The organism is Anaerovibrio sp. (assembly GCF_051866355.1).
GTDB lineage: Bacteria > Bacillota > Negativicutes > Selenomonadales > Selenomonadaceae > Anaerovibrio.
Window position 1 is genome coordinate 7,479 of record NZ_JBJDWZ010000124.1, and the last position, 47,772, is coordinate 55,250.

General features: G+C 54.0%; 46 protein-coding genes. 1 reads left to right on the forward strand and 45 read right to left on the reverse strand.

What is annotated here, in order from left to right; all coding sequences use genetic code 11:
• Both ACI3UA_RS06615 and ACI3UA_RS06620 read right to left on the reverse strand, forming a co-directional pair.
• The coding region (locus ACI3UA_RS06615) for a DUF4869 domain-containing protein (RefSeq protein WP_439724071.1) at window positions 1–124 on the reverse strand (124 nt) is incomplete at its 3' end.
• A 166-nt stretch (window positions 125–290) separates the two neighbouring features.
• A complete protein-coding gene (locus ACI3UA_RS06620; protein WP_439724028.1) occupies window positions 291–464 on the reverse strand; it encodes a hypothetical protein in 174 nt (57 codons plus the stop codon).
• 170 nt (window positions 465–634) lie between these two features.
• On the opposite strand from ACI3UA_RS06620, the gene ACI3UA_RS06625 reads away from it, so the two are divergent.
• Complete coding sequence (locus tag ACI3UA_RS06625) at window positions 635–1,030, forward strand: pyridoxamine 5'-phosphate oxidase family protein (RefSeq protein ID WP_439724029.1); 396 nt, start codon at window positions 635–637, stop codon at window positions 1,028–1,030.
• 108 nt (window positions 1,031–1,138) lie between these two features.
• Here the strand turns inward: ACI3UA_RS06625 and ACI3UA_RS06630 are convergent, their stop codons facing one another.
• The 43 genes from ACI3UA_RS06630 to ACI3UA_RS06840 all read right to left on the reverse strand — a co-directional run.
• The gene (locus tag ACI3UA_RS06630; RefSeq protein ID WP_439724030.1) at window positions 1,139–1,513 is read right to left on the reverse strand and encodes a winged helix-turn-helix transcriptional regulator; all 375 of its coding nucleotides are present in this window, start codon (window positions 1,511–1,513) and stop codon (window positions 1,139–1,141) included.
• A 292-nt stretch (window positions 1,514–1,805) separates the two neighbouring features.
• Window positions 1,806–2,234, reverse strand: a complete 429-nt coding sequence (gene atpC / locus ACI3UA_RS06635) for an ATP synthase F1 subunit epsilon (RefSeq protein WP_439724031.1) — start codon at window positions 2,232–2,234, stop codon at window positions 1,806–1,808.
• 3 nt (window positions 2,235–2,237) lie between these two features.
• Entirely contained in the window at window positions 2,238–3,650 is a 1,413-nt protein-coding gene (gene atpD, locus ACI3UA_RS06640) for a F0F1 ATP synthase subunit beta (protein WP_300221635.1), read from the reverse strand.
• Window positions 3,651–3,662: 12 nt separating this feature from the next.
• On the reverse strand, window positions 3,663–4,511 hold the full coding sequence (atpG, locus tag ACI3UA_RS06645; protein ID WP_439724032.1) for an ATP synthase F1 subunit gamma: 849 nt from the start codon (window positions 4,509–4,511) through the stop codon (window positions 3,663–3,665).
• A gap of 19 nt (window positions 4,512–4,530) precedes the next feature.
• Window positions 4,531–6,066 (reverse strand): F0F1 ATP synthase subunit alpha, encoded by a 1,536-nt coding sequence (gene atpA, locus ACI3UA_RS06650; protein WP_439724033.1) that lies wholly within the window; start codon window positions 6,064–6,066, stop codon window positions 4,531–4,533.
• A 23-nt stretch (window positions 6,067–6,089) separates the two neighbouring features.
• Window positions 6,090–6,632: an ATP synthase F1 subunit delta gene (gene atpH / locus ACI3UA_RS06655; protein ID WP_439724034.1), complete on the reverse strand. Its 543-nt coding sequence runs from the start codon at window positions 6,630–6,632 to the stop codon at window positions 6,090–6,092.
• Window positions 6,626–7,129, reverse strand: coding sequence for a F0F1 ATP synthase subunit B (gene atpF, locus ACI3UA_RS06660; protein ID WP_439724035.1), 504 nt, complete (start codon window positions 7,127–7,129; stop codon window positions 6,626–6,628). The genes atpH and atpF overlap by 7 nt, the downstream gene beginning before the upstream one ends.
• Window positions 7,130–7,170: 41 nt before the next feature.
• Entirely contained in the window at window positions 7,171–7,422 is a 252-nt protein-coding gene (atpE, locus tag ACI3UA_RS06665) for a F0F1 ATP synthase subunit C (protein WP_154406142.1), read from the reverse strand.
• A 53-nt stretch (window positions 7,423–7,475) separates the two neighbouring features.
• Window positions 7,476–8,147, reverse strand: coding sequence for a F0F1 ATP synthase subunit A (atpB, locus tag ACI3UA_RS06670; RefSeq protein WP_439724036.1), 672 nt, complete (start codon window positions 8,145–8,147; stop codon window positions 7,476–7,478).
• A gap of 78 nt (window positions 8,148–8,225) precedes the next feature.
• Entirely contained in the window at window positions 8,226–8,606 is a 381-nt protein-coding gene (locus ACI3UA_RS06675; protein ID WP_439724037.1) for a hypothetical protein, read from the reverse strand.
• Between the two features lie 490 nt (window positions 8,607–9,096).
• The gene (locus ACI3UA_RS06680) at window positions 9,097–11,070 is read right to left on the reverse strand and encodes a methyl-accepting chemotaxis protein (RefSeq protein WP_439724038.1); all 1,974 of its coding nucleotides are present in this window, start codon (window positions 11,068–11,070) and stop codon (window positions 9,097–9,099) included.
• 231 nt (window positions 11,071–11,301) lie between these two features.
• Window positions 11,302–12,462 carry a non-hydrolyzing UDP-N-acetylglucosamine 2-epimerase gene (gene wecB / locus ACI3UA_RS06685; RefSeq protein WP_439724039.1) on the reverse strand — a complete coding sequence of 387 codons (1,161 nt, stop codon included), beginning with the start codon at window positions 12,460–12,462 and terminating at the stop codon, window positions 11,302–11,304.
• A gap of 23 nt (window positions 12,463–12,485) precedes the next feature.
• The gene (locus ACI3UA_RS06690; protein ID WP_439724040.1) at window positions 12,486–13,523 is read right to left on the reverse strand and encodes a glycosyltransferase family 4 protein; all 1,038 of its coding nucleotides are present in this window, start codon (window positions 13,521–13,523) and stop codon (window positions 12,486–12,488) included.
• A 63-nt stretch (window positions 13,524–13,586) separates the two neighbouring features.
• Entirely contained in the window at window positions 13,587–14,045 is a 459-nt protein-coding gene (locus tag ACI3UA_RS06695) for a deoxycytidylate deaminase (protein WP_439724041.1), read from the reverse strand.
• Window positions 14,046–14,074: 29 nt separating this feature from the next.
• Window positions 14,075–14,473, reverse strand: a complete 399-nt coding sequence (locus ACI3UA_RS06700; protein WP_439724042.1) for a pre-16S rRNA-processing nuclease YqgF — start codon at window positions 14,471–14,473, stop codon at window positions 14,075–14,077.
• Complete coding sequence (locus tag ACI3UA_RS06705) at window positions 14,470–15,693, reverse strand: DUF3084 domain-containing protein (protein WP_439724043.1); 1,224 nt, start codon at window positions 15,691–15,693, stop codon at window positions 14,470–14,472. The genes ACI3UA_RS06700 and ACI3UA_RS06705 overlap by 4 nt, the downstream gene beginning before the upstream one ends.
• Window positions 15,694–15,748: 55 nt before the next feature.
• Window positions 15,749–16,840: an LptF/LptG family permease gene (locus ACI3UA_RS06710; RefSeq protein WP_439724044.1), complete on the reverse strand. Its 1,092-nt coding sequence runs from the start codon at window positions 16,838–16,840 to the stop codon at window positions 15,749–15,751.
• A gap of 11 nt (window positions 16,841–16,851) precedes the next feature.
• Window positions 16,852–17,571 carry an LPS export ABC transporter ATP-binding protein gene (gene lptB / locus ACI3UA_RS06715; RefSeq protein WP_439724045.1) on the reverse strand — a complete coding sequence of 240 codons (720 nt, stop codon included), beginning with the start codon at window positions 17,569–17,571 and terminating at the stop codon, window positions 16,852–16,854.
• 23 nt (window positions 17,572–17,594) lie between these two features.
• Window positions 17,595–18,287, reverse strand: a complete 693-nt coding sequence (locus ACI3UA_RS06720) for an LptA/OstA family protein (protein WP_439724046.1) — start codon at window positions 18,285–18,287, stop codon at window positions 17,595–17,597.
• Window positions 18,284–18,835 carry an LPS export ABC transporter periplasmic protein LptC gene (gene lptC, locus ACI3UA_RS06725; RefSeq protein WP_439724047.1) on the reverse strand — a complete coding sequence of 184 codons (552 nt, stop codon included), beginning with the start codon at window positions 18,833–18,835 and terminating at the stop codon, window positions 18,284–18,286. Before lptC ends, ACI3UA_RS06720 begins: the two co-directional genes overlap by 4 nt.
• Window positions 18,822–19,742 (reverse strand): lysophospholipid acyltransferase family protein, encoded by a 921-nt coding sequence (locus tag ACI3UA_RS06730; protein WP_439724048.1) that lies wholly within the window; start codon window positions 19,740–19,742, stop codon window positions 18,822–18,824. Before ACI3UA_RS06730 ends, lptC begins: the two co-directional genes overlap by 14 nt.
• Before the next feature lie 100 nt (window positions 19,743–19,842).
• Entirely contained in the window at window positions 19,843–20,403 is a 561-nt protein-coding gene (locus ACI3UA_RS06735) for a KdsC family phosphatase (protein ID WP_439724049.1), read from the reverse strand.
• Window positions 20,404–20,417: 14 nt separating this feature from the next.
• A complete protein-coding gene (locus tag ACI3UA_RS06740) occupies window positions 20,418–21,386 on the reverse strand; it encodes a KpsF/GutQ family sugar-phosphate isomerase (RefSeq protein ID WP_439724050.1) in 969 nt (322 codons plus the stop codon).
• A gap of 24 nt (window positions 21,387–21,410) precedes the next feature.
• Window positions 21,411–22,238: a 3-deoxy-8-phosphooctulonate synthase gene (kdsA, locus tag ACI3UA_RS06745; protein WP_439724051.1), complete on the reverse strand. Its 828-nt coding sequence runs from the start codon at window positions 22,236–22,238 to the stop codon at window positions 21,411–21,413.
• A 25-nt stretch (window positions 22,239–22,263) separates the two neighbouring features.
• Window positions 22,264–22,995, reverse strand: coding sequence for a 3-deoxy-manno-octulosonate cytidylyltransferase (kdsB, locus tag ACI3UA_RS06750; RefSeq protein WP_439724052.1), 732 nt, complete (start codon window positions 22,993–22,995; stop codon window positions 22,264–22,266).
• Window positions 22,996–23,035: 40 nt separating this feature from the next.
• Window positions 23,036–25,537 (reverse strand): tetraacyldisaccharide 4'-kinase, encoded by a 2,502-nt coding sequence (gene lpxK, locus ACI3UA_RS06755; protein WP_439724053.1) that lies wholly within the window; start codon window positions 25,535–25,537, stop codon window positions 23,036–23,038.
• 11 nt (window positions 25,538–25,548) lie between these two features.
• Window positions 25,549–27,282, reverse strand: coding sequence for a lipid A export permease/ATP-binding protein MsbA (gene msbA, locus ACI3UA_RS06760; RefSeq protein WP_439724054.1), 1,734 nt, complete (start codon window positions 27,280–27,282; stop codon window positions 25,549–25,551).
• On the reverse strand, window positions 27,282–28,433 hold the full coding sequence (gene lpxB, locus ACI3UA_RS06765; RefSeq protein WP_439724055.1) for a lipid-A-disaccharide synthase: 1,152 nt from the start codon (window positions 28,431–28,433) through the stop codon (window positions 27,282–27,284). Before lpxB ends, msbA begins: the two co-directional genes overlap by 1 nt.
• Before the next feature lie 68 nt (window positions 28,434–28,501).
• A complete protein-coding gene (locus ACI3UA_RS06770; RefSeq protein WP_439724056.1) occupies window positions 28,502–29,311 on the reverse strand; it encodes an LpxI family protein in 810 nt (269 codons plus the stop codon).
• Between the two features lie 165 nt (window positions 29,312–29,476).
• Window positions 29,477–30,322: an acyl-ACP--UDP-N-acetylglucosamine O-acyltransferase gene (gene lpxA, locus ACI3UA_RS06775; protein ID WP_439724057.1), complete on the reverse strand. Its 846-nt coding sequence runs from the start codon at window positions 30,320–30,322 to the stop codon at window positions 29,477–29,479.
• Between the two features lie 165 nt (window positions 30,323–30,487).
• Entirely contained in the window at window positions 30,488–30,925 is a 438-nt protein-coding gene (fabZ, locus tag ACI3UA_RS06780; RefSeq protein WP_154406187.1) for a 3-hydroxyacyl-ACP dehydratase FabZ, read from the reverse strand.
• 31 nt (window positions 30,926–30,956) lie between these two features.
• Window positions 30,957–31,805 (reverse strand): UDP-3-O-acyl-N-acetylglucosamine deacetylase, encoded by an 849-nt coding sequence (lpxC, locus tag ACI3UA_RS06785; protein WP_439724058.1) that lies wholly within the window; start codon window positions 31,803–31,805, stop codon window positions 30,957–30,959.
• A 65-nt stretch (window positions 31,806–31,870) separates the two neighbouring features.
• Complete coding sequence (locus tag ACI3UA_RS06790; protein WP_439724059.1) at window positions 31,871–32,785, reverse strand: lysophospholipid acyltransferase family protein; 915 nt, start codon at window positions 32,783–32,785, stop codon at window positions 31,871–31,873.
• Between the two features lie 339 nt (window positions 32,786–33,124).
• Window positions 33,125–34,153 (reverse strand): UDP-3-O-(3-hydroxymyristoyl)glucosamine N-acyltransferase, encoded by a 1,029-nt coding sequence (gene lpxD, locus ACI3UA_RS06795; RefSeq protein WP_439724060.1) that lies wholly within the window; start codon window positions 34,151–34,153, stop codon window positions 33,125–33,127.
• Between the two features lie 27 nt (window positions 34,154–34,180).
• Window positions 34,181–34,624: an OmpH family outer membrane protein gene (locus ACI3UA_RS06800; protein WP_439724061.1), complete on the reverse strand. Its 444-nt coding sequence runs from the start codon at window positions 34,622–34,624 to the stop codon at window positions 34,181–34,183.
• Window positions 34,625–34,646: 22 nt separating this feature from the next.
• Window positions 34,647–35,717 carry a hypothetical protein gene (locus ACI3UA_RS06805; RefSeq protein ID WP_439724062.1) on the reverse strand — a complete coding sequence of 357 codons (1,071 nt, stop codon included), beginning with the start codon at window positions 35,715–35,717 and terminating at the stop codon, window positions 34,647–34,649.
• A 105-nt stretch (window positions 35,718–35,822) separates the two neighbouring features.
• Entirely contained in the window at window positions 35,823–36,287 is a 465-nt protein-coding gene (locus ACI3UA_RS06810; RefSeq protein WP_439724063.1) for an OmpH family outer membrane protein, read from the reverse strand.
• Window positions 36,288–36,392: 105 nt separating this feature from the next.
• A complete protein-coding gene (locus ACI3UA_RS06815; RefSeq protein ID WP_439724064.1) occupies window positions 36,393–37,721 on the reverse strand; it encodes an acylphosphatase in 1,329 nt (442 codons plus the stop codon).
• Window positions 37,721–39,658, reverse strand: a complete 1,938-nt coding sequence (locus ACI3UA_RS06820; protein ID WP_439724065.1) for a BamA/OMP85 family outer membrane protein — start codon at window positions 39,656–39,658, stop codon at window positions 37,721–37,723. Before ACI3UA_RS06820 ends, ACI3UA_RS06815 begins: the two co-directional genes overlap by 1 nt.
• A 64-nt stretch (window positions 39,659–39,722) precedes the next feature.
• Complete coding sequence (locus ACI3UA_RS06825; RefSeq protein ID WP_439724066.1) at window positions 39,723–40,277, reverse strand: hypothetical protein; 555 nt, start codon at window positions 40,275–40,277, stop codon at window positions 39,723–39,725.
• A gap of 136 nt (window positions 40,278–40,413) precedes the next feature.
• Complete coding sequence (locus tag ACI3UA_RS06830; protein ID WP_439724067.1) at window positions 40,414–41,046, reverse strand: sigma-70 family RNA polymerase sigma factor; 633 nt, start codon at window positions 41,044–41,046, stop codon at window positions 40,414–40,416.
• Between the two features lie 22 nt (window positions 41,047–41,068).
• Window positions 41,069–45,496 carry a translocation/assembly module TamB domain-containing protein gene (locus ACI3UA_RS06835; RefSeq protein ID WP_439724068.1) on the reverse strand — a complete coding sequence of 1,476 codons (4,428 nt, stop codon included), beginning with the start codon at window positions 45,494–45,496 and terminating at the stop codon, window positions 41,069–41,071.
• A gap of 257 nt (window positions 45,497–45,753) precedes the next feature.
• On the reverse strand, window positions 45,754–47,772 hold a 2,019-nt coding region (locus tag ACI3UA_RS06840), incomplete at its 5' end, for an LTA synthase family protein (protein ID WP_439724069.1).

A 47,772-nucleotide genomic window follows, 5' to 3' on the forward strand; every position in this document is an offset into this window, starting at 1 on the left:
CCGCAATCATGGCTTTTGCCAATTCATCAGTAATCCACTCATCCTCATATTGATTGTTAAAATACATATCAGGATTGTATATTTCATTCTCAAGTCCGCCCATGTACACCTTGAGCATATTCATCACCTCATATTGCCTGGAAGCTCATACCACTTTTTTAACCTTGCTCTCATCTGTATTATATTTTACTATCTGTTTTAATATCTGCAAAGTTTTTTCTAGAAACTCTTGCAAACACCTCTGCTAGATGCTAAATAATACTGCTTCGCTAAAAAAACAAAACTGCAATTCAATTCGCCAGCATAAGAACGCATTGAATTGCAGTAAATATATATTGACTACCATCATAACTAACACGAAAATCCTGTGCAAAAGCTTCCGCAGGATATATACCCGGCACCAGCCCTGCGCTCAGTTCCATTCCCACCAACAGCTTCAATCTTTTACTATGCTTTCCAGTCATAACAAAATCCCCCCCCTTGTATCATAGCCAATTGCCTAATGTGATATTTCACATACTAAGAAATTTATTAGTAACTTATAAATTTCTTAATATATTGTTAAATACAAGTAAATTCACTATAATAAACACAGCTTAGCTGAGCAGGAAACATTGAAATTGGAGGAATTTTCATGATGAACGAAGCTGTTGTAAAAGTGTTAAAATCAAGCATGTGGGACCTGGCAACCTGCTCAAAGGGAGAACCTAATGTTGTGCCTGTTGCTTTTAAGGACATCACCGATGATGGAAAACTGGTTGTCGGCGATGTATTTTTGGAAACCACCCTGAACAATCTCAAAGCAGGCGGTGGAAGGATTGCCATCTCCGCCTACGATGCACAAAGCCTTGAAGGCTATCAGATCAAGGGGACTGCAGAATATGTTACACAAGGTGATATAGTCGATAACTTCAAGGCACTGGTTGAAAAAGTTTTCAAAGGTGCCGCCACTGCCAAGGGAGCACTTATCATCACCCCTGACAAAATTATTGTAACAACGCCTGGCGCGGAAAACAAAAAAATTATCTAAGCACTCATAAAACAGGTGCAGGGCTTCTCTCCAGCCCTGCACCTGTTTTTCTATCCGTAATTTTATAAATCAGCCACAAAATCAGCAAATGCACGGCAGTCGCCAAATTTACCGATAGTCACACCTCTGGCAATGCACCATCATATTATCACTATCATCCCTGTAAAAAATCCCCGACCATTTACAGATGCTTTGCAAAATAGGAACAACGGATGCCCCTTTTTCGGACAAAGAATATTCAACATGCGGCGGAATTTCATCATATGATTTTCTGACCACGATATCATTGCCAATCAAATCCTTCAGTGCCGATGCCAAAACAGCATCAGTTATATTGCCCATTTCCTTGCGGAGCTCACCGTAGCGCAGAATCCTCTTCTCCGCTAAAACACAGATAATCCTTGATTTCCATTTGCCACCGAAAATTTCCAGCCCATACTCCAACGGACACCGTATATCCGTATCCAATTTTCTCTTGTACATCAGGCAAAATCTCCCTCATCCATACAGCTTTCATCTGCATTGCATGAAATTTATGCTTGCAGTATCAGCTTCCTGAAAATATCTACTGTTTATAGCTTTATTTCTGTTGATTATATTTTACTATCTGTTTCGATATCTGCAAAGTGTTTTATAGCCCCTGAAACAAAAAAATTCGCAGTACAGAAGCCCATAGCTTCCATACTGCGATAATTGCCAAACTATATAAATACCCAAAACAAGCAAATCTATATATTTGCCATATTTACTATATGCTTGCGATATACCTGTCCCCTTATGCAATCGGATTGCCGGAGGCGGTCAGACGCGCCATAGCGCGGTGCAGGGCAGCCTCGGCACGCTTGCCGTCCACAGGGCACTCGGCAGAGGAAGTGCAGTTCTTGAACTCCTCCAGACGCTTCTTAGCGCGGTCATAGGCCTTCTGCGCCCTCAGCACATCAATCTCCACAGGCAGCTCGGCGGCAGAAGCCAGCACGGTAATCTTCTCCGGCTGTACCTCCATAAAGCCACCGGCTACGGCAATCAGGGACTCGGTACTGCCGATCTTGACGCGCATGGCATGAGGCACAAGGCCTGTCACCAGCGGCGCATGATGGGGCAGGATGCCCAGCTCGCCGGCCGTGGAACGGACAATCAGCATATTTATATCGGCCGTGTAAACAACCTTGTCAGGAGATACAATCTCTAGCTTGATAGTAGCCATTGATTAGCCCTCCTTCTTCAGCTGCTCCGCCTTTGCAATAACCTCCTCGATGCCGCCCACCATGTAGAAGGCAGCCTCCGGCAGGTCATCATACTTGCCCTCGAGAATTTCCTTGAAGCCGCGGATGGTATCGCGCAGCTCTACGTACTTACCAGGCGTGCCGGTAAATACCTCTGCTACGGCAAACGGCTGGGACAGGAAACGCTGAATCTTTCTGGCACGGGCAACGGTCAGCTTATCCTCGTCGGACAGCTCCTCCATACCCAGAATAGCGATGATGTCCTGCAGCTCCTTGTACTTCTGCAGTACAGCCTGCACGCCGCGGGCTACCTCATAGTGCTCCTGGCCGATAACATTCGGATCCAGAATACGGGAGGTGGAGTCCAGCGGGTCCACAGCAGGATAAATACCCAGCTCGGCAATCTGACGGGAAAGTACCGTAGTTGCATCCAGATGGGTAAAGGTTCCGGCAGGTGCAGGGTCCGTCAGGTCATCCGCCGGCACATATACTGCCTGTACGGAGGTGATGGAACCCTTCTTGGTGGAGGTAATGCGCTCCTGCAGAGCACCGATATCGGTGGTCAGGGTAGGCTGGTAGCCTACTGCGGAAGGCATACGTCCCAAAAGTGCGGATACCTCGGAACCGGCCTGAATGAAACGGAAAATGTTATCGATGAACAGCAGCACGTCCTGGCCCTGCACATCGCGGAAATACTCAGCCATGGTCAGGCCGGTCAGTGCCACGCGCATACGGGCTCCAGGCGGCTCGTTCATCTGGCCGTATACCAGCGCGGTCTTGTCGATAACGCCGGACTCGGTCATCTCGGACCACAGGTCATTACCCTCACGGGTACGCTCGCCTACACCGGCAAATACGGAATAACCGCCGTGCTGGGTGGCGATGTTATGGATAAGCTCCATGATAAGTACGGTCTTGCCTACACCGGCACCGCCGAACAGACCGATTTTACCACCGCGGGAATACGGCGCAATCAGGTCAACGACCTTGATGCCGGTTTCCAGAATCTGGGTGGAAGTTTCCTGCTCATCAAACTTCGGAGCAGGACGATGAATCGGCCAGAACTCCTTGTTGCCAACAGGCGCAGGATTGTGGTCAACAGTCTGACCAAGAATGTTAAATACTCGACCAAGGCAGGCATCGCCGACCGGCACCTTGATTGGCGCGCCGGTGTCGACAGCCTCCATACCGCGTGTAAGACCATCGGTAGAGCTCATGGCGATGCAGCGGGTAACGGAGTCACCCAGATGCTGCATAACCTCTACTACCAAGTCAATATTCACATCGCCGGCTTTACCCTGGATTGTAACTGCATTGAGGATTTCCGGCAGCTGGCCTGCTGGAAATTCAATATCTACGACAGGTCCGATTACCTGTACGACTTTACCCTTTGCCAATGGTAAACCCCCTTATTTCAGCGCCTCAGCACCACCCACGATTTCAGTAATTTCGCGGGTAATGTTGGCCTGACGAACTTTGTTATAATGCAAATCAAGTTTTGCGATAAGCTCCTGTGCGTTGTCAGTCGCGTTGCTCATAGCGTTCATGCGGGAACTGAGCTCGCTGGCTGCTGACTGCAAAAGAGCGGCATAGACTGTAGTAACCAGATACTGCGGCAGCATGAAGCCCAGCACCTCGGCGGCACTTGGCTCATAAATGTACTCTGCATGGGAGCCGCCCTCGCCTGCCAGATCACTGAAAGGCAGGAGCTTGACGGTTTCCGGCACGCAGCTGATAGCCGACACGAAACGGGTATATACCATGTAGATTTCCCTGACCTCGCCCTCAGTAAAGCGGTCAATCAGGTCCTGGGCAATCTCCCTGGCATTCTCGTAGGAAGGACGCTCGCTGATGCCTGCATAGGACTTCACCACATCATAATCGCGGTTGCGGAAGAAGGTATCTGTCTTGCGGCCCACGGCAACAATCTCCGTAGCGGCCTTGTCCTCCACCTGTGCCACCGCCTCCTTGAAGGCGTTGCTGGCATAGGCGCCGGCCAGTCCCTTGTCGGAAGCCAGCACCAGAATGAGGCGCTTGCCTTCAGTACGCTTCTCCAGCAGCGGATGGGAAAAATCCCCTGCATTGGCGGCAATATCCGATACTACCTGTGCCATTTTATCTGCATAAGGCTTGTTGGCAACAGCCGCCTCCTTTGCGCGACGCAAACGGGAGGTTGCTACCATGTTCATAGCATTTGTGATTTGCTGAATACTCTTTACGCTCTTGATACGACGGCGTATATCCTGTAAACTAGCCAAATAAAATCACCTCGCTGCCTTATGCCATTTTATATGTTACGGTTTCCTTAAATTCCTCAATAGACTTGGAAATAGCGGCCTCCAAAGCATCATCCAGCTTCTTCTGCTCCGCAATCTTCGCACCAATCTCCGGATGCTCGTTGTGCATGAACCTGATATAGTCACCCTGGAAGGCAACAACCTTCTCCACAGGGATATCGGTGAGGTAGCCACGAACTGCCGTGAAGATTACCAGCACCTGGTCCTCAACGGACATCGGGGAATACTGCGCCTGCTTCAGGGTCTCAACCATGCGGACGCCGCGGTCCAGCTGGGCCTTGGTAGCTGCATCCAGGTCGGAGGCAAACTGGGAGAAGGCTGCCAGCTCGCGGTACTGTGCCAGATCAAGGCGCATGGTACCTGCAACCTGCTTCATGGCCTTTATCTGGGCAGAGCCGCCTACACGGGATACGGACAAGCCTACGCTGATAGCCGGACGGATACCGGAGTAGAAGGCATCGGTTTCCAGCATGATCTGACCGTCAGTAATGGAGATTACGTTGGTCGGAATGTAGGCAGAAAGGTCGCCTGCCAGAGTCTCGATGATTGGCAGTGCGGTAATGGAGCCTGCACCCAGGTCATCAGACAGCTTGGCGGCGCGCTCCAAAAGGCGGGAATGCAAATAGAATACATCGCCCGGATACGCCTCACGTCCCGGCGGTCTGCGGAGCAGCAGGGACATGGCACGATAGGCAGCCGCATGCTTGGTCAGGTCATCGTATACGCAGAGGCAGTGGCCGCCCTGGCCCTGCTCGTTCTTCTTGTACATGAAATACTCGGCCATGGCAACACCGGCATAAGGAGCCAGGTACTGCAGAGGCGCGGACTCGGCGGCGGTTGCCGCTACCACGATGGAATACTCCATGGCGCCTGCATCCTCAAGGGTCTTTACGACACGGGCTACAGTAGAGGCCTTCTGGCCGATAGCCACATAAATGCAGATACAGTTCTGACCCTTCTGGTTCAGGATGGTATCTACCGCAATAGCGGTCTTGCCGGTACCGCGGTCGCCGATAATCAGCTCGCGCTGGCCGCGGCCGATTGGTACCAGGGCATCAAGGGCCTTGATACCGGTCTGCAAAGGCTCGTGTACAGACTTTCTGTCTGCAATACCAGGAGCGTTAAACTCTACAGGACGGGTTTCGGTAGTGCTGATAGGGCCCTTGCCATCAATAGGACGGCCCAGGGCATCCACAACGCGGCCGATCATGGCCTCGCCTACTGGAACCTGCATGATGGTACCGGTTCTCTTTACCTCGGCGCCTTCCTTAATCTCGGTATCACCGCCGAGAATAACGGCACCGACGTTATCCTGCTCCAGATTCAGAACCAGACCATATATATTATTACCGAAATCCAGCAGCTCACCTGCCATGGCCTTGTTCAGGCCGTGGATATGGGCGATGCCGTCACCGATTTCGATAACAGTGCCAACCTCATCAACATTCAGATCAACAGCATAATTCTTAATCTGATCCTTGATGATGGCAGTTATTTCTTCCGGATTCATTTTCATACTTCGCTGTCACCCCAATTTTATCAATTACTTGCCATCAATTCAGCCTTGAGAGCCTGCAGGCGTCCGGTAACACTGCCGTCAATGCGGGTATCACCGATTTTTACCACAATGCCGCCGATAATGGACTTGTCATTGTGGGTGCGGAGGGAAACCTTTTTGCCGGTTATGTCCTCCAGCCTGCTGCTCAGGCGAGCCTGCAGCTCTGCCTTCAGGTCATAAGCAGTGGTAACATCGGCAATGATGATACCCTGTGCCTTGTTGGACAGCTCCTGATAGCAGTCGTTAATGGCCTCTAGCAGCCCCATGCGGCGCTTGTCAACCAGCAGCAGCAGGAAGTTCATCATCAAAGGTGAAACCTCTGTCTTTAAGAGCTTTAACAGTACATCTTTCTTGTCCTGTGGCTGTATCTGCGGGTTTGTCAGGAAGTCCTTCAGTTCAGCCTGGGAAAAAACGGCCTGGCTTACCTCGCTAAGCTCCTTGCCGTATTTCTCAAGCTGCTTTTCGTCTTGGGCAATCTCAAAAATTGCCATCCCGTATTTACGGGCAAGCTGTATATTTAGCATGGCAAATCACCAATCTTGTCCTTATCAAGCTGTTCGATAAACTCGCTGACAAGAGCTTCGTTCTCAGCAGCATCCATATTCTTGGAAACAATCTTCTGAGCTGCAGCCATTGACAGGGCAACCATCTGCCCCTTCAATACCTCTACAGCCTGGGAACGCTCACGCTGAAGCTGCTCCTGGGCAGCTTCCTTCATCTGCTTGATTTCAGCCTGGGTTGCCTGGATCTTCTCAGCATGCTCGTCCTGGGCGCGCTTTTCGGCCTTGTCCATAATTTCCTGGGCCTTGGTGCGTGCGGTGGCAAGCTGCGCCTTGTACTCCTTCAGGGTAGCTTCGGCGGCTGCTGCATCCTCATCAGCTTTCTTGATGCTGCCGGCAATGCGCTGTGAACGCTCCTCCAGCATCTTTACAATAGGCTTGTAGGCAACCAGACGGAGAACGACAACCAGAATCAAGAAGTTCAGCATCTGAGCAACCAGTGTTGCATTAATATCTATCAATTCTATTGCCTCCTCTAAAAATCACACCACAAATAGCTTTATTATTTGATGAGTGGATTTGCAAAGAGCATAATCAGGGCAATAACGGTTGCGATAATTGCCATGGACTCTACCAGACCGATAGAAATCAGGGTGTTGGTAAACAGTACATTCTTTGCTTCAGGCTGACGGGTCAGGCCCTCGATGAACTTGCTTGCTACAAGGCTATCGCCAAGACCGGCGCCGATTGCTGCCAAACCCATAGTAATACCTGCACCCAGCAGAGCGGCTGCTACCATAATTGCGTTTTCCATTAGAAAAATCCTCCTCTAAGTAAATCAATAAATAATAACTGAAACGGGAAATACTATTCTTCACTTTCCTTGACTGCATTGGCTAAGTAAGCCAGGGACAGGCTGGTGAAGATAAATGCCTGAACTCCGCCGATAAAGATACTGAAGGCCAGCCATACCACGGACGGTATCGGCATCCAGATTGGCACCAGCTTCAGCAGGATGATGATGAGAATCTCACCTGCCATGATGTTGCCAAATAGACGGAAGGACAGGGTAATAGGCTTTGCTACCTCCTCAATGGCGTTAATGACCACGAACGGAGCTACCGGCTGGAAGAAATGCTTGATGTAGTGCATTCCCTTCATGTAGATGCCCAGCACATGGACAATAAGAACCATCAGAAGCGCAAGTCCCAGGGTGGTGTTCAGATCATTTGTCGGGGATGCCATCTGCGGCACCAGACCCAGCCAGTTGGAAATCACCAGGAACAGGAACAGGGTAACGATCAAAGGCGTCAGAAAATCGCCTCTGGTTCCCAGATTGTTGTGTACCTGCTCGCGGAGCCAGACGATGAGCATCTCAACTACATTCTGGGCGCCTGTCGGCACCAGCTTGAGACTTCTGGAAGCCAGAAAGGCAATCAGAATGACGATTGCCATGGTTATCCAGGTCATCACCAGGGTTTCCCAATTGAAGGTCAGACCGGCAAACTGCACTGTTTCACGAACACCGATTTCGTGCATATACCTCTACCTCCTTTGCGGTGCAGACCGTTTCTCCTTGCAGAAACGCCTGTCACACCCCTCGAAATTTCATGACATTCATTGGCGAAAGAGTTTCCTGTTTGCCAGCATCAGAAGCACCATGCCCAGCACGTAGACGATGCCGAAGCCTGCCACCGTAGCTAAAAATTGCTCAAATGACACCTGAATGGCCGCCCAGAACACAGCTCCCATGAGCATGAGCCGCAAAATGGCCCCCACCACGATCTGCTGCTTCGCCCGGGATACGGTCATATCCGCACTGCGCCACAATCTGCCAAACATCACGCCATACCAGGCCATTCCCGTGGCATAGCCTGCCACAAGTCCGCCCAAAAGCTCCAGCCTGCCCATGCCCCACAGGGTGCTTGCGCACAGCAGGGTGCAGACAGCCAGCGCCTTCATCAGCCGCCTGGTACCTGTCAATAAAATTTCCCTCATATTCCTCCTCCGACGAAACATCGTCATCGTTTGAATATTATTGAAATCAACAGACAATTACCTTTGTCCATTAACCATGCCATTATACCATAAATTCCGCTAACAATACACTGCTAAATCATAAATTTTAAAAATAATTTAGAGGAATTTTACTTTGCCGCTACGGGGTATGCTGCAGGGGAAATTTTAAGGAAGAAGATGAATCATTCGTGCCATCTGTTCAGGCATAGAAAAAGGACAGGCCGCGGCTGTACCCGTGAAAACGCGCTCCCGCTCATCATTATGCTTCACGCTACTATCATTCATCTATCGCCTGCGGCTCTGAAGAATGAAGTAACGAGGCACAACAAAGGTTTTCTTTGAGTACGTGCCGCACCTGTCCCCTCATGGTCTGAACAGATACAACAAACAGCTATCCCGATATTCTTAATATTTCACATGGTGCTGCATATTGCTTGCCATCAGCAAATCAATTGCATGCCCCGGACACTCAGACGCGGAATTTGCCGATGGCCTCCTGCATTTCCATGGCAAGGTCTGCCAGTGACTGGGAAGCCGCCGCAATCTCCTGGTTGGAGGAGGACTGCTGCTCCGTTTCGCTGGAAATAACCCTGGTGTTTTCCGCAGTCTTACGGCTGATGCTGTCAATCTCATCCACCGCCTGCACAATTTCCGTAGCACCGCCGGATACCGTATCCACGGACGACTGAATCTCCGCCATCTGCTTCTGAATGTCGTTCACCATGTCCAGAATTCCCTGGAACTGCGCCCCTACCTGACGAATCGCCCTGGTGCCGTCCACCACATCACCGGTACCCTTTTCCATGGCCTTCACCGTCTGACTGGTATCAGCCTGAATGCTCCCGATGCGGTTCCTGATTTCCTCGGCAAAGCTCTGGGATTCTGCCGCCAGCTTGCGCACCTCCTCGGCGACAACGGCAAAGCCCCTGCCTGCCTCACCGGCCCGCGCCGCCTCAATGGCCGCATTCAGTGCCAGCAGGTTCGTCTGGTCGGAAATGGAAGAAATAGCCTCGACAATCTGGCCGATAGCCTGGGAGTTTTCCCCCAGCTTTTTGACCATGGCCGCTGAAGCCATAACGCTCTTCTCGATTTCTCCCATGCGGAGAATGGCCTCGTCCATCAGCCGTGAGCCTTCCTGCGCCGCAACGGCCGTATCACTGGAAGCCTGGCTGACGGTCTTTGCCTTGACCGCCATGCTGCTGACATCACTGAACACGGAATCCACATTTTTCTTTGCCCTGTCAATGTCCTCCAGCTGGATGTCCATGCTTTTGCTGACCTCGCTGGCGGTATCCGCCACCTGAACGGCACTTTCAGCAGACTGCCCGGCATTGGCCGTCAATTCCTCGGAGGAAGCCGCCACCTGCTCCGAGGTGCTTGCCATCTTGGTAATCAGCCGGCGCAAATTGTCGCTCATGGCATTAAAGGATTGCGCGAGATGCCCAATTTCATCCTCGGAGGCAATGACCAGATTCTCCACCTGCAAATTGCCCTTGGAAAGCTGCTCTGCATGATCCTTCAGCTCCAGCACGGCACTGGTAATCCTTGACGACATCTTGAGGCACATGGCAACGGTCAGCAGAATGCCCGCCAAAGTCAGCAGGGCATAAATTATCTTCATCGTATTCACTGCATCAAATACAAAAGCCTCGTCAACGCTGACACAAGTAATCCAGCCGCTGGAAGGCATAGTGGCATAAGCGATTACCTTGTCAGTGCCACCTACTTTGGCAAAGAAAACGCCCTGCCTGTTTTCCAGCATTTCTATAAAATGCTGGCCGATGCCATCTTCTTCGCTGATATTGTGCATAACCAGCTCCTGCCGGTCTGCTGCCAGTACATTGCCACCCGGCTCGATGACATAGCTCTCACCCTTGCCGCGGTATTTTATGCTGGTTGCCTGCTGCTGCAGGGTATCCAGCGTCACATCCACACAGACTGCCCCGATGAAGCTGCCGCCCGGCTTGACCGGGGCGGCCGTCGTAACCACCATCTTCTTGGAGCTTCCGTCCTGATACGCCTCCGTTACCAGCATATCACCGGAATCGAACTGCTTGGTATCCTTGTACCAGTCACGGGTACGGGGGTCCAGCTCCGCCGTAATATCACCATCATGATAGCACAAAAACCTGCCATCCTCACTGCCAAAGGAAACATCCAGTATCTCCTTGTCATTGGCCGCCGTTCCCAGCACCTCCCGCAGCTGCTGCGCCGGATTGCCCTGCAGGGCCTCCAGCATGCTGGCAGTATGCACGGCCGCCGCTCCCTTGCTCCGGAGCCAGCCATCCATATCATTGGTACCGGCAATAACTACCGCCTCAAATTCCTTCTCTACACTGCTTTCCAGATTGGTATACGCCGTATAAAAGCCAATGACGGAAATAACCGCCATAAAAAGCCCGGCCATACCGGACAGCAGAAAAAACTTCTTGCGTAAATCCATATACATCACCCCTGAAAACCGAAAACAACGACATTAAATATTTCCCCCTTATTCTTTTATCACCTCGCAAAATAGCAGAAAATATCAAACGTATACAACACCTATTTCAATTATCTCACTATCCATCAGGCAAGTCAATTTTTGTCCTGCAAATTTTCAAGAATACAATGTGCAAACAAAAAATAACTGTGCAACAAGCATGAATACCTGCTGCACAGCTATCAATCATCTTTATTTTGCTACAAACGCTTCCGGCTTCTCATCAGCCAGTCCGTAATGGTAGAGAATCGCCTGAATAATGCGCTGGGAAGCCCTGCCGTCCCCATAAGGATTGCAGGCCTCGGACATGCGGCTGTACTCAGACTTGTCCGTCAGCAGCAGCTTCGCCTCATCATAGACCACCTTTTCCTCGGTGCCGATGAGCTTCACCGTGCCTGCCGCCACAGCCTCCGGACGCTCGGTGGTGTCGCGCAGTACCAGTACAGGCTTGCCAAGGGCAGGCGCCTCCTCCTGCACGCCGCCGGAGTCGGTCAAAATCAGGTATGACCTGTGCATGAGGTTGGCAAAAGGCTCATAGTCCAGCGGGTCAATCAGGTGCACCTTGGACAGGCCGCCCAGCTCCTCCTGTACAACCTCCCGCACCTTCGGGTTCTTGTGCACAGGAAAAACGATTTCCACATCGTCAAGCTCATCCACCAGGCGGCGCATAGCCCTGTACACATGGCGCATAGGCTCACCCAGATTTTCGCGGCGGTGGGTGGTCAAAAGCACAATCCGCTTGTTCTTGAAATCAATCCCCTGCAGTACCTCATTCTCAAACTGGAAATCATCATTCACCGTCCTGTGCAGGGCGTCAATCACCGTGTTGCCGGTAACAAAAATCCTGTCACTGTCCACGGACTCTGACAGAAGGTTCTGCTCGGATGTATCTGTAGGCGCAAAATGCAGGTCAGCGATAGAGCCTGTCAGCTTGCGGTTCATTTCCTCCGGGAACGGGGAATACTTGTTGTAGGTGCGCAGGCCGGCTTCCACATGCCCTACGGAAACCTGATGATAGTAGGAGGCCAGCGCCCCGGCAAAGGTGGTGGTGGTATCGCCATGCACCAGCACGATGTCCGGCTTTTCCTCCTGCAGTACCTTGTCCAGCCCCATCATGGCCCTGGAGGTAATGTCAAACAGGGTCTGACCGGCCGCCATAATATCCAAATCGTGATCAGGCTTAATCTGGAACAGATTCAGTACCTGATCCAGCATGTCCCTGTGCTGGGCAGTAACCGTTACCACCGGCACGATCTTATCAGGATGCTTTGCCAGCTCCAGAACTACCGGCGCCATCTTGATTGCCTCCGGACGGGTGCCGAAAACAGTCATGACTTTAATCTTCTTAGCCATCATAAACCCCTCTCTACGCTGAATTATTTCGTTTTCAACCTGAAAATACCGAGCTTCTTCGCTCCCATAAATACCACCAGCAGGACACAGGCCACTATCACGATGGACATGCTGCCGGAAACCTCGTTCAATACAACGGCGCTCAGTCCCAGAAGGGCGCTGATAACGTACATCAGAAGCACTGCCTGACGCTGGGAAAAGCCCAGGTCCAGAAGCCTGTGGTGCAGATGCCCCTTGTCCGGCTTGAAAATAGGCACGCCGCCGCGGTAACGGCGGATAATGGCAAAGGCCGTATCCATAATCGGCACGCCCAGAGCCAGAATCGGCACAATCAGGGCGATGGTCGCCGCACACTTCACAGCGCCAATCACGGAAATCCCCGCCAGAATGAAGCCCAGGAACATGCTGCCCGTATCGCCCATAAAGATTCTGGCCGGGTTGAAATTGTAACGCAAAAAGCCCACAGCAGAACCGGCCAGGGCCGCCGTGAACAGCGCCACAATCATCACCTGCTGCTGCAGTGCCACCAGAAAAATCGTGATGGAGGCAATGGCCGCAACGCCCGCCGCCAATCCATCCAGACCGTCAATAAGGTTGACGGTGTTGGTAAGTCCCACGATCCAGAACACCGTGGCAGGAGCCGCCAGGTATTCAAGATACAGAAAATCCCCAAACGGGTCAGTGATAAAGTCGATGCGTACATCAAAATAAACAACCACGCAGGCTGCGGCAATCTGCCCCAGCAGCTTCACCTTGGCCGGAAGATTCTTGTAATCATCAATCAGGCCGAGCAATACAATCAATGTGCCGCCAATGAGCAATCCCTTCACACCGCTGGCTACCTCGGCAGGCAGCTCGCCAAAGTTCAGCATGGCCAGCACTGCCACCATAAATCCCGTATAAATAGCCAGGCCGCCGATTCGCGGCATCGGGCCCTTGTGTACCTTTCTGGCATCAGGCGCATCCATGGCGCCGGTTTTGCCGGCCAGTACAATCACTCCCGGCGTAACGGCCAGGGCCGCAATCAGTGCAATCAAAAATGCCCAAATATAATTTGGCATATTTTTTCACCCACTTTCTCAAACACCAATTTTACCCCAGCTATCCGCAACTGTCAACATAATTCACCGAATCTCCTCCGGAGTTGTTTCTACCACGGAACCGTCCGTTTCCAGATAGATTACCTTTTTCAGCATGGCATTTCTCAGCATGCGGCGGCACAACAGGCACGGCTTGCCGGAAGCCAGGGTGCCGTCTGCATTGTAGCCCACAATGTATGCGGTAGCCCCCTGCATCTTGTCAGGGTCGGCATTGATGATGGCGTTCTGCTCCGCATGAACGGCCACGCACAGCTCATAATTCTGCCCCTTCGGCACATGCAGGCGCTCCCGCTCGCATACGCCCGTATCAATGCAGTTGGCCTCACCCCGCGGCGCGCCATTGTAGCCCGTGCTGATGATGATTTTGTCCTTGACAATAATTGCCCCATAACGACGGCGCAGGCAGGTTGAACGCCTGCCTACTGCCTTTGCTATATCCAGAAAGTATTCATTCCATTCAGGTCTTTTCTGCGGTTCACCCATAAAGCCCTCTCCTTATACAATACATATAGTCACTGCAATACATATCTTCTCGCCAGTATCAGTGCGGCCAGGTCATCCACAGGCTCCGGCGGCACCAGCATGCCCCGCGGCACAAGGCGCCGCCAGCCGGACGGCGGATGGATGCGCCAGTATTCCTCCCGCGCCGCGTCAGTGGTGCGGTATTCGTCCGCCACGACAAGCTCCACGTCGGGCAGGGCCGCCCTGACCCGCAGGGCCGCCTTTTTGCTGGTGGTGCCGTTGCCCATGACCAGCACCCGGAAACCGTAGCCGGAATACAGCTCCTTTAGATGCCGCTCCAGCTCCGCCGCAGGCACCACCTGATGCAGGAGGCAGCTGCCCCCTGCATCCACCACGGCCAGCCCGCATTTGTCCCTGCCGGGGTCAAGCCCCGCTACCGGCCCTTTCACGGCAGAAGCCCCGTGCCGGCGAATTTCAGCTTGATGCGCAGCGGGCCGACGATATCCGTAACGCCATCAGCAAACGCGGAAATAATGGCACTGCCACTGCTCTTCTGCAGCTGCCCCATCAGGTTGTAAATCTGCTCAGCATCCACAACGCCCACGGAGCCGTTCACCGCATCGGATATCATGCCGTCCGAGGTGGCCTTGTGGTTCACGTCGGACAGGAAGCTGGTCAGCACTGACTCCAGCTCCGCCCCGCTTCTCGGGTTGAACGTAACCTTCTTCTCCACAATCAGCTCCCCGTCCCTGTAGACAGTCTTGTTGCTGAACAGCTGGAGATTGGTGGCAACCGCCTCTCCCTGAATCAGATTGCCGGCGGCCACGATGCGCACCACAAACTCACCTTCGTGTTCGGCGATATACTTTGCGGCCTCCTCGAACTCCGGCTGATAAATCCAGATGTCCTTCTCGTTTTCCTTGACGTCACTGCCCAGCTTGCGGCTGACGCTGTAGCGGGCCATATCCAGAAGCCGTCCCATATCCTTGTGGATTTCATCGATGCTGCGCTTGCCCTGAATCATGCCACCGGCCAGGGTTTCCCCTGCCTGAAAGGCGATAGAGCCCTCGCGCATAATCTGGATGCCGGTAGTCAGCTCCCGATTAATCTGATACAGCTCGGAATTGTTCCTGCTGAGCCTTTCGTTGCCTTCCTCCAGAATGTTGTTGATGCGGGTCAGCTTGTCGCTTTTCTGCAGAAGCTCATGATTGTTGGCCGTCAGCTGCTGATTGGAGCTTTCCAGCCTGCCATTGACGGCCTGCAGCTCCTGCGTCTGCTTTTCCAGCCGGTTTTTCTGCTCTTCCAGCCCCGACAGCTCCTTTTTCGTATCATTCAGCTCATCCTGAATCCTGCCCTGCTCGGACTTGGCCATAGCCAGCTGGGCAGAGGCCTCGGCCAGCTCGCTCCTTGCCTGCTGCATGCTGCGGTTCAGCTTTTCCATGCCGAAAAGAGCCGTCCGCACATTTTCAGACATGACGCTCATCACTCCCAGCGTGGTGGTGGTGATGAGGACGCCCGTCACAATCGTTACCAGAATCGAAGTATGCCTCGGCCGCAGGCCGAAGATACTCATTTTCTTCTTGCCCACCTTGGTGCCGAGCCTGTCGCCGATAAAAGCAATGGCTCCACCCGTTATTACAAGCACAAGAATCAGTACAACACCATACATATCAGAGCCACCTCTTTTTCCTTCCCTATCCTGCCATTTACCTGTACACGGCCGTTTATCTTGCCATGCGGCGCATCAGATAGCCGCCGGCCACCAGTCCGATTATGTTCGGCATCCACACGGCCAGCATCGGGCTGATCATGCCCCCCTGGGCAATGGCACCAGCCATGGTCATCAGGCTGTAATACACAAATATAATGATAATGCTCATGACAAAGCCCATGGATGAGCTGTTGCGGTTCGGCTGCATGCCCAGCGGCACGCCTACCAGCGTAAAAATCAGGCTGGCCATAGGGATTGTCATCCTCTGATGCAGCTCTGTTTCCAGCTTGCTGGTATTCACATACTGGGACTTCATGATGCCGATCTGCTCACTGAGCTCCTTCATGGTCATTTCTTCCGGCTTTTTCTGCGACTGGACAATCTGGCGCGGGCTTTCATTAATCGGCAGCACCTGGGTATCAAACTTCATGGTGTGCTGGCTTTTGCCATCCGCCACATCGTAGATCATGCCGTTGTGCATGGTCCACATGCTGTCCTTCCACTCGGCGTACTCGGCGTTCTCCACATGCTTCAGCTCGCCGTTTTCAAAGGACTGCATGGCAATCCCCTCCATGATGTTGGTCTCGGCGATAAACTGGCGGGCATACACCAGCTTTTCAATCTTGCCCTGCTTGATTTCCTTGATAATGATGTGCTCCTGTGACTGCGGTGACAGGTTCCCCTTGATTTCATACTCCACCACCCGGCTGTACGCCTCGTTGGACCAGGGCACCACGTACTCGTTGAAGCCTACGGCAAAAACGCTGACGAAGGCTCCCAGAATAACCGCCGGCGTTGCGATGCGGTAAAAGCTGATGCCGCAGGACTTCATCGCCGTAATCTCGCTGTTGCCGGAAAGCCTGCCTATGGTCAGGAGGCTGGCCAGCAGCATGGACATGGGAAATGTCCAGATAATCACGCCCGGCAGGCTCAGCACAAAAATCTTGATTACAGAGGTAACAGATGCGCCATACTCCGTAATATACTGAGCGATACGGAACAACGTGCCGGAGCCGATAAACACGGCCGAGAAGGCACAGATGCCGAAGATAAAGGTCTTGAAGACCTCCTTGAATATGTACTTGTCCAGAATACGAATCCGCATGTAATCTTCCCCTATAATTTAGTGTTGTTGCCGATGTAATACTTGATGGCCAGCGGGTCGTTGAGAACCGTGTCCACATCGCCCTCCACCAGAATCTTTCCTTCGTTCATTATATAGGCCCTGTCCACGATGCGCAGTGTTTCAACCACGTTGTGGTCAGTAATCAGGATGCCCATGCCGCGCTCCCGCAGGTAGCTGATGATGCCCTGAATATCCGCCACGGCGATAGGGTCCACACCGGCAAAAGGCTCATCCAGCAGGATGAATTTCGGCTCCAGCGCAAGGCATCTGGCAATCTCCACCCGGCGGCGCTCACCGCCGGAAAGCTCCGAGCCCAGCCGCTCCCTGACATGGGAAACGTGGAACTCTTCCAGAAGGGCGGCAATCTTTCTTTCCTTGGCCGCCTTGTCCATATCCACATACTCAAGGATGGACATGATGTTTTCCTCCACGGTCAGATTGCGGAAGATGGACGCCTCCTGCGCCAGATAGCTGATGCCAAGCCGCGCCCGCTTGTACATAGGCATGCCGCCTATATCTATGTCGGAAATCAGCACCTGCCCGGCGGTAGGCCTCTCCAGACCTACAATCATGTAGAAGGTTGTGGTCTTGCCAGCGCCGTTAGCCCCCAGCAGCCCCACAATTTCCCCTTTTTCTACACGCAGGGATACGCCGTCTACTACGTTGCGCCGCTTAAAGGTTTTTACTAGATTTTTTACTTCAATATGCACCTGGCAATTCCCCCAAATCCTTTTTATTCAACCTTTGCCTTGCCGTCCTTGGCCAGCAGTATGGTCAGTGTATTGCTCTTCAAAGTGTTGTTGTACTGCACCGCCCAGGCATTGCCGGTCAGCACCGCCTTGCCCTGGTCCAGCCCGTAGTAATTCAACAAATCGCCGCCGGCCTCCATGTCATTAGGCGGGCTCACAACATGGACGTTGCCCCTGCCGATAAGATGCTCCTCCTTCAGGTAGCCCTCCATCTCGTCTGCGGTAAAACTGCCATCCTTGGAGGTGATGATTCCCCGCTCCTTAATCAGCACATAATCCTGCGGCTGAAAATACTCCACAATCGGGCCGCTGAAGGTCTTGTCCTCCATAGTGCCGTGCACATCGCCGGTAGCTGTCATGTGCTGCCGGGCATCACTGACAATCTTGTGGCACGTAACGCGCATGTTTTTACTTGGCTGTACGGCAATCACATTGCCCTCTACCCGGCCCTCCCTGGTGTTGGCGTTGTACTCCGCCTCCTGTCCGGTCACCTTCATATCACCGCGAATCATCAGCACATCGCCCTTGGCCTTGGCAACGCCGGTCTGCATATCGTATTCGACGACATCGGCATCCAGGGATGCCGCCTCATCTGCCGCCAGCAGGGTGCCTGTCGCCAGCAGGGTTGAAATGCCCGCAATGGCCAGCGCCCTTGCAAAATGTTTTCGTTTCATCATTTTTTATTCCCCTTTTCCAGATGGGCGTGACCGCTGGCCTTGAACTTGCTGAAACCGTCCTGGGACTCTATGCGGTCCCCGGCGGCCCTGAGCGCGTCTGAATCACGCTGCAGCTCTGCATTGCCAATCAGCGCCAGCTCTTCTTTCCCGGCCTTCCATTCCACCTTGTCGCATTTCAGGTGCATGCCATCCGTACTGTCGCCCTTGATGCCGCCCTCGGCCGTCAGGAACTTGTCCTTGGCCTTGTAGCTTGCCTTCGGCGCCGTCAGATGAATCGTCCTGCCATCCTCCGTATAGAATTTGGCATCCAGATTGACGACCTCCGCATCCTGCGTATCAACATCCACTTCCATGGATTCCGCGGTCATTTCCCACAGCTTCCTGCCATCCTTTTCCTCCGAGATGGTGTTGCCGCTGTAGGTCATCACCCGCTTTTCCAGCGGCTGACCGTCCGGAAGCTGGTCAGGAATGGAGCGGACAGTCCACATGCACATTGCCGCCAGCAGAACCAGCACAATGCCGATTGCTATTTTTTTATTTCTGGTCATTTGCTGTTACCTCTGTCTTGACTGTATGGTGCTTGATTTTCTGCTGTTCAGGCTTCGTGTTCCAGCGCTTCTGGAACCACAGCCACTGGGCAGGATTGTCCAGAATCTTGCGCTCCAGAATCTTGGTCATCCTGTAGGTCAGGTCAAACAAATCCTTGTCGGAATCGCCGGTATCCTCATAGCGGAGGATTTCGCCGATTTCCACCCGGTGATGCCCGTCAGGCTGGCGGATGATAAAGGCCGGCACCACCGGCGAATTGAACTTTTTCGCAAATACCGCCGCCCCCATAGGCGTGGAGGCCGTCTTGCCCAGAAATTCAATAAAGGCGCCGCCCGGCCCGGCATCCTGATCTGCCAGAAAGCCGAGAATCTTGCCTTTCTTCAGGGCCTTGGCCGCCGACAGAAGCTCGCTGGTGCCGCGGGAAAAAATCTCCACATTGATACGGGAACGCAGCTCATCCAGCGCATGGGTATAGTCCATGTTGGGCTGGGGCTTGGCAATAGCCGTCACGGGCATATCATTCATGGTAAAGGCGGCAGAGAGCCACTCCCAGTTGCCAACGTGCCCGGTCAGCACCACGACGCCGCGCTTTTCCGCCAGTGCCTGCTCCATGATTTCCAGATGGTCAATCTCAATGTATCTGGAAAAATTTTCCTTGTTCAGGGCCGGCATGTAGAGAACCTCCATAAAGTTGCGCCCCATGTTGATAAAGGACAGGCGCACCAGCTTCTCCGCTTCCTCCTGTGAAATTTTCAGCGATTCACGCATCTGCCTGATGGCCAGATTGCGCTGTTTCTTGATGAGCCTGTAGTAGAGAATGCCCAGCCCCTTGCCAATCGCCAGCAGCCAGCTATGGGGCAGCCTGCAGGCTACCCAGCTCATTAGCATAAGTAAATTATATACCATTATACTCCCCCGCAACAAATTATGCTGCAAAATTTATGCCTGTTACATTTGTATTTTATCATATCACGCCGTCTGCCGCTGCACAAAATACAATACAAAATCACTGGCTGTACCCGGGCGCCGCCTTGGCTCCGGCAAAGGCATCCACCAGCGCCTGCCACTTGCCCTGGGTCTTCAAGATAAACTCCACAATATCGCGCACCGCGCCATTGCCGCCGTTGCAGGCCGAAATCAGATGCGATACGTACTTTACCTCCGGCTGGGCGTCCGCCGTACAGCACGCCAGCCCCGCCTTCATCAAAAGCGGCAAATCGTTCAGGTCATCGCCGATGTAGGCGATTTCCCTGTCCGTAAGCTGCATTTCGTCCTTAATCCTCTGCCACGCCTCACGCTTGTCCTTGCAGCCCTGCCAGACGCGGCTGATGTTCAGCTCCGCCGCCCTGCGCTCCACGATTTTGGACTGCCGCCCCGTGATGATGGCTGTTTCCACCCCGGCCTTGTGCAGCATGGAAAGCCCCATGCCATCCTTGACGGAAAACTCCTTCATGGCTTCCCCGTCGGGACCGATGTAAATCCGGCCATCCGTCAGCGTACCGTCCACATCCATTACTACCAGCCTTACCCTGGCCGCCCTGGCCAGCGCATCTGCCCTGTATTCCATTTCAGACCACTCCTTCAGACAACACCCTGCCGCAGCAAATCGGTCAGGTGAACGATGCCCACCGGCTTATTGTCACCGTCGATGACAGGCAGTACCGTAATAGGCCGCGGCTTGTGCTTCTCCATGATGGAAAGCGCCTCTGCCGCCAGCTTTTCCTTGGTGATGGTCTGCGGATTTTTCGTCATCATATTCTCCACGGCTTCATTCAGGAACTCGCTGCCACCGGCCAGCCCGCGGCGGATGTCGCCATCCGTTACCAGCCCGATGAACTCGCCGTTATCATCCACGACGGAGGTAGCGCCCAGCCCCTTGTCCGTCATCATGAACAGGGCCTCCTGAGCCGTATGGCCGCTGTGGATGATAGGATTGTCCTCACCGCTGTGCATGACGTTTTCAACCGTCAGCAACAGCTTCCTGCCCAGGGAACCGCCCGGGTGGAACAGGGCAAAATCCTGCTTGGTGAAATTCCTGGCCTCCAGAAGGGCCACCGTAATGGCATCCCCCATGGCCAGCGTAGCAGTGGTGCTGGCTGTAGGCGCCAGCCCCAGAGGGCAGGCCTCCCTCTCCACACCGATATCCACAAAGAAATCAGCATTCCTGCCGAGCGCTGACTCCCTGCGGCCGCTCATGGCGATAATCTTCGCCCCGATGCGCTTGATAATCGGCAGGATGTTGACAACCTCCGTGCTTTCGCCGCTGTTGGAAATAGCAATTACCACATCGTCAGCAGTCACCATGCCCAAATCCCCGTGAAATGCCTCCGCCGGATGCATGAAAAATGCCGGTGTGCCGGTACTGGCAAGGCTTGCCGCAATCTTCCTGCCGATGTGCCCGGACTTGCCCATGCCGGTGACAATCACGCGGGCACGGCAGTCCAGAATGCACCTGATTGCCGCCTCAAACTCATCATCAATGCGCTCAATGAGCTTTGCTACAGATGCCGCCTCTATCTGCAGTGTTTCAATAGCCGAATTCTTAATCATCGTACCCCTCACCTTATGCCGTGCTTAACTCAAATGCTTGCGGACAACCTCGTGGATGGCAATTGCATCCTTCAGGAGGTCTTCCAGCTTGTCCAGATAAACCATGTTCGGCCCGTCGCAGAGAGCCTCCTCCGGATTGTCATGCACCTCCATAAAGAGGGCATCCACACCTGCGCCGACAGCGGCACGGACCAGATTCGGCACAAACTCGCGGTTTCCTGCAGAACAGGTACCGGCTCCCCCCGGAAGCTGGACGCTGTGGGTGCCGTCAAAGACAACAGGATAGCCGAAGGAGCGCATAATCGGGAAGGTGCGCATATCAACCACCAGATTGTTGTAGCCGAAGGTAGCGCCCCGCTCCGTCAGGAGAATCTGGGAACAGCCGCCCTCATGCAGCTTGTCCACCACGTTCCTCATATCGCCCGGGGCCATGAACTGCCCCTTCTTCACGTTGACCACACAGCCGCTCTTGGCCGCCGCATACAGAAGGTCGGTCTGCCTGCACAGGAAAGCAGGAATCTGAATGATATCCGCCACCTCGGACACAGGCTTAATCTGCTCCTCCGTGTGCACGTCGGTAACGATCGGCACCTGCAGCTCATCCTTGATGGTCCTGAGCATTTCCAGTCCCTTTTTCAGCCCCGGCCCCCGGAAGCCGTTGAAGGAAGAACGATTGGCCTTGTCAAAGGAAGCCTTGAACACGTAAGGCATGCCCAGACGCCCGGTAATCTCCTTGATGGTACGGCCAATCAGAAGGCAGCGTTCCAATCCTTCCAGCACACACGGGCCTGCCAGCAGTGCCAGCGGCTGGCCATTGCCAATTGAAAAATCTCCTACCTGAACAGTATTCATATTTCTACCACCTTTCTCTCAGCCGTTAAAGACGTTCCTTGTACAATCTGTTTACCTCTGCCAGATCTTCCGGCGTATCCACGCCGACAAACCTGAAATCAGTGGCAATAACCTTGATTTTATAACCATTTTCCAATGCCCTGAGCTGCTCAAGGGATTCAGTCCTCTCAAGAGCCGTCGGCTCCATCTTCGCATAGCGAAGCAGGAAATCCCGCCTGTAGGCGTAGATGCCGATATGCTTGTACACGGTCACACCGGCAGCCTCCCTGGGATATGGCAGCAGGGAACGGGAAAAATACAGGGCATAGCCCTTTTTATCAGTAACCACCTTGACGTTGTTGGGATTTTTCATCTCTTCCACATCGGCCATCGGCGACTTGACCGTAGCCATCTGCAGCTCGTCGTCCCCGTCAAAGGCCGCCGCCAGCGCATCAATCAGGGATGGCTCAATCAGCGGCTCATCCCCCTGCACATTGATGATAAGCTCCGCCTCCGGATGGGCTGCTGCCACCTCCGCCAGACGGTCGGTGCCGGTAGGATGATCCTTCGCCGTCATCATGGCCCTGCCGCCGTGGGAAAGCACCGCCTCATAAACGCGCTCATCATCCACAGCCGCAATCACCCCGGAAATCCTCTTCGCCTTTGCCGCCTGCTCATAAACCCTGACAATCATAGGCTTGCCTGCTATATCAGCCAGTGGCTTGCCAGGAAGCCTGGTAGAAGCATATCTGGCAGGAATCACACACAATGTATTCATTTCTCTCCTGACCTCCTAAAATACTCAGCAATCCGCTCCCTCATGAGCCAGCGGTGGTGGCGTGAACAGCAGCGTTCCCAAAATATGCATCAATCCGCTCCCGCAGCAGGGCGCTGATTTCCTCGCCCCCATCCTGCATGACAACCTCAACCGTCACCACGTAGATAGGCAGCAGCTTGTCCTTTTCCTCCAGCCGCGGCAGCTTTACAGCGTCCTTTTCCGTGGTAACGACGGCCTCGGCCCCCTGACGCACCGCCTGGGTTACAGCATCCTGAATCTCCTCCAGTGTGTACTCATGATGATCCGGGAAGCGGAAGCTCTCTATCACGTCCGCGCCGGCATTGGCCAGCGTCTGCTCAAAGGAAGCCGGGTTGCCGATAGCTGACAGGGCGATAACCTTCCGGCCCCTGATGGTGTCAATAGGCGTGCCCTCGCTGGCAATATCCTGCACCCATTCGGACAGCTCCACACAGGCCTGCGGCTGATGGATGCTCTCCGCGATAATCGGGTTCTGCCCGTACTCGGCGATTTTCTGCCTGATGTAAGCTATGGAGCCCCGCTCCGCCTGATCCACCTTGGTCAGAAGGCACACATCGGCCCGGCTCAGATGGGAAAGCGGCTCCCGCAGGGTGCCTCTCGGCAGGATGTGGCCGTTGCCAAAGACATTGACCGCATCTATCAGCACCACGTCCAGGTCACGCTCCAGCTGCCAGTGCTGGTAGCCATCGTCAAGGATTGCCACCTGGGCGCCGAAATGCTCCACCGCATACTGGCCGGTCTTGGCCCGCTCCGGCCCGATGAGCACCGGCACGTTAGGCAGGTGCTTGGCCAGCATGAAGGCCTCGTCACCGGCGGTAGCCGCGTCCATTTTCAGCTGCCTGCCATCGGAAACCACGCCGATTTCCCCCTGCCACTTGGCGCGATAGCCACGATTGAGGATAACAACCTTGTAGCCCATATCCCGGATGGCCTTGGCCAGCCGCTGGGCCGTCGGGGTTTTGCCCGTGCCGCCCACGGTGATGTTGCCCAGGCTGATAACATAGCAGTCCAGCTTCTTCTTGCTGAAAATGCCGCAGTTGTAGCCCGCCAGCTTCAGGTTCAGCAGCATGCCGTAAATATAGGCAAACCCCTGCAAAAGCGTCACGAAGCACCTGATGCCGAAGCCCTTCGGCTCCTTGCCGTGAATGAGCTGGAAAAAGTAGGTCTGGAAGTTTTCCAGCTTGTCGGTAGCCTTAATCTTGTCCTTGGCCTCGCACCTGTCCAGAAGCTCGTGGAGAATTACCGCCGTCCTTCTGGCCGCGCCGCGATTTTCCTCGCAGATTTTCAGCGTTTCCTGCTCCATACGGCGGCGCTCCCCTACATCCGTAAACAGCCTGGATGCCGCCTGCACCAGCTCCGCCTGGCTCCTGACCGTCACTACGGCATTCCGCTTGGAAAACAGCACATGGGTGTCCTTGAAGTTAAACATGTTTTCGCCCACGATAATCGCCTTGCCATGGGCGGCCGGCTCCAGAATATTGTGGCCGCCATGAGGAATCATGCTGCCGCCTACGAAAACCACATCGCCGATGCTGTACACCTTGCCCAGCTCGCCAATGGTATTCAGAAGCACCACATCATGCCCCGCGGCCGGCTGTTCCAGAAGCTGGGTGCGGGTTGCAGAAGAAAAGCCATGCTGCTGGCACATGGACTGGATATGTCCCGTCCGCAGTACGGAACGGGGCGCAATCAAAAGCCTTGCCTTCGGATGGGTTTTCCTGATGGCCGCAAAGGCCGCCAGCACATGCTCCTCCTCCCCCTTGTGGGTGGAGCCTGCCAGAAAGATGCCGTCATTGTCTTCCAGCCCCAGCTCACGAATCAGCTGCTGTTTTTCCTCGCCGCTGACATTGGTGTAGGTCTGGTCAAACTTGGTGTTGCCGGTAACCGTCACCAGCTCCTTGTTGGCCCCCAGGCGCAGGATGTTCTCCGCATCCACCGGGGACTGCATGGCAAAATACTTGATAGTATCCAGCATGTCGTACCAGATGCTGTGCAGATAGCGGTAGCGGGACACGCTCTTTTCACTGATGCGCCCGTTTACCATCATGACCGGAATTTCCAGCTCCTTTGCCGCCTTCAAAAAGTTCGGCCACAGCTCCGTTTCCACCGGCATGAACACCCGCGGGCGCACCTTGTACAAAAGGTGTGCCGACAGCCACGGCAGGTCAAAAGGAAAATGGATGATGCTGTCCGCGTCCTTTATGATGCGGTTGGCCATCTCATAGCCGCTGTTGGTGAACACGGACACCAGAATCGGCGTGTTGGGAAACTCCCGGCGGAATTCCTTGATCAAAGGACTTGCCGCCACAATCTCTCCCACGGAAGCGGCATGAACCCATATACAATTTTTGCGGGCAACCTTGTCCAGGGCATGCTTCGGCAGAAAACCAAGCTGCTGCTTGATTCTGTTCACAAAGCCCTTTTCCCTTATAGCCCGGATGCAGAAGGCCGGCACCATCAATATGACCACCAGCACCGCTGCTACATTATACAATAGCCGCATAACGCTTCTCCTTACATAGCTTCATTCTGGCGGAACTGAATGTTGTACAGATTGCTGTACAGCCCGCCTGCCGCCAGCAGTTCCTCGTGAGTACCATGCTCACGCAGATGGCCGTTTTCCACCACAAAAATCTGGTCGGCATTAAAAATCGTGGAAAGACGATGGGCGATTACGAAGGACGTCCTGCCCACCATCAGCTTATCCAGTGCATCCTGCACAATCTTTTCGCTCTCGGTATCCAGCGCCGAGGTGGCCTCGTCCAGAATCAGCACCCGCGGATTCTTCAAAATCGCCCTGGCAATAGCAAGGCGCTGGCGCTGGCCGCCGGACAGGTTCAGCCCCCGCTCACCCAGCCTGGTGTCGTAGCCCTCCGGCAAATCCTTGATAAACTCCTCCGCATTGGCCGCCTTTGCCGCGGCCACCACCTCTTCATCCGTAGCCTCCAGACGCCCGTAACGGATATTCTCCATGACGGTAGTGCTGAACAGCATGGTTTCCTGTGGCACCAGGCCGATCTGCTCCCGCAGGGAATCCGCCGTCACCTGACGGATGTCATGGCCGTCGATGGAAATAGTGCCGCTGTCCACATCGTAAAAGCGCGGAATCAGGTTGGCGATAGTGGACTTGCCACTGCCGCTCGGGCCTACCAGGGCAATCATCTGTCCCGGCTCCGCCTTGAGGGAGATATGCTGCAGGGCAGGCTGTCCCTCCTTGTAGGAGAAGGTGATATCCTTGAACTCCACCTCGCCCTTGATAGGCGGCAGAGGCTTTGCCCCCGGCACATCAATAATCTTCTCATCCAGATCCATTACGGCAAACACGCGGTCAGCCGCCGCCATGGCCTTCTGAATGGCCGCATAGACGCGGGAAAGGCGCTTGACAGGATTGGCAAGGTTCACGGCATAGGTCAGAAACGCCACCAGCTCACCGGCGGTAATCACCTCGTTGACAACCTCATAGCCGCCGAACCAGACAATAAAGGTAACGGCAATAGCCGCCAGAAATTCCACCGTCGGCGTCAGCAGGCTGCTGAGCTTCACGTTCTTCATGGCCGCCTGGAAATTCTTCCAGTTCTGCTCCTCAAAACGCCTGATTTCATAGGTTTCACGCACAAAGGACTTCACCACCCGGATGGCGGAGATGCTTTCCTGCAAGAGGGAGGTAATCTCTGCCGCCCGCTCCTGAATAACCGTGCTGGAACGCTTCAGCTTGCGCCCGAAAATCTTCATGGCAAAGCCTACCAGCGGAATGGTCATCAGCGTCAGGAGGCTCAGCTTCCAATCAAGGTAAATCATCATGGCCAGTGAACCAATCAGGATGGAGCTTTCCGTCACCAGCTCTATGAGATTGTCCACAATGGCGCTCTGCATGGCCGCCACATCATTGGTAATGTAGCTCATGACCGTGCCGGTCTGCTGCCTGTCATAGTAGGACAGGGGCATTTTCTGGAACTTCCTGAACAGCACGCTGCGCACGTCAATGATGACCCGCTGGCCCACATAGGACACCAGATAGCTCTGCCCGTAGTAAAATACGCCGCGGGTAAACATGACCACCAGTATGCCTACCGCAATCAGGTTCAGCATCAGCATATCCTTGGACATCAGCACATCGTCAATCATGTCCTTGATAATCCACGGCAGGTAAAGATTGGCACCGGCCGCCATGATGATGCACACCACTGCCGCCGCCAGCCGCTTCTTGTACGGTTTTATATAAGCCAATAGGCGCAAATAATTCTTCATCAAATATCCCCCGTCCTGCCGTATTTCTCCGCAGCCGCCAGAATCCTGCCCGCCACACGCTCAGCAGCCCCCGGCTCCCCCAGCCTGCCAACAGCTTCCTTCAGCCCGGACACAACCTGTTCCCTGTAGCCCGGCTCTGCATAAAACCGCCGCGCCGCCTGAAAAACCTGCGGCCCCGTCACCTGCTCCTGCAGCAGCTCCTGCTGGACAGCCCTGCCTGCCAGAATGTTGGGCAGGGTAAAATGCTCTATCTTCACCAGCAGCCTGCCGATGGCGTAGTTCAAAGGCGCCATGCGATAAAGTGCCACGCAGGGCAGCCCCATGATGGCCGCTTCCAGCACCACCGTGCCGGAGGTGGCGATGGCAAAGCTGCAGATATTCATCAAATCATAGGTTTTGTCGTGGGTGAAGCACAGATTCACGCCCTTGCCGGAAGCCATTTTTTCCAGCACGGACTGATTGATTCCGGCTGCCACCGGCACGAAAAACTCCAATGAAGGCCGCTCCGCCTGCAAAAGCGCGGCAGCCTCCAGCATGGCCGGAAACAGCAGCTCAATCTCCTGCTTTCTGCTGCCCGGCAGCAAAAGTACCGGCTCCCCCTTGGAGGACACCTGAAAATAGTTGCGCGCCTCACTGACGCTCATAGATGATTTTACCGTATCAACCAGGGGATTTCCCTGAAAGGTGATATTTGCCCCTGCCGCCTGATACACAGGCAGTTCAAAAGGAAAAATAGCCGCCAGCTCGTCAGCAAGAGCCGCGCATTTCTTCGCCCTGCCCTTGCGCCACGCCCAGGCCGAAGGCGGGATATAGGAAAAGACCGGAATTCCCAGGGCCTTTGCCTTTGCCGCAAGCCGCCAGTTGAAATCCGGATAATCAATCAGCACCAGAAGGTCAGGCCTTTCCTCGGCCATGAAGGCCTGCAGCCTTTTCAGGAGGCCCAAAATCCGCCTGAGATTCCTGATGACCTCCCACACACCCATTATACTATATTCCCGCATATCTGCACATAGGCGAACCCCCGCCCCGGCCATTTTCGGGCCGCCAAAGCCCACCAGCTCAACGTCCGGCTGCAGCTTTTTCATGGCACGGGCAAGGCTTTCCCCGTGCAAATCACCGGAGGCTTCCCCGGCCGACAGCATTATCTTCATAAAATCCCTCGAAAAAACACACAAAAGACGCGAGAATACAAAGCCGTATCCGCCGCGTCCAAAGTCTCTTATTCCATTGCTACAACAGCAATATCGTGAGCCTCAGCCAAAGCTACTACCTTATCCTGTTCTACCAGCAGCGTCCTGCCTGCTTCAATCACCAATGCCGAAGCCCCCACTTCTATCATAATCTCCATGGTTTTCACGCCGACAGCCGGCACATCAAACCGCAGATCCTGATTCGGCTTGGCAGTCTTGGCCACAACGGCGCCGCCACGGGCAAGCTCGCCGCCACGGCGGATGCAGGCGTCAGTGCCCTCGATGGCCTCCAGCGCCATAACAGCCTGCTGCTTGACCACCACGGTCTGCCCCACATCAAGCCGGCCCAGCTCCCGCGCCATCCTCATGCCGAACTCCATATCCTGAAGCTCCTGCTCCGTAGGCTGGCGCTTCGTCAGCACGCCCGGCTTCGGCATCAGGGAACGGATGAGGGCCGTCTGGTCAAAGGCCTCCAGCCCGTCCTTGGCCAGCTCCTTGACAAAAGCCAGCATCAGGGTATCGTCCTTGCGGTCAGGCAGGGTAAAAATCAGCCCCAGCATGCGCATATCGGGAGCCGCATGCTGGCCGCTGTACAGAAGCTCCTTGGTGACCTTGCCCAGCATGGTGACCTGGGTTACGCCCTTGGATTTCAAATAATCTATAATCGCCTGCAGATGAGCCACGCTGATGTCCGTATAGTCAGCCACGCAGTCCTTCAGGTCCGGCTCCACCCCCGGAATAAGCCCCACTGCATACACCTCGTAGCCCATGGCCTTTGCCGCCCTGGCGCATTCCACAGGCAGCCTGCCTACACCTGCCAGCAATCCAATTTTTTTCATAAAAGCAACCATCCTCCAATGAATGAGCTTGCACAAATCAACCCCGGCAGCATGGCTGTCCCCCCAAAAAACACGCCCGCACCCGCGGGATAGCAAGGGCTTTCTCCGGGGACATGGCACGCCGCCTCACTGCCGTGCCAGCACCTTCCGGCACGGACCAAACCTCTATTCCTCCGGCTCCCCGTCGCCCTTCTTCTTGTCGCCGCTATGGCCGGTCGGGCGGCAGATGCCGCGATCTGCATTTCTGAGGAACTGCAGCATGTGCTCAACCTCCGGGCAGGAATCAACTTCCTGCTCGATGGCCTCAATAGCTTCACTGAGGCGCAGTCCCGAGCGGTACAGCAGGCGGTAGGCCTGCTTGATGCTGCGGCGGTTGGCCGGCGCAATGCCCGCCCTGGCGATGCCCACGCTGTTCAGGCCGCAGGCACGGGCCGGAAAGCCGTCAACGATGGTGTACGGCACCACATCATGAATATTTCTGGACATGCCGCTGATCATGGACTGCTTGCCCACCCGGACAAACTGGTGCACACCGGCCTTGCCGCCGATAATCGCCCTGTCCTCAACTACCACATGCCCTGCCACCATGGCCGCATTGGCCATGATAACGTTGTTGCCCAGCACACAGTTGTGCGCTACATGCACATAAGCCATCAAAAGGCAGTCATCACCGATGCGTGTATATTCGCCCTCACCGGTAGCCCGATGAATGGTGCAGAACTCGTGCACCTTGGTTCTGTCGCCAATAACCGTGTAGCTCTTTTCCCCGGCAAATTTCAAATCCTGCGGCTCCTCGCCAATGGACGCACCCTGAAAAATATGGCAGTCCCTGCCAATCCTCGTCCAGCCCGTGATGACCACGCTCGGGCCTATGATGGTCCCCTCGCCGATTTCCACGTTTTCACCAATCACGGAAAAAGGCCCTATCTCTACATTTTTGCCAATTTTGGCACTTGGATGAACCACAGCAAAATTATGTATCCTTGCAGTAACATCAAAGTTATCCGCCATTTATCCCAACTCCTTTAGTACCCCCGAATCAGCCTATCGTCAGTACACCTAATATCCTACATACAGTCACCAGCCACCTCGCAAAAGCTGACTGTTATATTCCTTTATATTCAGCTGTTTTTACAGGAATACTAAATTTTTCTCGCAATAGCTTGCTTTTTCAGCTCAATCCTCCGGTCTTTGCAGGGCGAAGGTAAAGTCGGCCTGGGCGGCCAGCACATCATCCACATAGGACTCCGCATGAAGCTTGCCATAGTCGCCATGCACCTTCAGAAGGTTTGCCTTCATGATCATCTGATCCCCCGGCACTACCATTTTCTTGAACTTGATGTTGTCCATGCCGCCGAAAAGGGCAATCTTGCCGCGGTTCTCCTCCGGATAGAGCATGGCAATGCCGCCTACCTGGGCCATGGCCTCCAGAATCAGTACGCCCGGCATGATGGCCTTATGCGGAAAATGCCCATGGAACTGCGGCTCATTATAGGTTACGTTCTTGATGCCCACCGCGGATTTGAACGGATCAATCTCAATGATGCGGTCAACCAGCAAAAAAGGTGCGCGATGCGGCAGAATCTTCTTTATCTCATCAATTTCCAATACCATATTTAAAAACCTTCTTCCATCTTAATATCACTTATTTTCCACATATATTGCTTCCAAGCTCCTGCCTGAGCAGCTTGGACATCATCGTATTCAAGGCATGGCCGGACTTGACGGCAACAAAGTGTCCCTTCACTATGCCTGCCAGCCGCAGATCCCCCACCAGGTCCAGTATCTTGTGGCGCACCAGCTCATCCGGATAAATGAGAGGATTCATCCAGCCCTCATCGTTGTAGACAATGACGTTTTCCAGCGTACCGCCCAGCCCCAGCCCCATTTTATGCAGGGCCTCAACCTCTGCCTCATAGGCAATGGTTCTGGCGGCGGCCACCTCGCTGCCATAGACCTCCGGCGTAATCTCATAATCCCCATACTGGATGCCAATCAGCGGATGGGGATTGATGGAGGTAAAGCTCACCCGGAAGCCATCGTAGGGCAGCGCCAGAACAAACTTGTCCCCGTCGTCCACCCTGTAGAGCCTGTCCACCACTATCTCATGGCGCTCTGCGTCAAGCTCCCGGATACCGGCCTCCTGAATGAGCCGGAAAAACTCCCCGCTGCTGCCATCGGCCACCGGCGGTTCCTCCGCATTGATAATCACCTGCACGTTATCCACGCAGGCCCCATGCAGGGCAGACATCAAATGCTCAATGGTAAACATCCTGATGCCGTTGTCCTCTATGGTGGTCGCCCGCATCGTCGAGGTCACATTCTCAGCCCTGGCCTCTACCTGCGGCCGCCCCGGCAGATCAGCCCGCACGAATACGATGCCCGTACCGGCCTCCGCAGGCCGCAGCTCCATGGCAACCTCCCTGCCGGAATGCAGTCCAACGCCCGTATAGCTGACAGCGGAGGCTATAGTCGTCTGTAATGCCAAATTCATCCCTCCCTTATATTTGTGCTTATCATATTAATATTATCACATTACCGTGAATATGTCACTTGATTTTAGTCCAGACCCAGGGAACGCACAGATTTCCAGCGGTCATGGAGCCAGAACCAGTCCTCCGGATACCTTCTTATCTGCTGTTCAAGGATATTCACCAGCTCCTGCATGGTACGCCTGATGTCCTCCTGCTTGTTCCTGGTCTTTTCCACATAAATCGGCGGAAAAATAGTGATGTGATGCCCGCCGTCGGGACGATGCCGTATCTGCCCCGGAAAAATCGGCGCATTCTGGAACCTGGCCAGCGTGGCCGGGCCGGTGACGCAATTGGTCTTGCGCCCGAAAAAGTCGAGGATGATGCCGTCCTTCAGGCTTGGATCCTGATCCATGATGAGGCCGATCAGCCAGCCTTCCTTAATCATCTTGAACATCTCGCGGACATCGGAGCTGTATGTTATGTGCATGCCGGACAGCTCACGGTACTCGATGATAAACCTGTCCGCCTGATGATTTTTCTGCTTCTTGGCCACGCCTACCAGCGGCACGCCGTACTGGGCAAGGGCCGCCCCCATAATCTCCCAGCTGTCGCTGTGGTTGGTGGCAATGATGCCGCCCTGCCCGGCCTCTATGGCCGCCTGCAGATATTCCAGTCCCTCGATGGAGACGTGCTGCTGCATGCGCCCCTCCTTCACCAGCTCCGGATAGCGCAGGACCTCCATGACCATGGGGCCGAACTGCACCCAGGAAGCCCGCACGATACGCTCCGCTTCCTTTTCATCCGTTCCCAGACAGCGCATCACGTTTTCAATGCCCATTTTCTTCCTTTTTCCCGGAACCCCGTACCAGGTCAGCCTGCCCAAAAAATTGCCGGCACCAATGCATGCAGCCATGGAAAAACGGCAGGCCAGCCAGCTCAGCGCCTTCAAAAACCAGTACATCTCATCAACCCCCAGCACTCGCAAAATCACTACCACCATTTTACACTATTTTCGGGCAAAAAAAAATACTCCCCCGGGAGTACTTTCACATTGAAGCAGGTGACAACACAAAAATAATCTCACCACTAAATATCTACTGTTCAGACCAAAAAGTAAGGGGTGCAGCATGTACCATCAGACCTCGTCAGAAATAATTATATATCGGCACGAAGAAAATGGTATGACATGTACCAAAAGAAAACCCTTATTGCGCCTCGGTGCTTAATGATTTGCAAGCCGCAGGCGCAGCAAGAATTTAGCACCGCTAGGCACAATGTGGAGCGCGAGCGTGTTTTCGTTGGTACTGTCATACCATCGCACATTATATACAATAAAAACTTATTTTTCTAATGCCGCCAGCTTCTTTTCCAGCGCCTTTACCTTCTTTGCCATGTCCGTAATCTTCTGCAGATGCGCCTGCATGCGGAGCCACTCCTGATGCGGACGCGCCGGGAAGCCTGCATAGAACACGCCCTCCGGGGTGTTGCCGATAATGCCGCTGCGGGCCGCAAAAACGGAATTGCCGCCGATGCTGATATGCCCCACCGTGCCGGTCTGTCCCCCAAAGGTGACATTCGGGCCGGAGGTGGTGGAACCGGAAATGCCGGTCTGGGCGACAATCAGATTGCCTGCCCCGATCCTGCAATTGTGGCCGACATGCACCAGATTGTCAATCTTGGTTCCCTTGCCGATGACGGTTGAACCGATGGTGGCCCTGTCTATACCGGTATGGGCGCCAATCTCCACATCATCCTCCAGAACCACGTTGCCCACCTGCGGCACCTTGGTATGGACGCCATCCTTGGTGGTGAAGCCGAACCCGTCCGCACCGATAACGGCGGAGCTGTGCACTATCACCCGCCGGCCTACCTTGCAATGCTCGCGGATTGTCGCGCCGGAATAAATCACGGAATCACTGCCAATCTCGGCATACTGGCCTATATAGGTGTGCGGGTACAGCGTTACCCCGTCACCTATGACGGCATAATCATCCACAAAGGCCATCGGCATGATGGTAACGTTCTCCCCCAGCTTTACCTCCCTGCCGATATGGGCCTCCGGGCTGACGCCCTTTTCATGCACAATCGGCGGTGTAAAGGCTGTCAGCAGAATCGCAAAGGCCGCCCTGGTATCCTCTACAAAAACAGCAGGCAGGGGAAAATCCGCCTGCGCCGCCGCTATGGAGGCAGGCAGCAGCACCGCTCCTGCCTGACAGGCAGCCGCCTCCGCTACGTGATTTTCATCCGCGAAGGTAATATCACCGGCACCGGCGCCGGTAATATTGTTCACACCGCTGATTTCGATTTCAGCAGCCCCCTGCAGCCGCCCATTTACCCTGGCCGCAATCTCCTGTAATGTCATAATCATAAAAAATCCCCTCTAAGCATCATCAGCTCACTGTAGCTTCTGGATAACATCATCCGTAATATCAACGCCGCCACTGACAACCACGCCATCCTTGCCATTGCTGTTCACCACGGTATCCAGCTTCTTCTCCTTCACTATGTCATCCATAGCCGCGTCCACCTTGGCCTTTATCTGGGTCGCATACTGCTGCTGTACCCCGGCCGCCTTCATCTGCATCTGCTGCTGGAGCTTCTGCATTTCCTCATCGGAAGCGCCGCCTGCACCGGCCTCCTGGAATTTCTGCTCCGCTTCCTTCTGAACCTCCGCCATCTTGTTCTGCATATCCTGAATGGATTCCTTAATCTGCGGCGCTTCATTCTGGACACGGTTCTGGTCAACATAGCCTACGTTCACCTTGCCGCAGCCGGCAGTAAAAGCCGCCGCACACAGCACCGACATGACCACGGCCGCAATCCTTTTCTTATTCGTCATATTTAAAAGCCTCTTTTCAAAATCACTGCAGTGTTTTCATTTCCTGAAGTATTTCTTCCGTCAAATCCAGCGTATTCACATTCAGTACCGGCAGCAAATCCGGCTGCCATACGCCCATCTGCATCCTTTCATAATCAATACCGCGCAGGCTGTCAGCCGGACTGGACAGAATGACCGTCAGGCCGTGCATGATGGCCAGCTTGGCCGCCCGCCCCGCAATATCATTGTAGATTTTTTCCTGCAGCTGACTGAGCTGAAGCTGCTTCGCTTCCAGCAGGGTCCTCCTCCGGGCGTTGCTGATTTTTTCCTGCACCGGGGACAGGGCCTGCTCCATTTCCCGGGCATTGCGCTCCTGCACAGCCAGCCCCTTTTCAAACTCCTGCTGCTGTGCCCTCTGCCTGTCCTCTGCCTCCAGCTGCCTCAGCTCTGCCAGAGGGCCGGCCGCCTCCTGCTCCATGAGCTTCCGGAAGCGCTCCTCCTGCTCCGCATTCAGCTTGTCCAGTGCCGCACTGCGCTCTCTCTGCAGGCTGTCAATGCGCTCAAGCATCTGCTGAGCCTGCGCCTGCGTAATTCCCAGCACATCGGCGCTGTCCAGCTTGAGGCGCAGATTCAGCACCTCATTCAGATAGGGGCGGCTCACCTCGCTGCGCTCCGCTTCCATCTGCGGCTTCAGCTCCTGCCTTTTCTGCTCCGCCAGGGCATTCAGCCTTTCCACCAGCTGCGAATGCCGCTCAATGGCGTCCAGCCTGTGCTTCTGCCCGGCAGCCTCCGCCAGCAGTTCTTCCTCCGGCTTGATTTCCGGCAGTGCCGCCTTCATCTCCCCGACGGCCAGCTCCGCCTCCAGGCGGCCAATCTCCTGCCGGAGCGTCACCAGCCTGTCATAATCAGGATGCGCCTTCGCCGCCTGCTGCAGATCCAGCACGCCCATGACCGGCGCTTCCGGTACAGTCAGCCGGCTATCCGTCCTGCCGCAAAAAAAATACAGACAGGCTGCGCAAATCAGAACCAGCAGTACAGCGGCACCAGCCAGTATTTTTTTCCTCACGCCTGCATTATTCTCAGCCTGCCGGCTGTCTTCCTGTCCTGCCGCCATAAAACCGCCTCCCGTCTGCCGCCGCATAAGACCCATGCCTGAATATCAAGAAAGTACCGAGCGCCAGAGGAGCTCGGTACTGCTGTCAGCTATGCAATTGCAAAATTACTTGGACAGTTTCTTGATAACGTCCTGAGTAATATCAGTGCCGCCATATACAACGGTTTCCTTGTGGAGAACCACGCTCAGGCCCTTGGCCTCGGCTATAGCCTTTACAGCATCCTCAATCTGCTTGTTTACAGGCTCCATCAGATCAACATTCTGCTGCTGGAGGCGCTCCATGGTCTGCTGATAATACTGCTGCTTCTCCTCGTCGCTCATGTTGGCAGACTTCTCATTGAAATCCTGACGAGCCTGCTCAAAAGCCTTCTGCATCTCTGCATCCACATCAGTGTAAATCTTCAGGGAGGTGAACTGACGGTAATCAACAACACCGACGTTGGAGGAAGCCGCCGCAGATGCAACGCCCGTGCCGGACTGGGTCAAAGCCAGCGCTACAACACTGCCTACGAATACCAATGCAATCAGAACACTGATAATTTTTACCTGAGCTTTTTTTAACTGAACCATTTTTCTTTCTCCTCTTTCTACAATGTAAAATATTACAAATGCATCCGCCTTTTTAAAAAGGCAACTACATTATAGCAAACTCTTATTTTTCCTTCAACAGGGTAACTAAAAATAGCCAATAAATCTCAGCCAGCTGTTATGCTCATCCACCGCATACTCCAGGCTGAGAAAATCGTGCAGCTTGTAGCGTATGCCGTACTCATTGTGGTGATCTATGCCCCTGTACTCATACCGCAGCAGCCACTTGCTGCTGACAGGCTGGACGAAATCCACCTTGACATAATCATCACGCAGGTCATAGCGAAGCCCCAGAGCTGTTCCGGAAGGCAGGATATACCTGTAGCCTACATCCCAGTCCCACCTGACCGACTGCGGGAAAAAATCAAGCTGGGAAAACACCTCGCTCCTTCCCGACAGCATCCTGCCCAGATGAAGCCTGGCCTTCAGGCTGGTATCATGCTGGTTGCCCCAGCTGTTGCCCACATCCGCCCAGCCTTCCAGACGAACCCTGTATATGTCGGAATCAGAACGGCTCATGACCTTCAGCTGCTCGCCGGGCGTCAGGGCCACCCGCGTGGCCACGGACCACCTGCGGCAGTCCTCATCCTGATTCATAACCTCGGACAAATACGCCTCAAGCTCCTGCCGATGCCTTTCCACAAAATGCACCGGCAGGCCGATAAGCCCGTCTACGGCGGCCTGCATCATCTGGCGCTTCGTCAGGAGGCCGGCATTCAGCACGGTGTCCGACCGCATGCTCAAATCCACGGTGCGCACCACCGGCAGCAGCGGATAAAGCACCACCTTAACCCTGGTGTCCCCCGCCACCTGCACATCAAAGTCAGCCTTGAACTCAGGCGCCCTGTCCTGCAGGAACGCCGCCACCTGCTTTTTCAGCAGTCCGTGGGTCCAGTCGGCAGCCGCCACCGGCAGTCCCTGCAGGCTTTCGGCAAAAACCTTCTCCATGCCTGCCGTATCCTGCCTGAGCAGCTTTTCCGCCACCGGCGTCATGCCTTCCACTGCCACATCCACCTGTACCTGCCGGATGGTGTCGCGCCAGGGCACCAGAAAAACCTGTACCCCGGCCGTGCCGGAATCCTCCCGCGGCTCAACAGACACAGCCTCTACGGTATAGCCCACCAGCACCTTGTCAAAGACCTGCAGTATGATATCCTCATACCGGGAGCGGGAGAGGCTGACCTCCGCAAGAGCCCTGCCCTCCAGCAGCTGCTCGGCGATGGCGGACACGCTTTTTTCCATGCGCCGCCTGACAGGCTCGGGCAGGTTGTCCCCCGCCTGAACCTGCACCTGAACAGCCTCCACAACAGGCTGTTCAGGTGCCGCCGCCCCGACAGGGGCCCACAGCCGGCACAGGCTCAGCAGCCACAGCGCACAGAGCAGGCAGCCGGCCCGCCCCGGCCATTTTTTCTGCATCAGAACGTGCCGCCCACGTTAAAGTGAACGCGGTTGCCCTGAGTACCGTGACCGACATCCACGCGGATAAGTCCCAGCGGGGAATCCAGCATTACGCCGACACCGTAGCTGCCATGCAGCTTGGATGGCTTCCAGCCGTCGTCCCATGCCGAACCAAAGTCGGTGAACAGGGCCGCCTTGAAATTCTTGGACAGCGGGAAGCGGAACTCGATGTTGCCCAGCACCATGCTGTTGCCGCGGAACATATCATCACGATAGCCGCGGATGGTATCCTGACCGCCCAGCATAAACTTGGAAACGGTCGGCAGGTTGCTGGTGGAATGTCCGTAACTGCCGTGGAATACCAGTACCTGGTTGCGTCCTACACTGCGGAAAACGGAACCGTCAATGGTGAACTTGTGGTACTTGAAGTCGCCGCCCAGACCGGCATACTCATAGCCCAGCACGGATTTGTAGCCCTCGGTAGGATATATGTAGTTGTCACGCGTATCAGTAATATGCTGGAACTGCAGGGAACGGGTCAGGCCAAAATTGTCCTTCTTCCAATCCTCCCATACGCTCCTGTCAGTACCGCTCTTATGCTTCTCGTACCTGTCATCCTTGTTGCGGAAGGTGATAGCATTGGTGGTATACTCGCTCTGCGGGCGGGAGAAGCCGATATCAAAGCCCACGTTCTTGCGCATGAACTCCTCGACAAAATCCCCGTCCTCGTTATATTCATTGTACTCAAAGGTACGGTTGTAAATCTTGAAGCTGCCGGCGGTTTCCTTCTTGTCAAGCCACGGACGGCGATAGGAGAAAATAAAGCCCTTGGCGCTGGAATCCGTGCTGCTCTTGGTTACAGTCACATTGACGGCATCACCGGTACCGCGGAAGTTGCGGTCACCCAGGCTGATCATGCCCACAAAGCCGTCAGCACTGCTGTAGCCTGCACCGATACCAAATACGCCGGTATTCTTCTCGGTCACATCAACCTCCAGCACGCAGGCATTCGGCTCCACACCGGCAATCGGCTTGACGTCCACGGACTCAAAGAAATCCAGGTTGGTCAGGCGCTGATAACTGCGGACCACGTCGTTCTTGTTCAGCGGCTTGCCTACCTTCGGGCGAAGCTCACGCAGTACAACCTTCTCCTTGGTCTTCTTCAGGCCCTTTATCTTGAAGCCCTCCAGAATGCCCTCATTTATCTTGATGACCAGCTTGCCGTCATCCCCGACCTCCATATCGCGGATTTTGGCCATAATGTAGCCGTCCTTGATATACTGCTTCTGAATGGCGCGGACATCCTCCTTCAGGGCCAGGCGGTTCAGCCTGTCACCCTCCCGGAGCTGCATCCTGCCCAGCAGCTTGCCGGTAGGCTCAATATCCGTATTGCCGGTCAGCTCGATGCTGGAAATCACCGGTGTCTCGAAAAGATGATAGGTAACGATTACACCCTCCGGCACCGTTTCAAAGGTAGGATATACATCGTAAAAATAACCTGTAGCATACAGGCTGCTAGCATCATCGGACAAAAGGCCGCCGGAGCAGATATCACCCGGCTTGGACACCTGAGCCAGCTTGACAGTGCCCATGACATCCTCGCTGACACCCTCATACCTGACATCCACGATGGTGTTGCCCTCGACTGCCTCAATGGCCTTGATTACGTCCTCCTCGGCAGGCTTGGACTCCTCCCAGATATCGTTGCGGGTAGGAGTGACCTCCTTTACCTCCTCCTTGTCCACGGAATCCTCATCCGGCAGATCGACAGAGCCCTTGCCCTCTGTCAGGGCAGGCATATTGATCATGTCGCTCTTGCCGGCATTCAAATCCACGCCAAAGCCTACAGGTGTTTCACTGCCATCCACGGCGGCAAAGGCCGTCTGGCCGCCAAAGCCCACACCCAGGGACAGGGCCACTGCACAGGCCAAATACTTATACTCACTTCTCTTCAAGGATAATACCTCCTAAATTGTTCTCTTTTGTTTATATATAAAAGCTAAAAAGCTATTTATCAGCTTATTCGCGCAGTATGCTGCCCGCATCCTGCATCAGCTTCTGCAGCTCCGTTCCCGGCACCCTGACAGGCCGTTCCTCCTGAACCGGCGGCTGTCCGCCCTCCGTCAGCACAGCCGTCCCGTCCTCCTGACGGGGCGGCATCACCGGCCTCTCATCTACAGGCGGCATCGCCACAGGCTCATGCAGCACAGGCACCGGCCGGATATCCTCTGCAGGCTCCGGCGGCCTGTCATGCCCCATATTCACGGCCGCCTCACCGGCCGGATGCACCATCGGCACCGGCACAGGCGGCGCGGCAGGCTGGGGCGCAGGCCGCAGGTACACCACATACCCCACAGCCACGCACAGGGCCGCCGCCAGCGGCAAAAGCCGCTTCAGCCAGCACAGCCAGCCCCTGCGGGACTTTTTTTCCTGCGCCCTCTGCAGCTCGGCCTGGGCCAGCATCAGGTTGAGATCGCCGCGGATGTCGTTTTCCTGCTCAAGGGAATCCTCCGCCTGATTCAGCCAGCCTTTGGCGGCAGCTATATGATTTCGCATTGTCTTATGCTTATCCATAATATTGCTTCTCCTAAAAAATCACTTACGGATATACTCACATTAAGCATTGCTTTTTCTGCCAGCCGTTTTCTGCAAAATTCAGCCATAAATGGCGATTTTATCTGTTTTTCTCACGATTACTGCCAAAATTGCCCTATTTCCAGTTGTGCATAAATCTGGACAGCATGCCCCGCGCACGGCGGACACCGCTTTTCTGCAGGCGGTATATGTAGGACGTGCTGAGATTCATCTGCTCGGCCACCTCGGAAACCTCATGGCACCTGACGTATATCTGCTCAAGCACCATCTGCTCCCTCTCCGGCAGCCGCCGCATGGCGGACTGCAGCTGGCTGGAAGCCTCCAGAAGCTCCACCTGCTCCGCAACCGCCGTACCGGTATCAGCCAGCAGTTCCAGCCGTGACATCTGTTCCTCACCTGCGCTCTCAAGGCAGGCCACATCCGCACGCCCTTCCTTTTTCAGAAAGCTGTACATGCGCCCCCTGATGCGGTAGGAAGCGAACAGGCTGAACGCCACACCGCGGTTATAATCAAAGCCCTCGACGGCCTCGATCAGTCCCACCGTCCCCTCCTGCAGTACATCCATCAGGTTGTCAAGGCCGCGAAAGGGAGCCGCCGCCTTGAACACCAGCGGCTGATAGGACTCAATCAGCCGCTTTCTGGCCGACTGGTCCCCGTCCTCCTTGTAGGCCCGCCACAAGTCCTGCTCCTCCTGGTACTCCAGCAGCTTTATCTTATTCAGTTCGGATAAATATCTGTCCAGCTGCACCGAAGCACCTCCTCAAAGCCGCCTAGAACGTAAACCTGGCCTCAACACCGGCATAGTAATCATTATCCTGATCCCGCTTGTAGGTAAGATTCACCTTGTCCGACAGCTCATAATCAATACCATAGCTATAGTCATTCGTGGTCATGCTCTGGGTATACTTGATCAGCGCCTTGTCAGAAATATTCTTACCCAATGTGATATTGTACACCTCATAATCATTATTGTCACGATTTTTTTCTGCACTGCTGCCATCCGTACTGCTGCCGAGGTTCTTACTGCCGTCAATGGTATCCCTCTCGATAGTCAGCACATCCAGATTCAGCACGTTGCGCATGGCGGCCTCCACCTCCGACAAAATCGTCATCTGCAGGCCTATATTCAGCATGGAGGCAAATTTACTGCCCTCGCTCCTGTCCGTGTTGTAGTAATCACTGCGCAGGGTCAGAAGCTGGATGATATCCGCCTCCGACATCTTCGGGTTGGACATGAGCCTGAACTTCATCTTGTTAATCAGGCCGTCCAGTGACAAAAAGACGCTGGTCCTGTTGATTTTGGTTCCCGCCCTCAGCACCAGCTTAGGCATCAGGGTACCGGCCTGCCCGAAGGTCATGGAGCCTTCATACACCTTGAAATTGGTTTTCAGGTAGCTGAGACTGCCCTTCTTCACATAGATGGAACCGGAGGTGACAGGCATCCATGTCGTGCCGCCAAAGTAAGCGCCGCCAGCCAGATGCAGATCGCCCAGCGACGGACTGAGGAAGCGGACATTCTTGCCCAGCTCCAGATTGAAGTCCATGCCTGCCAGCGGCATATCGTCCGAGGACTCCGGCAGCTCGCTCGGCAGGGAAATAAGCACATTCTCCAGGAACATGCGCCCCGATACCTTCGGGATGAATCTGCCTCTGCCATCCGGCAGGTCAAGAAACTCCTGCCGCACATTGACATTGGCCGTCACAGGCCCCCTGAATACAGGGCTGTCCACCTCCAGCCCGTCAAGGGCCAGATCAAAGCTGTAGTTATCAGGCATGTGCCCATCCAGATGCACAAAGCCCGTGGCGGCAAAACTGCCGCTGCCCATAGTGCCCCTGCACTGCTCAAGGGTGGCCAGGTTGCCGTTGAACACCAGCCGCATGTTGAAATCCGTCACCGGCTTGGCTACATCGCGAATCTTGAAGGCGCCCTCGGCAACATTCATCCTGCCGGTAACGTACGGCCGTGCCGCCGTTCCCTGCAGTCTCAGACGGCCGTCTGTCGGCCCGACAGCCCAGTCAATATAGTGCGACAGGGTAGGCAGCAGGCTCAAATCCGCATTTTCCAGCGCGAAGGTCACATCAAACTGATTGTTCTCCGTCGGCATGGTTTCACGCAGGGCGGCAAAAGGCACCTGCCCCGAAGCCGTCAGGGAATAGGTCCTGCTGTTGTAGCTCTTGCTGGCAGTCAGCCTCTGAATGTTCACCCTGTCACCGGCCAGCACCAGCTGTCCCTCAAGGCTGTCCAGCGTGGTGCTTTCCACCTGCAGATTCCTTATATCCACCGGGATATTGGCAAATGGCGCAGCGCAGGTGCCGGTCACATCAAACTCCGTATTCAGCGTGCCACCCACCTTTGTCCTGATGCCGACAGCCTCCGTAAAGGCACCGGCGTCCACCGACTTCAAAGCCGCATGGACATTGACATCGCCATCCAGATCTATAGTGCCGCGCAGGCTGAAACTGCCGGACGCACCCTCACGCCCGCTGAAATTATCCACAAAAATCTTCCTGTTGTCCAGCGAAGCATCCACCATCACATCATCCAGCACATAGCTCCCCAGAAAACCGTCCGTTACCACGGCATTGACCTTGACCTCCGGGCATGTCAGCGTACCGCCAATCAGGGCATTGCCGCTGATTGTGCCATTAATGCCGTTGTCGGGCAAGCCCACCGCTGAAACAATGCTGTGAATGTCGCCCTTGTCAACCACCAGACGCCCCCGCATCCGCTGATTGCTGATGTTGGCATTGCCGTTGAAGGTATAGGTGCCGTCCTTCTGCTGGCAGGTCATGTCCTTGAAGAACACGAACCCGTCGCTGTACTGGACAATGCCGCCCACGCCTGTTACCGCCTGTCCGTTGACAGCCAGATCCTGCGCCGACAGCCTCCCCTCAAACAGCGGATTGGCCACGGTGCCGGTCAGCTTGCCGCTGAACCTGGCCTTGCCCTGCAGCGGCATCGGCAGGTATTTATTGTACCGGCTCAGATCAATCTCATGCACCCTGGCATCCAGATTGATATTGGACGCAGGATCTATGGTGCCGTTGAAGTCCACATCCAGCCACGGCGTAAACACATGGAAATCCTGCAGAGTAACCATGCCATCCCTGACAAAATAGTCACCATCCATGCCATTGATAAAAATGCCGTTGTAGCTGCCCTGATAAAAATGGACATAGCCCGTTATATTTGGATTTTTCAACGTACCTGTAATGGTGATGACGTTATCCACATTGCCTGTGAGCTTCTGGTCAGGCGCCACGGCCTGCATGATATCCTCCATGCGGGCGCTGACCGTGTCCACGCGCATATTGATGCCCTTGTCACCCAGAAAGCCCAGCATGCCCTGGGCATACCACTTCGTTTTTTCGCCCTTTTCCATGACAAAATCATTTATCTTGACACCACGCAGGCTGCCTCCGGCAGAACCATGCAGGCGGTCAAAAGGCTGATGATAAATACTGCCGTCGCGGGCGGCATATCTGGCCCGCACCACAGGATTTTGGATATCCCCCTGCATCGTGCCCTTTATGTCAAGGAAGCCCGCAATAGGCGCCTCCGGCACCAATTTATCCAGCAGTGACATGTCGACATTATCGCCATAAAAGGACAAATCAACGCTCTGGTTCAAAACCACACTGCCCTCGATGCCGAAGCGTCCCCTGCCGGGCAGCAGGCAGCTCAGATAATCTATCGTCACCTTGTCACCCTGCTTGCCAACAGAGGCGGACAGCTCGCTGACAGTCAGGCCCTGATATTCCAGCGCACGCCCCTTGAGATTGCCAAACACCCTGATGCCGTCCAGCTGCTCCAGATTCCCGGCAAAGGACACATCACCCGAAATACTGCCCCCGGCAGATGTCAGGCCACTCAGCCCGCCGTCAGAAATGCTCCCACCGGCGGCATTATCCGCCAGCACCGCCAGCTGCCCCGCCTGCAGGCCCTGCAAGCCCGCCGCACCGGTAAAATCGTAGGTCTTGGCATCAAAGGTACCTGTCACGGAAAGCGTGCCGCCCGCCAGACCGGCCGAAGCATGATTGACAACGATCATGCTGTCACCATAGGAAACATCCGCTTTCAGCCCGCTGAATCCGATGCCCTGCACCCGCCCGGAGGCCACCTGCACATCTGCGTCCACGCGGGGGTCGGCCGCGGCGCCCGTAACATGCGCCGTAAATTTCACAGCCCCCTCATAGGGAATGTCCTTGAAAATCACCGTCGGCTCAAAGCCCTCCGAGCTGACAAGCATATCCAGCAACGGACTGCCGCTGTTCATGATTATCCTGCCATGGGCGGCTGCCTGCTGACCACAGGTTTCCGCACTGGCAAAAACGCGGGCCTCCTTCTCGTTAAAGGTGATGAGGGCCTGCGCCTTTTCCACCTTATTTTCACCCAGCAAAACAAAGCTGCCATCTGCCAGCTCAGCCTGTCCGCTGTAGTAAAGCTCCGTACCTGTGCGCTCCCCCGCAATCAGCAGGCGGGACAGCCGCCCGCTGATATCCCTTACCGTATCCTCCGGAATCGTACCGGCAGGAAGATACTGCACATAGTCCGCCAGCTCCGCATCCTGCAGGTCCAGCTGGAAGGTCTGCCGTGCGCCATTGTCCGTATCAACAGTGGCTGAAAGCTGCATGGACGCCCCCTGTTTCTCGCAGGCCGCCCGCAGGCTGACAGCCGGATAAGCGGCCATATCCACATAGCCGTTCACCTTTTCCAGCACAATATCCTGATTGTTATAACGGCTGCGCAGGGTGGAGTCCGCCACGTTTATTTTTGCCGTAAACCTTGTATCGCTTTGCTCATCACTGATAAGGTCCTCATAGTTCCACGAACCGTCATCGCGCTGCACAATCGTCACATCGGCACCGCTGATATCAATAGAGCTGATTCCCTCCGCCGCAGACTTTTCCAGCATGGCAAAAGGGCTGAGCCTGATAATAGCCTCATCCGCATGCGCCAGAAGCTGCTGCCGCTTGTCATAGACATCTATGCCATCCACCTGCAGCTCCCGCCAGGATTTTACCTGCACGGTTCCCAGGCTTATACGGGTATCCAGCGCCGCCGCAGCCATACTGCCGGCCTTTTCCGCCGCCAGGGACATAAACCACTGGGAGGACAGCCCCATAAAAATACACACAAAAACAAGGCAGAGGGCACCCAGTACCCCGCCTGCTATCTTCCAGCCTTTACGCGTCATCCTCTCATCTCCTCGGCATGCCTGTACAAAACCATAAATCCATAAATCCATTAGCCAACAACCGCTACGCAAATATATACAGTATATAATATATACTCCGGCTTCATAAGTAATTTACACAATTATATCACAAATATACATAGCATTTATGAAAAACAGATTAAAAAATTCAACGGTATGCAACATAATCATCACTAAGCTGTTTATGGCAAATTATTAGAGGCCACCCAGACAATAACATCTGAGTGACCTCTGCCCTACGTATTTTTTAGAAAAAGCTCCGGGTGCTTCACCAGCCAATTTGTCATACCAATCAGCATATTGCGCTCACCTTCATATTGCATATCACCATAAATCATATCAACATTCTCTGCGGATTCACCCAACTGCTGATGTATATTGTCATTATAATATCCTATGCAGTCTCTATTCATCCAGCTATATGGTGTCACAACATGATCTATAGTGTCAAACAAGGAGCTCTTAATGCTATAATATTCAAAGCCTTTAGGGGCTATCAGCTCAATCAGCGTAGGTAAAATATTCAGGTGTTCTCCCAAAGACGCATCACCAAACATTCCATTATGGAAATCAGGATGGTGCATGGAAAACGATGTTAAAATACGCTCTCTCAACAATGAGTCATTGCGCGGCAGAATCTCTTTATCAAACGGCGCCACTGCCGAAGCATGATCACCTGTCAAAACAAACAAGCTGTCCGGATAGGTATCGCGCATATCATGAACAAAATCTGCTACAGCCCGGTCAGCGTATAGTATTCCGGTAAACCTCCTCATATCCATGTCACCAGTTTTGAGCCTGCCCAACGGAAGCTGCACAGCTTCCTCTTCCCGAATGCCATATTCCTCATACGGTATGTTATATGGCCCATGATTAGACGTAGTGTATATAAAATGAAGCTCTGGCATTCCTGAAGCTTCCGCCCTGATTTTTTTTGCCAACTGATTCAAAAAAATATGATCATACACACCAAGCCAGGTCTGTGGCGAATCGGCAGGACAAAACTCCGGACCTCCTGCACACACATCAAAACCAACCGCAGGCAAGAAATGTACTAAGCTCCCCCAATTCAAGCCACCACCATACCAAAAATGCGTCTTGTACCCAAGTTTTTTTAATTGCCCGGCGAAATTCGTGGGAATGCCCGCCAGATTACAATTCCAAATATCAACATTTTCATTTAACTCTATATCACAATCATAAATACCCAATAAAAAACTGCTCAAAGATGTCTGGGATATCATTCCCCCCGGCTGAAAACTATTTAATACCACAGCTGTATTTTCCTGACGCAACTTTTTTGTGTATTTCACCACATTCAGCATATCATAGGATTTATCATATAACAGCTGGCAATGGCTTTCTTCCAGAATTACAAATATATGGCCAGGCTTTTTTATTCTTGCCCCTTCCGCCTTGTGCCTGCAAAGGTCTAATGGGTTTTCCCCTGTACTGCCCGTAAAGCCAGGGAGCATTTTCTGTATATCCTGCAATACACTCTTGTCGTCCTTTTTCATAAACTCCGGCACAGGATTTCGCCAAAGTATTTTCAAGGCCACTAAATCATCAACCGTTGCTTTGCCTAAAAATACATCATTTTTGACCTCCGGTGGAACCTCATCCCACTCAGGCTTCAATCTATGGCGAAAAGTACCTCCAAAATTAAACCAATAATACAGCGCTATAGAAAATAAAAAGACACAGGTATAAAAAACATACTGCAACAGATTATTTTCAAAAGTCACAAATGGCAGCAAGGAAAGCTCCTGTATCCAAAGGCCAAGACATGCAGTTAAAAATATATAAGGCAAAAAACTCAATAAAATTAACACGCCATGATTTTGATTGAAAAAAATATCCAGCAAATTCTTCTTATCCGCGTTTTTCCCCAACCAAATATTTCTGTTATAGATGTCGTGAAAATGATAAAAAAATAGCATTTTACCAATAAATGCTGCATAAAGGATAACTAAATACAGTTCAAACCACAATAGTCTTACAGACTTGCCTGCATCATACCATGCACTAAAAAACACTCCGGGTACGGTAGCCACAAGCAGACCAATCAAATAATATCGTGAATTTATATCCATCCCCCACCAAAAGCCATAAGTAAAACACTTTTTAAGTTTTCCCTTGTCCCACTCACTAAACTTACGTGGACCATTTATGTATATAAACAAAAATCGAAATACAGCACATATAACCGGTGGAACTATTGCTAGCCGCAAGTCTTGCTGCCACCCATACCAAAA

Bases quoted from the DNA above. Each gene is read 5' to 3' on its own strand.
- ACI3UA_RS06620 (WP_439724028.1), bottom strand. From the start codon at position 464: ATGACTGGAAAGCATAGTAAAAGATTGAAGCTGTTGGTGGGAATGGAA.
- ACI3UA_RS06625 (WP_439724029.1), top strand. From the start codon at position 635: ATGATGAACGAAGCTGTTGTAAAAGTGTTAAAATCAAGCATGTGGGAC.
- ACI3UA_RS06630 (WP_439724030.1), bottom strand. From the start codon at position 1,513: ATGTACAAGAGAAAATTGGATACGGATATACGGTGTCCGTTGGAGTAT.
- atpC (WP_439724031.1), bottom strand. From the start codon at position 2,234: ATGGCTACTATCAAGCTAGAGATTGTATCTCCTGACAAGGTTGTTTAC.
- atpA (WP_439724033.1), bottom strand. From the start codon at position 6,066: ATGAAAATGAATCCGGAAGAAATAACTGCCATCATCAAGGATCAGATT.
- atpH (WP_439724034.1), bottom strand. From the start codon at position 6,632: ATGCTAAATATACAGCTTGCCCGTAAATACGGGATGGCAATTTTTGAG.
- atpE (WP_154406142.1), bottom strand. From the start codon at position 7,422: ATGGAAAACGCAATTATGGTAGCAGCCGCTCTGCTGGGTGCAGGTATT.
- atpB (WP_439724036.1), bottom strand. From the start codon at position 8,147: ATGCACGAAATCGGTGTTCGTGAAACAGTGCAGTTTGCCGGTCTGACC.
- ACI3UA_RS06675 (WP_439724037.1), bottom strand. From the start codon at position 8,606: ATGAGGGAAATTTTATTGACAGGTACCAGGCGGCTGATGAAGGCGCTG.
- ACI3UA_RS06680 (WP_439724038.1), bottom strand. From the start codon at position 11,070: ATGGATTTACGCAAGAAGTTTTTTCTGCTGTCCGGTATGGCCGGGCTT.
- wecB (WP_439724039.1), bottom strand. From the start codon at position 12,462: ATGGCTAAGAAGATTAAAGTCATGACTGTTTTCGGCACCCGTCCGGAG.
- ACI3UA_RS06690 (WP_439724040.1), bottom strand. From the start codon at position 13,523: ATGCCAAATTATATTTGGGCATTTTTGATTGCACTGATTGCGGCCCTG.
- ACI3UA_RS06695 (WP_439724041.1), bottom strand. From the start codon at position 14,045: ATGGGTGAACCGCAGAAAAGACCTGAATGGAATGAATACTTTCTGGAT.
- ACI3UA_RS06705 (WP_439724043.1), bottom strand. From the start codon at position 15,693: ATGTATGGTGTTGTACTGATTCTTGTGCTTGTAATAACGGGTGGAGCC.
- ACI3UA_RS06710 (WP_439724044.1), bottom strand. From the start codon at position 16,840: ATGCGGATTCGTATTCTGGACAAGTACATATTCAAGGAGGTCTTCAAG.
- ACI3UA_RS06720 (WP_439724046.1), bottom strand. From the start codon at position 18,287: ATGATGAAACGAAAACATTTTGCAAGGGCGCTGGCCATTGCGGGCATT.
- lptC (WP_439724047.1), bottom strand. From the start codon at position 18,835: ATGACCAGAAATAAAAAAATAGCAATCGGCATTGTGCTGGTTCTGCTG.
- ACI3UA_RS06730 (WP_439724048.1), bottom strand. From the start codon at position 19,742: ATGGTATATAATTTACTTATGCTAATGAGCTGGGTAGCCTGCAGGCTG.
- ACI3UA_RS06735 (WP_439724049.1), bottom strand. From the start codon at position 20,403: ATGGAATACAGGGCAGATGCGCTGGCCAGGGCGGCCAGGGTAAGGCTG.
- ACI3UA_RS06740 (WP_439724050.1), bottom strand. From the start codon at position 21,386: ATGATTAAGAATTCGGCTATTGAAACACTGCAGATAGAGGCGGCATCT.
- kdsA (WP_439724051.1), bottom strand. From the start codon at position 22,238: ATGAATACTGTTCAGGTAGGAGATTTTTCAATTGGCAATGGCCAGCCG.
- kdsB (WP_439724052.1), bottom strand. From the start codon at position 22,995: ATGAATACATTGTGTGTGATTCCTGCCAGATATGCTTCTACCAGGCTT.
- lpxK (WP_439724053.1), bottom strand. From the start codon at position 25,537: ATGCGGCTATTGTATAATGTAGCAGCGGTGCTGGTGGTCATATTGATG.
- msbA (WP_439724054.1), bottom strand. From the start codon at position 27,282: ATGAAGAATTATTTGCGCCTATTGGCTTATATAAAACCGTACAAGAAG.
- lpxB (WP_439724055.1), bottom strand. From the start codon at position 28,433: ATGAAGATAATGCTGTCGGCCGGGGAAGCCTCCGGTGATTTGCACGGG.
- ACI3UA_RS06770 (WP_439724056.1), bottom strand. From the start codon at position 29,311: ATGAAAAAAATTGGATTGCTGGCAGGTGTAGGCAGGCTGCCTGTGGAA.
- lpxA (WP_439724057.1), bottom strand. From the start codon at position 30,322: ATGGCGGATAACTTTGATGTTACTGCAAGGATACATAATTTTGCTGTG.
- fabZ (WP_154406187.1), bottom strand. From the start codon at position 30,925: ATGGTATTGGAAATTGATGAGATAAAGAAGATTCTGCCGCATCGCGCA.
- lpxC (WP_439724058.1), bottom strand. From the start codon at position 31,805: ATGAATTTGGCATTACAGACGACTATAGCCTCCGCTGTCAGCTATACG.
- ACI3UA_RS06790 (WP_439724059.1), bottom strand. From the start codon at position 32,785: ATGGTGGTAGTGATTTTGCGAGTGCTGGGGGTTGATGAGATGTACTGG.
- lpxD (WP_439724060.1), bottom strand. From the start codon at position 34,153: ATGATTATGACATTACAGGAGATTGCGGCCAGGGTAAATGGGCGGCTG.
- ACI3UA_RS06800 (WP_439724061.1), bottom strand. From the start codon at position 34,624: ATGACGAATAAGAAAAGGATTGCGGCCGTGGTCATGTCGGTGCTGTGT.
- ACI3UA_RS06805 (WP_439724062.1), bottom strand. From the start codon at position 35,717: ATGGCGGCAGGACAGGAAGACAGCCGGCAGGCTGAGAATAATGCAGGC.
- ACI3UA_RS06810 (WP_439724063.1), bottom strand. From the start codon at position 36,287: ATGGTTCAGTTAAAAAAAGCTCAGGTAAAAATTATCAGTGTTCTGATT.
- ACI3UA_RS06815 (WP_439724064.1), bottom strand. From the start codon at position 37,721: ATGCAGAAAAAATGGCCGGGGCGGGCCGGCTGCCTGCTCTGTGCGCTG.
- ACI3UA_RS06825 (WP_439724066.1), bottom strand. From the start codon at position 40,277: ATGGATAAGCATAAGACAATGCGAAATCATATAGCTGCCGCCAAAGGC.
- ACI3UA_RS06835 (WP_439724068.1), bottom strand. From the start codon at position 45,496: ATGACGCGTAAAGGCTGGAAGATAGCAGGCGGGGTACTGGGTGCCCTC.